Origin of the sequence: Streptomyces sp. ISL-66 (genome assembly GCF_018614135.1) — a bacterium.
GTDB lineage: Bacteria > Actinomycetota > Actinomycetes > Streptomycetales > Streptomycetaceae > Streptomyces.
On the sequence record NZ_JAGGOW010000057.1, the window covers coordinates 1 to 45,410 of the forward strand.

The 45,410-nt window shown below is 72.9% G+C and carries 39 protein-coding genes and 1 pseudogene; 16 read left to right on the top strand and 24 right to left on the bottom strand.

Annotated elements, in window-relative coordinates:
- The first annotated feature begins 108 nt into the window (after positions 1 to 108).
- The 5 genes from J7E97_RS12215 to rfaE2 all read left to right on the top strand — a co-directional run bounded on the left by J7E97_RS12215 (position 109) and on the right by rfaE2 (position 5,633).
- A complete protein-coding gene (locus J7E97_RS12215; RefSeq protein WP_215025762.1) occupies positions 109 to 1,188 on the top strand; it encodes a glycosyltransferase family 9 protein in 1,080 nt (359 codons plus the stop codon).
- Positions 1,185 to 2,147: a glycosyltransferase gene (locus J7E97_RS12220; RefSeq protein ID WP_215025764.1), complete on the top strand. Its 963-nt coding sequence runs from the start codon at positions 1,185 to 1,187 to the stop codon at positions 2,145 to 2,147. Before J7E97_RS12215 ends, J7E97_RS12220 begins: the two co-directional genes overlap by 4 nt.
- Positions 2,144 to 3,412 carry a glycosyltransferase gene (locus J7E97_RS12225; RefSeq protein ID WP_215025766.1) on the top strand — a complete coding sequence of 423 codons (1,269 nt, stop codon included), beginning with the start codon at positions 2,144 to 2,146 and terminating at the stop codon, positions 3,410 to 3,412. Before J7E97_RS12220 ends, J7E97_RS12225 begins: the two co-directional genes overlap by 4 nt.
- 176 nt (positions 3,413 to 3,588) lie before the next feature.
- Positions 3,589 to 4,239, top strand: a complete 651-nt coding sequence (locus tag J7E97_RS12230; RefSeq protein ID WP_215025768.1) for an SIS domain-containing protein — start codon at positions 3,589 to 3,591, stop codon at positions 4,237 to 4,239.
- Entirely contained in the window at positions 4,236 to 5,633 is a 1,398-nt protein-coding gene (gene rfaE2, locus J7E97_RS12235; RefSeq protein WP_215025770.1) for a D-glycero-beta-D-manno-heptose 1-phosphate adenylyltransferase, read from the top strand. Before J7E97_RS12230 ends, rfaE2 begins: the two co-directional genes overlap by 4 nt.
- Positions 5,634 to 5,752: 119 nt before the next feature.
- On the opposite strand, the gene J7E97_RS12240 is transcribed toward rfaE2, so the two are convergent.
- Positions 5,753 to 7,021 (bottom strand): MFS transporter, encoded by a 1,269-nt coding sequence (locus tag J7E97_RS12240; RefSeq protein WP_251054324.1) that lies wholly within the window; start codon positions 7,019 to 7,021, stop codon positions 5,753 to 5,755.
- 546 nt (positions 7,022 to 7,567) lie between these two features.
- On the opposite strand from J7E97_RS12240, the gene J7E97_RS12245 reads away from it, so the two are divergent.
- The 3 genes from J7E97_RS12245 (at position 7,568) to J7E97_RS12255 (ending at position 10,337) form a co-directional block, all read left to right on the top strand.
- Positions 7,568 to 8,314 (top strand): SDR family oxidoreductase, encoded by a 747-nt coding sequence (locus tag J7E97_RS12245; protein WP_215025772.1) that lies wholly within the window; start codon positions 7,568 to 7,570, stop codon positions 8,312 to 8,314.
- 17 nt (positions 8,315 to 8,331) lie between these two features.
- Entirely contained in the window at positions 8,332 to 9,357 is a 1,026-nt protein-coding gene (locus J7E97_RS12250; protein ID WP_215025774.1) for a glycosyltransferase family 9 protein, read from the top strand.
- Between the two features lie 92 nt (positions 9,358 to 9,449).
- The gene (locus tag J7E97_RS12255) at positions 9,450 to 10,337 is read left to right on the top strand and encodes an SDR family oxidoreductase (RefSeq protein ID WP_374224139.1); all 888 of its coding nucleotides are present in this window, start codon (positions 9,450 to 9,452) and stop codon (positions 10,335 to 10,337) included.
- Positions 10,338 to 10,466: 129 nt separating this feature from the next.
- Here J7E97_RS12255 and J7E97_RS12260 read toward each other — a convergent pair whose 3' ends face one another.
- Positions 10,467 to 11,282: an SDR family oxidoreductase gene (locus tag J7E97_RS12260; RefSeq protein ID WP_215025777.1), complete on the bottom strand. Its 816-nt coding sequence runs from the start codon at positions 11,280 to 11,282 to the stop codon at positions 10,467 to 10,469.
- A gap of 281 nt (positions 11,283 to 11,563) precedes the next feature.
- Between J7E97_RS12260 and J7E97_RS12265 the strand changes: the two genes are divergently transcribed.
- The 4 genes from J7E97_RS12265 (at position 11,564) to J7E97_RS12280 (ending at position 15,661) form a co-directional block, all read left to right on the top strand.
- A complete protein-coding gene (locus J7E97_RS12265; protein WP_215025779.1) occupies positions 11,564 to 12,037 on the top strand; it encodes a hemerythrin domain-containing protein in 474 nt (157 codons plus the stop codon).
- A 319-nt stretch (positions 12,038 to 12,356) separates the two neighbouring features.
- Complete coding sequence (locus J7E97_RS12270; protein WP_215025781.1) at positions 12,357 to 14,510, top strand: SpoIIE family protein phosphatase; 2,154 nt, start codon at positions 12,357 to 12,359, stop codon at positions 14,508 to 14,510.
- A 73-nt stretch (positions 14,511 to 14,583) separates the two neighbouring features.
- On the top strand, positions 14,584 to 14,766 hold the full coding sequence (locus J7E97_RS12275; protein WP_215025783.1) for a hypothetical protein: 183 nt from the start codon (positions 14,584 to 14,586) through the stop codon (positions 14,764 to 14,766).
- 286 nt (positions 14,767 to 15,052) lie between these two features.
- Positions 15,053 to 15,661 carry a response regulator transcription factor gene (locus J7E97_RS12280; RefSeq protein ID WP_215025784.1) on the top strand — a complete coding sequence of 203 codons (609 nt, stop codon included), beginning with the start codon at positions 15,053 to 15,055 and terminating at the stop codon, positions 15,659 to 15,661.
- Positions 15,662 to 15,695: 34 nt separating this feature from the next.
- Here the strand turns inward: J7E97_RS12280 and J7E97_RS12285 are convergent, their stop codons facing one another.
- The 4 genes from J7E97_RS12285 to lanKC form a co-directional block, all read right to left on the bottom strand.
- Complete coding sequence (locus J7E97_RS12285) at positions 15,696 to 17,477, bottom strand: ABC transporter ATP-binding protein (RefSeq protein WP_308346474.1); 1,782 nt, start codon at positions 17,475 to 17,477, stop codon at positions 15,696 to 15,698.
- Entirely contained in the window at positions 17,474 to 19,321 is a 1,848-nt protein-coding gene (locus J7E97_RS12290) for an ABC transporter ATP-binding protein (protein ID WP_251054325.1), read from the bottom strand. Before J7E97_RS12290 ends, J7E97_RS12285 begins: the two co-directional genes overlap by 4 nt.
- Positions 19,322 to 19,388: 67 nt before the next feature.
- Positions 19,389 to 19,523, bottom strand: a complete 135-nt coding sequence (locus tag J7E97_RS12295) for a SapB/AmfS family lanthipeptide (RefSeq protein ID WP_215025788.1) — start codon at positions 19,521 to 19,523, stop codon at positions 19,389 to 19,391.
- A gap of 1 nt (position 19,524) precedes the next feature.
- A complete protein-coding gene (gene lanKC, locus J7E97_RS12300) occupies positions 19,525 to 22,152 on the bottom strand; it encodes a class III lanthionine synthetase LanKC (RefSeq protein ID WP_215025790.1) in 2,628 nt (875 codons plus the stop codon).
- Between the two features lie 307 nt (positions 22,153 to 22,459).
- Here lanKC and J7E97_RS35740 point away from each other — a divergent pair.
- A pseudogene (locus J7E97_RS35740) lies at positions 22,460 to 22,878 on the top strand (transposase); the annotation flags it as partial.
- Positions 22,879 to 23,267: 389 nt separating this feature from the next.
- Here J7E97_RS35740 and J7E97_RS12305 read toward each other — a convergent pair.
- On the bottom strand, positions 23,268 to 23,567 hold the full coding sequence (locus J7E97_RS12305) for a hypothetical protein (protein ID WP_215025792.1): 300 nt from the start codon (positions 23,565 to 23,567) through the stop codon (positions 23,268 to 23,270).
- Positions 23,568 to 23,773: 206 nt separating this feature from the next.
- On the opposite strand from J7E97_RS12305, the gene J7E97_RS12310 reads away from it, so the two are divergent.
- Positions 23,774 to 24,166, top strand: a complete 393-nt coding sequence (locus tag J7E97_RS12310; protein WP_215025888.1) for a hypothetical protein — start codon at positions 23,774 to 23,776, stop codon at positions 24,164 to 24,166.
- A 30-nt stretch (positions 24,167 to 24,196) separates the two neighbouring features.
- Here the strand turns inward: J7E97_RS12310 and hypE are convergent, their stop codons facing one another.
- The 15 genes from hypE to J7E97_RS12380 all read right to left on the bottom strand — a co-directional run bounded on the left by hypE (position 24,197) and on the right by J7E97_RS12380 (position 39,465).
- Positions 24,197 to 25,282 (bottom strand): hydrogenase expression/formation protein HypE, encoded by a 1,086-nt coding sequence (gene hypE / locus J7E97_RS12315; protein ID WP_215025795.1) that lies wholly within the window; start codon positions 25,280 to 25,282, stop codon positions 24,197 to 24,199.
- Positions 25,251 to 26,417: a hydrogenase formation protein HypD gene (gene hypD / locus J7E97_RS12320; RefSeq protein WP_215025798.1), complete on the bottom strand. Its 1,167-nt coding sequence runs from the start codon at positions 26,415 to 26,417 to the stop codon at positions 25,251 to 25,253. The genes hypE and hypD overlap by 32 nt, the downstream gene beginning before the upstream one ends.
- The gene (locus J7E97_RS12325) at positions 26,414 to 26,788 is read right to left on the bottom strand and encodes a HypC/HybG/HupF family hydrogenase formation chaperone (RefSeq protein ID WP_251054326.1); all 375 of its coding nucleotides are present in this window, start codon (positions 26,786 to 26,788) and stop codon (positions 26,414 to 26,416) included. Before J7E97_RS12325 ends, hypD begins: the two co-directional genes overlap by 4 nt.
- On the bottom strand, positions 26,757 to 29,168 hold the full coding sequence (gene hypF, locus J7E97_RS12330) for a carbamoyltransferase HypF (protein ID WP_215025801.1): 2,412 nt from the start codon (positions 29,166 to 29,168) through the stop codon (positions 26,757 to 26,759). The genes J7E97_RS12325 and hypF overlap by 32 nt, the downstream gene beginning before the upstream one ends.
- Positions 29,168 to 29,977 carry a hydrogenase nickel incorporation protein HypB gene (hypB, locus tag J7E97_RS12335; RefSeq protein ID WP_215025805.1) on the bottom strand — a complete coding sequence of 270 codons (810 nt, stop codon included), beginning with the start codon at positions 29,975 to 29,977 and terminating at the stop codon, positions 29,168 to 29,170. Before hypB ends, hypF begins: the two co-directional genes overlap by 1 nt.
- Positions 29,956 to 30,405, bottom strand: coding sequence for a hydrogenase maturation nickel metallochaperone HypA (gene hypA / locus J7E97_RS12340; protein ID WP_215025808.1), 450 nt, complete (start codon positions 30,403 to 30,405; stop codon positions 29,956 to 29,958). The genes hypB and hypA overlap by 22 nt, the downstream gene beginning before the upstream one ends.
- 103 nt (positions 30,406 to 30,508) lie before the next feature.
- The gene (locus J7E97_RS36975) at positions 30,509 to 30,613 is read right to left on the bottom strand and encodes a hypothetical protein (protein ID WP_374224140.1); all 105 of its coding nucleotides are present in this window, start codon (positions 30,611 to 30,613) and stop codon (positions 30,509 to 30,511) included.
- Positions 30,610 to 31,194, bottom strand: coding sequence for a hydrogenase maturation protease (locus J7E97_RS12345; RefSeq protein ID WP_215025811.1), 585 nt, complete (start codon positions 31,192 to 31,194; stop codon positions 30,610 to 30,612). The genes J7E97_RS36975 and J7E97_RS12345 overlap by 4 nt, the downstream gene beginning before the upstream one ends.
- A complete protein-coding gene (locus J7E97_RS12350; RefSeq protein ID WP_215025814.1) occupies positions 31,191 to 32,615 on the bottom strand; it encodes a hypothetical protein in 1,425 nt (474 codons plus the stop codon). The genes J7E97_RS12345 and J7E97_RS12350 overlap by 4 nt, the downstream gene beginning before the upstream one ends.
- Positions 32,612 to 33,322: a DUF6084 family protein gene (locus tag J7E97_RS12355; RefSeq protein WP_215025816.1), complete on the bottom strand. Its 711-nt coding sequence runs from the start codon at positions 33,320 to 33,322 to the stop codon at positions 32,612 to 32,614. The genes J7E97_RS12350 and J7E97_RS12355 overlap by 4 nt, the downstream gene beginning before the upstream one ends.
- Complete coding sequence (locus J7E97_RS12360; RefSeq protein WP_251054347.1) at positions 33,319 to 33,951, bottom strand: DUF5947 family protein; 633 nt, start codon at positions 33,949 to 33,951, stop codon at positions 33,319 to 33,321. The genes J7E97_RS12355 and J7E97_RS12360 overlap by 4 nt, the downstream gene beginning before the upstream one ends.
- A gap of 95 nt (positions 33,952 to 34,046) precedes the next feature.
- Entirely contained in the window at positions 34,047 to 34,580 is a 534-nt protein-coding gene (locus J7E97_RS12365; RefSeq protein WP_215025818.1) for a NifU family protein, read from the bottom strand.
- Positions 34,577 to 36,361: a nickel-dependent hydrogenase large subunit gene (locus tag J7E97_RS12370; protein WP_215025820.1), complete on the bottom strand. Its 1,785-nt coding sequence runs from the start codon at positions 36,359 to 36,361 to the stop codon at positions 34,577 to 34,579. Before J7E97_RS12370 ends, J7E97_RS12365 begins: the two co-directional genes overlap by 4 nt.
- A gap of 122 nt (positions 36,362 to 36,483) precedes the next feature.
- A complete protein-coding gene (locus J7E97_RS12375) occupies positions 36,484 to 37,539 on the bottom strand; it encodes a hydrogenase expression protein HypE (RefSeq protein ID WP_215025821.1) in 1,056 nt (351 codons plus the stop codon).
- 87 nt (positions 37,540 to 37,626) lie between these two features.
- Positions 37,627 to 39,465, bottom strand: a complete 1,839-nt coding sequence (locus tag J7E97_RS12380; RefSeq protein WP_215025823.1) for an enoyl-CoA hydratase-related protein — start codon at positions 39,463 to 39,465, stop codon at positions 37,627 to 37,629.
- Positions 39,466 to 40,283: 818 nt separating this feature from the next.
- Here J7E97_RS12380 and J7E97_RS12385 point away from each other — a divergent pair.
- Both J7E97_RS12385 and J7E97_RS12390 read left to right on the top strand, forming a co-directional pair.
- Entirely contained in the window at positions 40,284 to 41,735 is a 1,452-nt protein-coding gene (locus J7E97_RS12385) for an MFS transporter (protein WP_215025825.1), read from the top strand.
- Between the two features lie 96 nt (positions 41,736 to 41,831).
- Positions 41,832 to 43,757, top strand: coding sequence for a GAF domain-containing protein (locus J7E97_RS12390; protein ID WP_215025827.1), 1,926 nt, complete (start codon positions 41,832 to 41,834; stop codon positions 43,755 to 43,757).
- Positions 43,758 to 43,771: 14 nt separating this feature from the next.
- On the opposite strand, the gene J7E97_RS12395 is transcribed toward J7E97_RS12390, so the two are convergent.
- Positions 43,772 to 44,482: a response regulator transcription factor gene (locus J7E97_RS12395; protein ID WP_308346477.1), complete on the bottom strand. Its 711-nt coding sequence runs from the start codon at positions 44,480 to 44,482 to the stop codon at positions 43,772 to 43,774.
- Positions 44,479 to 45,410, bottom strand: a 932-nt coding sequence (locus tag J7E97_RS12400) for a sensor histidine kinase (protein ID WP_374224141.1), incomplete at its 5' end; no start/stop codon positions are given. The genes J7E97_RS12395 and J7E97_RS12400, both read right to left, overlap by 4 nt.

Genomic DNA, 45,410 nt, shown 5'->3' on the forward strand with positions numbered 1-45,410 from the left:
GGCGCCGTCGGACCGGGCGCCGGAACGCCCGCCGTCGGACCGGCTGGTGCCGGACCGGCTGGTGCGCGGGCCGGTTCACCGGCGCCCGCGCGGGGCGGGCGGTGAGCGGTGAACGCCCCGCGCAGTCTCGTCGTACGCCTCGACAGTGCCGGGGACGTCCTGCTGGCCGGACCTGCCGTACGGGCCGTGGCGGCCGGTTCCAGCCACACCACGCTGCTCTGCGGGCCGCTCGGCGTGCCTGCGGCGCAGCTGCTGCCCGGTGTGGACCAGGTCCTGGTCTACGAGGCCCCCTGGGTGGGGCTGGAGCCGGGCCGGACCTCGCGGGAGGAGTGCGAACTGCTGGTGGACGCCCTGGCCGCCGGCCGGTTCGACCGCGCCGTGATCCTCGTCTCCCACCACCAGAGCCCGCTCCCGGCGGCCCTGCTGCTCGCGCTCGCGGGAATCGAGCGGGTCGCGGCGGACTGCGAGGAGTATCCGGGCTCCCTGCTCGAACTGCGCCACCACCGGCTGCCGGACCGGCACGAGGCGGAGGCCGCGCTCGACCTGGTGCGGGATTTCGGATTCCCCCTGCCCGCCGGCGACGACGGCGGGCTGCGGGTGTCCTCACCACCCGACACGACGCGGCTGACGGGTCCGGAGCCGTACGTCGTGCTGCACCCGGGGGCCGCGGTGAAGGCCAGGGCGTGGAGCGCGGCCCGGTCCGCCCGCGCCGCGGCCGCCATGCACGAGGCGGGTCACCGGGTGGTGGTCACCGGCAGTCATGCGGAGAAGGAACTGACCGCCGAGGTGGCGGGCCGCCACGGCCTGGACCTGGGCGGTGTCACCCGGGACATGCGCGAGCTGGCGGGTGTCCTGGCGGGTGCGCGGGTCGTGGTGGCGGGCAATACGGGGCCCATGCACCTGGCCGCCGCCGTGGGCACGCCCGTGGTCTGTCTGTTCGCACCCGTCGTGCCCGCGGGACGGTGGCGGCCGTACCGCGTGCCGCACGTGCTGCTCGGCGATCAACAGGCCGCCTGCGCGGCCACCAGAGCGCGGGTGTGCCCGACGGCGGGACATCCCTGTCTGGACTCCGTGGGGGACGACGAGGTACTGACGGCCGTGGCCGGGCTCCTCGCCGACATGCCGGAGAACGGGGGCCCCACCCGCCCGCCGCAGCCGAGCGGATCCCGTAGAGGAGCAACCGTATGAACATCCTGCTGTGGCACGTCCACGGTTCCTGGACCACCGCCTTCGTCCAGGGTCCGCACACCTACCTCGTACCCGTCACCCCCGACCGGGGGCCCGACGGGCTGGGCCGCGCACGTACCTTCAGCTGGCCCGAGTCGGTGCGCGAGGTGACCCCTGCCGAACTCGCGGACGCCGCCGTGGACCTCGTCATCCTGCAACGGCCCCACGAAGCGGAACTGGCCGAGCGCTGGCTGGGCCGCCGCCCGGGCCGTGACGTCCCCGCCGTGTACCTGGAGCACAACGCGCCGGACGGCGCCGTACCGCTGACACGCCACCCGTGCGCCGACCGCGACGATCTGACGATCGTCCACGTGACCCACTTCAACCGGCTGTTCTGGGACAGCGGCAGGACGCGCGCCGAGGTCATCGAACACGGCATCGTCGATCCCGGCCACCTCTACACGGGCGCCCTCCCCCGCGCGGCCGTGGTCGTCAACGAGCCGATCAGGCGCGGCCGTTACACCGGCACCGATCTGCTGCCCGAGCTGTCCCGGGCCGTTCCGCTGGACGTCTTCGGCATGCGCACCCAGGGCGTGGGCGAGCAGCTGGGGCTGTCAGAGGACCGGTGCCGGGCGTACGAGCTGCCCCAACGCGACCTGCACAGGGCGATGGCCGAACGCCGCCTGTACCTGCACCCGGTGCGCTGGACGTCACTGGGACTTTCCCTGCTGGAAGCCATGCACCTGGGCATGCCCGTCGTGGCCCTGGCCGCCACGGAGGCGGTCGAAGCGGTCCCGCCCGGGACCGGGATCCTGTCCACCCGGCCCGAGGTGCTGGCCCGGGCGGCCCTCCACTACCTCAACGAACCGCAAGCGGCCGCCGAGGACGGCGCGCGTGCCCGCCAGTGCGCCCTCGAAAGGTACGGGCTCAAACGCTTCTTGGACGACTGGGAGCGCCTGATGACGGAGGTACGGTCATGAAATCCCCCGCTGCCCTCCCGTCGCGGTCGCCCGTCCGGCGTCGGCCCCTGTCGTTGGCCCTGGTCTCCGAACACGCGAGCCCCCTCGCAACACTCGGCGGCGTCGACGCCGGCGGCCAGAACGTGCACGTCGCCTGTCTCGCCGGGGCGCTGGCCGACCGTGGCCACCGCGTGACGGTGTACACCCGGCGGGATGCCCGGGACCTGCCGGAAAGCAGTCGGCTGCGCCCGGGCGTGACGGTCCACCACGTGCCGGCCGGTCCGGCGGAACACCTGCCCAAGGACGAACTACTGCCGCACATGCCGGAGTTCGCCCACTACCTGGTGCGTCACTGGCAGCAGACCCGCAGGCCCGACCTGGTGCACTCCCACTTCTGGATGTCGGGGCTCGCCTCGCTGGCGGCGGCTCGGGAGCTGCGGCTGCCGATGCTGCACACCTACCACGCGCTGGGAACCGTCAAGAGGCGCCATCAAGGTGCCGCCGACCCCAGTCCGCCGTCGCGCATCGGCTGCGAGCGGGAGGTCGGCTTCGGCTGCGACCGGGTGGTCGCCACCTGCCGCGACGAGGTCACCGAACTCGCCCGCATGGGCATTCCCGGGGGCAAGGCCGACGTCGTGCCGTGCGGAGTGGACGTCGAGCGGTTCCGGCCGGACGGGCCCGCCGCCGAGCGCGGGACGGCCCATCGCTACCGGCTGCTCCAGCTGGGGCGGCTGGTCCCCCGCAAGGGCGCGGCGCTGTCCGTCGCCGCGCTGGCGCACCTGCCGGAGGCGGAGCTCGTCATCGCGGGCGGGCCGCCCGCCGAACAGCTCGACCGGGACCCCGAGGTACGCAGGCTGCGCGCCATCGCGGAGGGCGCCGGGGTCGCCGACCGCGTCCGCTTCCTCGGCGCCGTGCCCTGCGAGGAGGTGCCGGCCCTGCTGCGCAGTGCCGACGTCGTGCTGTGCCCGGCGGACTACGAGCCGTTCGGCATCGTGCCGCTGGAAGCCATGGCCTGCGGCCGGCCGGTCGTGGCCAGTGCCGTCGGGGGGCAGCTGGACACCGTGGCCGACCGGGAGACGGGGCGGCTGGTCCCGCCCGGCGACTTCCCCGCGCTGGCGGCGGCAGTGGCCGAACTGCTGGCCGACGAGGGTCTGCGCCGGGAGTACGGCGCGGCCGGGCGCCGCCGGGTGCTCAGCCGGTACGGCTGGGCGCAGGTCGCCGCGGCGACGGAGCGGTCCTACCGCTCCGCGCTCGCCGGGCGGCTCGCCTTGGCCGCGGCGCCCTGATCCCGCCTCCGGCCGGGCCCCTGTGCCCGTGTGCCATCCCGTCCGATGGCCGCTGCCGGCCGGTCGCCCCGACCGGCCGGCAGCCCCGTAGCACCGCAGCACCGCAGCCCCCGCAGTACCGATGCCCGAAGGAGGTGGGGAGCGGACCTCCCCCGGGAGCGACCGCCCCGACGCCCATGAGCCAATTCTCCGTACACGCAGGAGCCCACCAGCACTGCCAGTCGCTCGAGGACGCACTGCGCCGGATGCGCGGCCACAGCCTGGACCAGCTCGCCCGCTGGGGCCACCGGCTCGCCGCGGTACTGCCCGCGGGCGGCCGGCTGCTCGCCGCCGGCAACGGCGGCAGCGCGGCCCAGGCACAGCATCTGACCGCGGAGCTCGTCGGCCGCTACCTCCACGAGCGCCCCGCCTACTCGGCGATCGCCCTGCACGCGGAGACGTCCAGCGTCACTGCCATCGGCAACGACTACGGGTTCGACCAGGTCTTCGCCCGGCAGGTGGCGGCGCACGGGCGGGACGGGGACGTCCTGCTCCTCCTGTCGACCTCGGGGCGGAGCACCAACCTGCTGTCCGCCGCGATGACGGCCCGCGCGGCGGGCGTGGAGGTCTGGGCCCTGACCGGCGCCTCCCCCAATCCGCTCGCGGAGGCCGCCGACGAGTCCTTGTGCATCGACGCGGCCACCACCGCGACCGTGCAGGAGGCCCATCTGGTGGCGGTGCACCTGCTGTGCGAGTCCTTCGACGCGGCCCTCGCCGCGGCCGGGCCCGCCGCCGCGCGCAGGACGTCCCGGCCCCCGGTCCCCGCCGTCGTCAGGGGGACCTCGTGAACGGTTCCCAGCCGCTCGTCGTGATCGGCGACGTCCTGCTCGACCGGGACATCCAGGGGGTGGCGCACCGGCTCGCACCCGATGCTCCGGCGCCCGTGGTCGACGTGACCTCCGACCTGTCGCACCCCGGGGGCGCAGGGCTGGCCGCCTTCCTGGCCGCGCGGTCGGGCCGCGACGTCGTCCTGGTCACCGCGCTCGGCGAGGACGAGGCCAGTGACCGCGTGCGCGAGGCGCTGCGGGGCCGGGTCCGACTCGTCGAGCTCCCGCTGGACGGGACACTGCCGGTGAAGACCCGGGTGATGGCCGGTGGCCGCCCCTTGGTCCGGATCGACCGGGGCGGCGGCGAGGTGGGGGCCGCGACCGCCGCCGTACGCGAGGCGCTGGCGGGCGCGCACGCCGTCCTGGTGGCGGACTACGGCAGGGGCACGGCGGAAGCCGTACGGCAGGCGCTGGCCGAGGCGGCGCACCGCGTACCGCTGGTGTGGGACCCGCATCCGCGCGGCGGCCCGCCGGTGGCCGGGGCGCGTCTGGTGACGCCGAACGGGGCCGAGGCCGCCGCCCTGTGCCCGGACGACGGCGACTCCCTGGCGGCGCATGCCCGGCGGGGCGCCGACCTGGCGGAACGCTGGGGTGTCGCTTCGGTCGCCGTCACCCTCGGCGAGCGCGGGGTGCTCCTGACCCGGCCGCGGTCGGCGGCGCCCATGCTCGTACCGGCCCCGTACCGGGCCACGGGCGACCCCTGCGGAGCCGGCGACTGCTTCGCCGCCCTCGCGGCGGCCGCGCTCGCCGACGGGTCCCTTCCGGAGGAGGCGGTGCAGCACGCGGTGGCCGGGGCCGCCGCGTTCGTTGCGGCGGGCGGCGCGTCGGATCCGGGGCTCTGGGCGGCGCGGGCGGGAACGGCTCCGGCGCGGCCGGCGGGTGAGGACGCCTTCGCGGTGGCCGAGAGCGTACGGGCCCGGGGCGGCACCGTCGTCGCCACCGGCGGCTGCTTCGATCTGCTGCACGCGGGGCACGTGGGCCTGCTGGACAGCGCACGGCGGATCGGGGACTGCCTGATCGTCTGTGTGAACTCGGACGCGTCGCTACGGCGCTTGAAGGGACCGGGGCGGCCCCTGAACCCGCTGGAGGACCGGATGCGGGTCCTGGCGGCGCTCGGCAGCGTCGATGCCGTGGCCGCTTTCGAGGAGGACACGCCGGAGTCGCTGCTGCACGCCCTGCGACCGGACGTGTGGGTCAAGGGCGGAGACTATTCGGCCGATGCGCTCCCGGAGGCGCGGGTCCTGCGCGGCTGGGGCGGACAGGCCGTGGTGCTGCCCTACCTCGACGGCCGCTCGACCACCGGTCTCGCCCACCGCGCGGCGCGCGCCGCCCAGGGCACCGACGCGGCTCCCTGACGGCTCCCGCAGGAGGCCCGTTCCCGGCGCGAGCGGCCGGAACGGGCCGGCTTCACGCGCGACGGCCTCAGGCCGCGTACGGGCTTCCCGCCATGCGCCGGCCTGGCCGCGTACGGGCCTCAGGCCGCGGTGCCCAGTCCGGCCCGGACGGGCAGGACCGGCGCGGGTACCGGGGTCGGGATCACCGGACTGGGCTTTCGGCCGCGCAGGAGGTAGGCCACGGCAACGGTGACCGCGATGACCAGTCCGCCCGCCACCAGAGTGGCCCGTACGCCTGCCAGTTCCATCAGCAGTCCCAGCATCGGCGGCGCGGCCAGGCCCCACCCGGTCCGGATCGTGGACCAGGCTCCGAGCACCCGGCCCCGCATGCGGGCCGGCGGGTCCGTCTGCAGCACCGTGGACTGGGCGGTGTCCCCGACGGACTCGGCCACCGCCATCGGCAGGACCAGGACGAGGAGCACCGCGAGCGAGGGGGAAAGGCCGGCCAGCACCTGAAGCAGGGCGCCCGCGAAGGTCAGCAGGCCGACCAGGCGGACGCTGGGCTTGCGCAGCCGGGCGCCCAGGACGGCGCCGATGATCCCGCCGACGGCCAGGACGGTGGAGACCCTGCTGAAGGAACCCGCGTCACCGGCGAGGGGCCCGGTGACCAGGACCACCAGGGTGAGGGAGTAATTGCGGCCGAACAACGCGCTGATCGCGTTCAGCCCGGCGAGTGCGACCAGCCGGGGACGCCGCATGAAGAAGGCCAGTCCCTCCCGCGCGCTCAGGTTCTCCTCCGCGACGGGCTCGGCCACCGGTCCGGGGGCGGCTACCGCGGTCCCCGCGCCGTGCGGCTCGGCAGGGCGCGCCGCTCTGAGGAAGGGGATCACGCAGGCCACGAAGAAGAACGACATCCCGTTCGCCGCGTACGCCGCTGCCGTGCCCAGGAAGCCGACGGCCACTCCGGCGAGCGCCGCGCCGGTGAGCCGCCCGGCACTGTGGACGAGCGAGCCCACCCCGATGGCGGAGGGCACGTCCTGCGCACGGACGAGATCGTTGCCGAGCAGCGAGCAGGCCGGGCCGTCGACGGTGGCGATCAGACCGGTCACCGCGGCCAGTGCGAGCAGCACCGGGAGGTCGAGGCCGTCCAGGGCGACGAGCACGGCGGTCACCACGGCGACCAGGCCGAGCAGGGCCTGGCTCACGGCGGCGGTCACCTTGCGGGGCCAGCGGTCGACGGCCGCACCGCCGGCCAGGCCGAGCAGCAGGCCGGGCGCCGCCTGGATGGACACGGACAGTCCCGTCGCGGCGGCCGACCCGGTGATCTGCAGGACGAGCAGGTTCTGCACCGTCAGCTGCATCCACGTGCCCGCGTTGGACACGAAGTTGGCGACGGCCCACCACCGCATGCTGCGGTAGCGCAAGGACCGCCACGGCGAGCGGTCAGCCGTGGCGGTGGGGTCAGCGGTGGGGGCAGCGGTCGGGGGCAGGGCGGAGGAGGACGCGGAGACAGACACAGATGGGTACCAGGGGACTGAGCGCGAAGCGCACAAGGAGGCAGGGGGAACGGGACGGGCGCTCCGCAGCGCCGACGCGCCAACGGCGCCAGGCCCACGGGGGTGGGGGAGGAACGATCCCGCCGACCATCGTGGCAGACGCCCCGGCGCCCCGCTGTGACCTGACCGGCCGTCGGTGCGCGGGCGGAGCCCGTGCCCTTGGGCCGCCAGGGATCGGCGGCCTCCGGTGTGTTTGCTCACATCCCCGGCGCGCCCGCGCCGCACCGGCCTCGCGTGTGCCGCGGCCCACACGGTCGGCGGCGCATCGACGCGGTACCGCCCTGCGGCCTAACCCGGCGTGCCGAAGGCGCGGCCACCGGTGACAGTGGAGGCACCGTGGCCGCGCGGTGCGTCTGACGCGCTCCGGGCGAGCCGAAGCCGACGACGGAAGGCAGGCGGATGAGCAACCCGGCGTACGTGGACCTGCGGGACAAACAGGCGTTGGTGACCGGTGCGGCCCGCGGGCTGGGGGCCGCGATCGCCCGGCGGCTGGCCGCCGCGGGAGCCTCGGTGCTGGTGGCCGACGTGCGCCAGGACCTCGCGAAGGAGTTGTGCGAGGACATCATGGCGCAGGGCGGAAGCGCGCGGAGCATCACGATGGACGTCTGCGACCCTGGCGCCGTCGCGGACGTGTTCCGCGACGTGGACGAAGCCGGCCAGAGGGTCGACATCCTCGTCAACAATGCCGCCGTGGACGTCTCGAAGTCGGCCGAGCACCTCACCGCGGAAGAGGTCACCCGCGTGGTGAACACCAACCTCCTCGGGCCGATGTACCTGTGCCTGGAGGGCTACCGGCGCATGGTGTCCCAGGGCGGCGGCCACATCGTCAACATCCTCTCGACCGCGGCGAACCGGACCTGGACCGAGGCCGGCCCCTACGCGGCGAGCAAGTCCGGGCTGCGGGCGTTCACCCACACCCTGTTCAAGGAGGCGCAGCGCGACTGCGAGGGCATCGGCGTGACCGGGGTGATCGCCGGCGGCATGGAGACGGCGTTCATCCTGGAGCGGTTCCCCGACGCCGACGTGTCGATGCTCCAGAGCCCCGAGATCGTCGCCGACACGGTCCTGTACGCGCTGTCCGTCCCGGTCGGCAGCGCCCTCGCGGAGCTCGTGGTGGTGCCGCGGCGGGAACCGTCCTGGCCCTGAGACGGGGCGGGCGGGCAATGAGCGCCCAGGAACGAACCGCCCGCGGCCGGCCGGGGCACCACCCCGGTGGACCGTCCGGCCGACCGCGCGTCCTGGTCCTGCGGGCCTTGGGACTCGGGGACCTGCTCACCGTCGTGCCGTGCCTGCGGGCGCTGCGCAGGAGCAGGCCGGACTGCGACATCGTCCTGGCGGCGCCCGGCCGGCTGGCGCCCGTCGCCGCCGCCACCGGACTGGTGGACCGCGTACTGCCCACGACGGCGCCGGGCCGCGCCGTACCCGACGAGCTGGCCTGGGACGGTCCCCCGCCGGAGCTCGCCGTGGACCTGCACGGCAACGGGCCGGCCAGCCACCTGCTCCTCCAGCGCCTGCGGCCGCGCCGGCTCCTCTCCTACCGGCACGCGCAGACCTCCGACCTCCCCGGACCCGAGTGGCTCGCCGACGAGCACGAGCGGGAGCGGTGGTGCCGCTTGCTCGGCTGGTACGGGATCGAGGCCGACCCGGGAGACCTCGCGATCGCCCGACCTTCCCGCCCCTCACCCGCCCCGGGAGCCGTCGTCGTCCATCCCGGCGCCGACTCGGGCTCCCGCCGCTGGCCCGTCGAGCGGTTCGCCGCCGTGGCGCGGGCGCTGCGCCGCAGCGGCCAGCCGGTGGTCGTCACGGCGGGCGCGGGCGAGGGCGCGCTGGCCGGGCGGGTGGCCGAGGAGGCGGGGCTGCCACCGGGAGCAGTGGTCGGGGGCGCTGACGACGTGCCCTTCGCGGAGCTGTGCGCCCTCGTGGCCGACGCGCGCTGCGTCCTGGTCGGTGACACGGGTGTGGCTCACCTGGCGACGGCTCTGGGCACCGCTTCCGTCGTCCTCTTCGGCCCCGTGGCCCCCCGGCTGTGGGGCCCGCCCGCGCACGCGAGGCATCGGGTGTTGTGGCGCCCCGGTACGGGCGAGGACCCGTTGCGGCCCGGGGACGCGCACGCTCCCCTGCCCGACCCACGGCTTCTACGCATCACCGTCCAAGAGGTGGTCGAGGCGGTGCTCGGTCACTGCGCGTGAAGGGCGATCGCCTGCGGCCGGCCACGGGTGATCTCTCCCGAACCGGGCACGCGCCCGGACATGGGCCTACCCGTCTTCACAGGAGGAACATCGTGGAACAGAACAAGCCTGCGCCGGACCCGACGAGCGCGTATCCGCAGCCGGACTTCCCGGAACAGGAACAGGACCACCCGGGGCTCACCGCCCCCATGGACCCGCCGCCCGACCACGGCGAGGAGTCCTACCGTGGACACCGGCGCCTGCAGGACTTCAAGGCCGTCATCACCGGCGGCGACTCCGGCATCGGCCGGGCCGTCGCCCTCGCCTTCGCGCGGGAGGGGGCGGACGTCCTGTTCTCCCATCTCGCGGAAGAAGAGGAGGACGCCCGGGAGACCTCCCGGCTGATCGAGGAGGCCGGCCGCAAAGCAGTGGCCGTCGCCTGCGACATCCGCGAGGAGGCGCAGTGCAGGGCGCTCGTGGACCGGGCGCTCGACGCGTTCGGCCGCGTGGACGTACTGGTCAACAACGCCGCGTACCAGATGGCCCAGCCGGACGGAATCGCAGCGATCACCACGGAGCAGCTGGACCGGGTCGTACGCACGAACCTCTACGGCATGTTCTGGCTGTCCAAGATGTGCCTCCCGCACATGCCGTCCGGCGGAAGCATCATCAACACGACGTCCGTGCAGGCCTACAAACCCAGCCCTCCGCTGCTGGACTACGCCATGACGAAGGGCGCGATCGTCACCTTCACCCAGGGCCTGGCGCAGATGGTGGCCGAGGACGGCATCCGCGTCAACGCGGTGGCACCCGGACCCGTCTGGACGCCGCTGATTCCCGCGACCATGCCCGGCACCGCCGAGTTCGGGAAGCAGTCGCCCCTCGGGCGTCCGGCCCAGCCCGCCGAAATGGCCCCCGCCTACGTCTTCCTCGCCTCGCCGGAGGCGAGCTTCATCACGGCTGAGATCGTGAACGCCACGGGCGGGACGCCGTTGCCCTGATCCGCTTTCCCTGCCCTGATCCGCCTCCGTCGCCCTGATCCGCTTCCCTCGCCCGGTCCCCTACGCCGCAGCGTCGGGGGCCGAAGGCGGGCGGCCCGGCCGCGGGGCCGGGGCCGGGAACCATGCCCGTCAGGGACGCCGCCAGCTGTCGTCTCCCAGATGCGAGCCGGCCATCGGGCCCATGCGGAGCATGCCGCCGTCGACCGCCCAGGAGGCGCCGGTGACGTACGAGGCGTCCTCGCCGGTGAGGAAAGCGATGACGGCGGCGACCTCACGGGCGTCGCCGGGCCGCCCCAGCGGGACGCCCGGGCGCGACACGTGACGTACGTCCGTGTCCTCTTGGCCCGTCATGGGAGTGGCGATCTCCCCCGGAGCGACGGAGTTGACCGTGATGCCGTGCTCGGCCAGTTCCAGGGCCATCACCTGGGTGAGCAGCCCCAGGCCGCCTTTTGCCGCGCAGTAGGGGGCGGCCCCGACACGGGGTTGGTGCTCGTGCACGGAGGTGACGTTGACGATCCGGCCCCCGTCGCCCTGGGCGATCATGCGGCGGGCCGCGTGCTGGGAACAGAGGAACGGTCCGACGAGGTCGACGTCGAGCACGCTGCGGACCGTGTCGAGGTCCAGGTCGAGGAACGGCGTGGCCGTGCCGATCCCCGCGTTGTTCACCAGGACGTCGATGCGGCCGAGCTTCTCGGCGAGTTCGTCGATCACGTCGGCGGCCTCCGGCAGGCCGGTCAGGTCCAGCCGCGCGACGGCCGCCTGGCGTCCGCGGGCCCGGACCTCCATGGCCGTTTCCTCGGCGCCCTGCTCGTCGCTGTGCCAGGTGATCCCGACGTCCATGCCCGCCGCGGCCAGCCGTACGGCGGTGGCCCGGCCGATCCCCGAGTCCGCGGCGGTGACCACCGCGGCAGTGGGCCTGCGTCCCGAAACACTGAAACCGGTCATGGCATCGCCTTTCTCGAACCGCGGAGCGGGCCGCACCCGCCCAGGTCACCGGTGGCCGCTCCCGAGGACCGGCGTCTGCCCGGACCGCGGCCCGCCAACCCCCTCGTCCGCCATCGCGGCGCTTTCGCACCGGGGCGCCGGACCAGTGCGTACGGCGCAGTCCGGGTCCTCAATACGGGCCAACCGGGGCCGTCCGCGAGCAGCCGTGGAGTTTCCGGGGTAGACGGTTTCCCGGGCGGCACCGGCCGTCCGGGAAATCCGACGTGGAGGAGGAACGGGCTGTGGACGGGATCGTGCTGCTCAAGGAAGACCACAAGACGGTGGAGAAGCTGTTCAAGCAGTTCGAGAAGGCCGGTGACGACGCCACCGCCGAGAAGCGCAAGATCGCGGACCAGGTGATCCAGGAACTCACCACCCACACCTGGATCGAGGAGAAGATCTTCTATCCGGCGGCCCGCGAGGCCGCCCCCGACAGCAAGGACCACGTCCTCGAGAGCATCGAGGAGCACCACGTCGTGCTGTGGATGCTCGCCGAGCTCAAGGACCTCGACCCGAGCGACGAGCGGTTCGACGCCAAGATGACCGTCCTCATGGAGAACGTGCGCCACCACGTCGAGGAGGAGGAGAAGGAGTGGTTTCCCGACGTCCGCAAGGCCATGGGCCGCAACCGCCTCGCCGACCTCGGCGAACAGATGGAAGCGGCCAAGAAGCAATCCCCCCGTGATCCCCTCACGGTGCCCAGCGCCAACCAGTAGAACGCCGGGGGAGGGGGCAGGAGCCGGACGAGCCGGGCTGGGGAGGCGACGCACCGCGCGCCTTCGCACAGCCGGCCGCCGGGGCCGCGATCGAGCCGCCGGCGCGGCTGGCCCGTCCCCGTCGGGCGCTCCGTCCCCGGCGGGCAGCCCCCGTACCGGCGGCCTGACACACACCGCCGGGGCGGTGGGCGGGGCGAAGCCGCCGGTCGGAGGCTGCCGCTTTGGCGGGGCGGGGGGAGGATGAGGGGGATGGCAACACCGTGAAGCGAGGAACGGCCGGAACGATCGGACCTCCTCGGCCGAGTGGAGGAGGCCCGGCATGGTCGCGTACGAGGCGTTCCGCTCCGAGCCTGGCCCCGTGGGAGTGGTTCCGTCCGAGCCCGGCGGTCTGCTGGACGTGCTGAGTGTCGCCGCGGTGGTGCTGGACGCCGAGGGGCGGATCGCCTTGTGGAGCCCGCAGGCCCACGATCTGTTCGGCTGGTCCGCCAAGGAGGCGCTGGGCCGGTACGCGGCCAAGCTGCTGGTCGCCGAGGAGTACGTCGAGCTGGTCCTCGATCTGTTCGCCAAGGTCATGATCGGCGGCGGCGCCTGGGCCGGGGTGTTCCCCGTGCGGCACAAGGACGGCTCGACGAAGCTGGTGGAGTTCCGCAACATGCGGCTGCTGGACGAGCACGGGGGCGTGTACGCCCTGGGGATCGCCTGCGACGAGGCGGTTCTGCGCGGCGTGGAGCGCGACCTGGCGCTGTCGGTGCGGCTGGTGGCGCAGTCCCCGCTGGGGCTGGCGGTACTGGACACCGACCTGCGCTACGTCCTGGTCAATCCGGCGCTGGAGCGGATCCACGGCCTGCCCGCCGAGCAGCACCTGGGCCGGACCGTCCGGGAAGCGGTTCCGTTCCTGGACACCGACGTGCTCGAAGCCTCGATGCGCCAGGTCCTGGAAACCGGCGCACCGCTGCTGGACCAGTTCGCCACCGGGCACTCCCCCGCCGACCCCGACCAGGAACATGCCTGGTCGCGGTCGTACTACCGGCTGGAGGATTCACGCGAGCGGGTGATCGGGGTCGCCATGTCCGTGGTCGACGTCACCGACCGCCACCTCGCGGCCGCCGAGGCCGCCCAGGCCCGCCGGCGACTGGACCTGATCGCCCGGGCATCCGTTACCGTCGGCACCACCTTGGACCTGGAGTCCACCGCCCGCGAACTCGCCGATCTGGTCGTGGCCGAGCTCGCCGACGTCGCCACGGTCGACGTCCTCGAATCCGTCCTGGAAGGCAGCGCCGCGACTCCGGAGCGCGGGCCGGCGCCGGAACAGGCCCTCTTCAGGGCCCTGGCCATTGCGGCGGCCTACGAGACGGACGTCGTCCGCGCGGCGGACCCGGTGGGCGAGCGCGCCACGTATCCGGTCGACCGTATGGTCACGCGCTGCGTGGGCACCGGGCGTCCCGTCCTGGTGGCGCACGTCACGCGCCCGGATCTCGCGTACATCGCGCGGGACGAGGCCGCCGCAAAAGTCCTCGCCGAGGAGGGCGTGCACTCCTACCTGGCCGTACCGCTGATCGCCCGCGGCCAGGTCCTCGGGGTCCTCGGCCTCGTGCGCGCCCGCAATCCGCTGCCCTTCGACCACGACGACGTGACGCTGGCCGGCGAGCTGGCCGTCCGCGCCGCCATCGCCATCGACAACGCGCGCTGGTACCAGCACGCCGCCGACACCGCCCTGACCCTCCAGCGCCACCTCCTCCCCCACGCTCCACCCCGGGCCGCCGGTCTGCAGATCGCCTACCGGTACCAGCCCGCGGCGGCGGCGAGCGGCATCGGTGGCGACTGGTTCGACGCGATCCCCCAGACCAAGAACAGGACCGCCCTGGTCGTCGGCGACGTCATGGGTCACGGTGTCCACGCCGCTGCCACGATGGGGCAACTGCGCACGGCCACCCGCACCCTGGCCGGCCTCGGCCTCGACCCGGCCCGAGTGCTGCACCACCTCGACCACATCACTGCCGAACTGGACCAGACCATCGCGACCTGCGTCTACGTCACTTGGGATCCGCACCGCTCCCGCTGCCGCGTCGCCCTCGCCGGCCACCTGCCCCCCGTCGTCATCCACTCCGGGCAGCCCCCCGTACTGCTCGACCTCCCAGCCGGCGTGCCGCTCGGCGCAGGAGGCCTCGGCGGCGCCGAATTCGAGACCACCGTCCTCGACCTGTCCCCCGGCGACCGGCTGGTCCTGTACACCGACGGCCTCGTCGAAACCCGCGACGAGTCCCTGGACGACCGCCTCGACCTCCTCCTCAGCCTCCTGTCCGACCCAGGCCTCCCCCCGGAGGCGACCTGCGACCGCCTCCTGACGGCACTGCGCCACCCCGACGCCGCCGATGACGTAGCCCTCGTCCTCGCCCGCGTGCGACACCACCCGCTGGCGGACGCCGCCGACAGCCCAACCGGACCACCACCCGACCGCGGGCCCGCCGCGTAGCCGGTCCCGGCAGCGGCTCATGATCCGGCCCGTGCGGGGAACACGCCCGTCATCAACCGAAGGGGGCATGGACATGCTCGGCATCACCGCCGCAGTGCTGTTCTTCATCGCGTTCCTGATCAACGCGGCCGACATAGCCACCAACGACGTACTGAGCTCCACCAACTTCATGCTGATCGGTCTCGCCGCGCTCGCGCTGCACGTCGCCGGCATCGGCACCGGGTGGGCGTCCCGCGGACGGGGCCGCAGGCGCTGACATCTTCAAGCGGGGGCACGAGCACCACAGGGCCGCTCCGGCCCGTGCTCGGAGTGAGCGGTGGCCCGGCCCGAGGTCTGATCCCGGCAGGGCCGCCGGACTGGACGGGACAAGTCCGGTCTTCACCGGTCTTCAAGGGGGTTACCCGCCAAAGGTGAGCGCGACGACTCGGGTATCTCGGCCAAGCTGGCCGTACGCTCCCGCGCGCCCCCGCAGTGACGTTCCATCGGCCCGTACCGGGGCACCCGTGTGGTGCCGTTGGTTCGTCTACCGAGGAGAGCGCAAGATGACCAAGGTCCTCGTCCTGCACAGCGTCAGCCTGGTCCGGTCGGCACTTGCCGCCCTTCTGAGATCCGAAGAGTCCTTCGACGTCACATCGGCGGGCTGGCGGACCGCGGTACGCCAGGCCGAGTCCTTACGACCGGACGTGACGGTCGTCGACCTCGACTGTCCGGGGGCGACGGCCGTTCTGGCCGACGGCGGACGCAAGGACCGCCGGATCCTCGCGTCCCCGTCCTCGGTACTGGTGCTCGCCTCGATTGGCGCGCCCGGTTCGCTGCACCGGGCCTTCCGGGCCCAGGCCCTCGGCTACGTCGACAAGGACGGCTCGCCGGAACGGCTCGTACGGGCGGTCCAGAAGGTCGCCGCGGGGGAACGGTTCATCGACGCCTCGCTGGCCTCCGCCTTCATGGAGGCCGACCCCGTACCGCTGAGCCCCCGGGAACTCAGCGTGCTGGCCCGGGCCGCGGAGGGCGATTCCATCGCCGAGATCGCCCGCGCACTGAACCTGGCGAGCGGGACGGTGCGCAACTACACGGCCGCGGCCACCCGCAAGACCGGCGCACGCAATCTCATCGACGCGATCCGGATATCCCGGCGGGAGGGCTGGGTCTGATCCACGGCCGACCGCTGACGGTCACGGCGCCGCGTCACCCGTCCTCGGGCCGGTTCCACTCCCCCACCAGATCGCGGTACAAGGGTGATCCGGCCGGGAGGTCCGCGTGCGTGCCGCACACGGCGCGCGTCCCGTCGAGGACGAGGACCCGGTCGGCGCGGGCCGCGGAGGAGATGCGGTGGGCCACGACGACGAGGGTGCCGGGCCGGTCCGCGAGGGCCCGTTCGGCACGCTCCTCGGTCCGGGGGTCCAGGTGGCAGGTGGCCTCGTCGAGCAGGAGCAGCGGGGCCGGCGAGAGGTAGGCGGCGGCGAGGGCGAGGTGCTGGCCCTCGCCCCGGGACAGCAGCCGGGGGGACACCTGGGCGTCCAGGCCGCCCAGCCGCTCCACGAGGCCTTCCAGTCCCAGGATGCCGACGACGCGCAGCACCTGGGCGTCCCCCGGGACGGGGCCGCCCGGCCGGGCGGCCAGGTGGGTGAGATTGTCCCGTACCGTGCCGGTGAACACGTAGGCCTGCTGCGGCAGAAGGGTCCGCCGCGGGTCGGGTCCCGCGGCACCGGGTTCCCGCCGTGCGGCGGCGCCGGCGACGAGGACCGTGCCCGCGCCGGGTGACAGCATTCCCGCGAGCAGTGCGGTGAGCGTGGACTTTCCGATGCCGCTCGGCCCGACGACGGCGAGGTGCTCCCCCGGCCGCACCACCAGGTCGAGTGCGTCGAGCACGGGCGCCGCGCCGGGGCCGTAGGCGAAGCTGACGCCCCGGAGTTCCACCGCGGCGGCGGTCCGCCGGCCGGTGTGTACGGGCATGTGTACGGGTGCCCCCGACGTCGCCCCGCTGCCGCTGTCCTCGGCTGCCGGCGGCGGATCGCAGAAGCGCTCCAGGACCACCAGCAGGCGGGTGCCGGCGGATCCCACGGCCGTCATCAGGGTGCTCAGTGCGGGAAGCAAGGCCTGCACCAGGTACGTGAGACCCCCGGCCAGCGTCCCGGCGGTGATTCCGCGTCCGAGCAGCCAGGGCGTCGCGGCGAGCAGGGCGATCACCGGCAGCCGGCCCGCCGTGCCCAGCGCCAGGGTGCGCAGGGCCGTCCAGCGCGCGAGCCGGCGGGCCAGCCGCTCCTGGGCTGCTATGAAGGGCTCCACCCGGGCCCGCGCCGCCGCCTGTCCGCCGCAGGCGACGATGTCGCGCAGCCCCTCACCGACCGCCCCCACCCGGTCCGACAGCGCCTCGTCGGTGTCCAGCGACCGGCGTTGTACGGACGCCATGGGGCGGAGCGTCGCCAGGAAGGCGGCCGCGCCGAGCAGCAGCGGGGGCAGCACGATCAGCAGCAGCACGGGAGCCAGGGCCGCCATGCCCGCGAAGGCCCCCACGGCGGTGAACACGAACGAACGGGTCGTCAGGACCAGCCCGGCGAAGGAGTCCCGGGCCATTTCCGTCTGCTGGGTCAGCCGGGCCACCGCGCCCGCGCCGGGCGCGCGCGCCGGGTCGGCGACCGCGCGGTCCAGTGCCTGTCGCACGGCCCGCCGCACCAGGCCGTCCCGCAGCGGCTCGACGAGGTCCGCGAGTCCGGCGAACACACCGCGCAGCGCGAATCCCCCGAGCAGTGCTCCGGCTCCGGCCGCGGCCAGCCAGGTGAGACCGGTGGTGGTACGGCCGGCCAGGAAGCCGTCGTCGAGGGCGCGGGCCACGCCGTAGCCGCCGAGGAAGGTGTGCGCTGATTCCAGGAGCGACCATGCCGCGAGCCGGCCCAGGGCGCCCTTGCGGCCGCGCAGGAACCGCCGGGCCTCGGGGGCCACCCGGCGCCAGGTCTCGCCCTCGGTCACCGCGCCGCCTCCCGGTTCCCCCGGTTGCCCCCGGACGGCCGGTGGTCGTCCGCTTCCGCAACCGCGGGGGCTCGCGCGGCCGCCTCCTCGCCGGCTCCCGTCTTCGCGTCCGCGGCGAACACCGCCCGATAGGCGGGGTCGTTGCGCCACAGCTCGCCGTGGGTGCCGGTCGCCCGTACCCGGCCGTCCTCCAGCCATACGACGAGGTCGGCGCGGACGGCGGACGAGAGGCGGTGCGCGACCACGATCCGGGTGCCGGGCCGCACGTCGCGGGCGAGCGCCCGCTCGACCTCGCGGGCCGTGACGGTGTCGAGGCTGGAGGTGGCGTCGTCCAGCACGAGGAGCCGGCCCGCATGGCAGAACGCCCTGGCCAGCCCGATGCGTTGGACCTCACCGCCGGACATCGGGGCTTCGGCGAGGCGCGTGCCGAAGCCGTGGGGCAGGCGCCGTACGAACGCGTCCGCGCCCGCGGCACGGGCTGCGGCGCGGACCGCTTCGCGGCCGGGGTACGGACCTGCGCCGAAGCCGATCGCGTCGCCGACCGTGTCCCCGAGCAGCACCGGCCGGTCGAAGGCGTACCCGACCTCGCGGCGCAGCGCTTCGGCGGTCACCTCCCGCAGGGGTACGCCGTCCAGCAGCACTCGGCCCGCGTCGGGGTCGGTGAGCCGGCCGGCCACGGCGGCGAACAGGGTCTTGCCGGCGCCCGACCGGCCCACCACCGCCACCGTGGTGCCGCCGGGGATCACCAGGCTGACGTCGCGCAGGACCGTCGATCCGCCGCGAACGACCCGGACGTCGCGCAGTTCCAAGGTGCCGGGGCCGCCTTCCGGCAGCTCCGCCCGGCCGTGGCCGAGTACCGGCAGGACCAGCAGGGCGGCGGTCCGCCGGGCGGCGGCCCGGCCGCGGGCCACCGCCGCCAGCCCTCCGGTCACCGCGCCGACTCCGGCCGCGAGGCCCGCGTACCTCGACGCGGCGAGGAGTTCACCGACTCCGATGGCCCCGGCCGACAGACGGATGCCGCCGACGGCGAGCACCGCGTAGAAGAGCATCGGCATGAGGGCCGCCGACCGGGCCGTCGTACTGCCGTAGACCTGCCACATGCGCCGCCCCTCGGTGCCGAGCTCGGGCAACTGCGCCAGGATCCGGGCACGTTCGCGGACCGCACTGCCGGCGGCGGCGATGGTGCGGGCACCGGCGAGCGCCTCGACGAGGCGGCCGGCGGTCGCGAGCTGCACCTGCTGGTAACGGGCGACGCTGGTGAGGGTGTCGCGGGAGAAGGCCCGCAGCAGGAGCACCAGCAGCGGAACGCCCACGAGGAAGGCGAGCGCCGTCCACAGGTCGATGAGGAGGAGCGCGGCCACCGCACCGAGCGGCGCCAGCAGGGCTGCGACGGCGTGCGCGACGGCGGCCGGTACCTTTCCGGCCTCGGCCGCGTGGGCCGTCAGCCGGGCGGCGGTTTCGCCGGGTGCGTGGCCGGCCGCGTGGTGCGGGGCGGTCCGCAGCAGCCGGGCGAGCCCGAGCCTGCGCAGCCGGGCGGTGGAGCGGCCGTCCACCTCTCCGGTCAGCCGCGCGGCGGCGGCGTCCAGTGCCACTTCGGCCGCGATGACCCCGGCGCACAGCACCGTCCAGGCGGGGCCCGACGGGTCGTGGCGGAGCAGCAGGTCGAGGGTGTGGCCGAGGACCGCGGGTTCGGCGAGCGCCGCCCCGGCGGCCGCCACCGCGCAGCCGAGGACGGCGGCGGTGCGCCCGCCACTGTGCCGGGCCGCTGCCCGGAGCGCCCGGTCGGCGGCGTGGGCGACGTCCTGCGGCTGCGCGGTGTCGGCCGCCGGGGCGGGGGCTCTCATCGGCGGATGCCTCCAGGGGTGTGGTGCGGGCCCGGGCGGCGAACCGCCCGGGCCCGAGGTGACCTGATCAGTTACAGGTCGTGATGCTCAGGCTGCTGTCGCCGCAGAGCAGCAGGCTGGCCCGGCTTCCGCCGCCCGTCATGCCGACCTCCGCGGTCTCTTCCTTCGGGGTCTCCATCGACTGCAGGTCGAGAAGGGTCATGTCAGTTCCTCTTCTGTCGGGTGGTGCCATGGGTCACGGCCCCGGGTGGGGCCGGCTCTGGGGCCGCCGCGCGTTCGCGCAGCGGCGGGAGGAACGGCAGGTGCGCGCGCCCGCCGGGCGCCGCGCTGCCGAGGGCGAGGAGAGCGCCGGCCGTGCCCGTGGAGAGGTCCATGGACAGGCGCATCATCTGCTCGCCGGGGAAGGCCAGATGCCCCTGGTACGGCACGGCGTGCCGGGCCAGTGCGTCGATCTGGCGGGCGACGGCCTCGGGTCCCGTCCCCGGGCCCGGCGTCGTGGTCCGGGCCAGGTGGAGGATCATCCCGGCGGCGCCGCGCATCAGCCCGGGCTGGGCGTAGAAGGTCGCCTGCGCCGCCCGTACGATCTCGCGCCGGGCCTGTTCGAAGCGCTCGTCCGGGCCGTGCTCCAGCCAGTCGTCGATCACCATGCCGATGCCGACGCTGCCCTCGCCGAGGTACGGCATCGTGCGCCAGCCCTCGTTCACCTGGAGGGTGCCGTACGCACTGGTGACGCAGCGGTCGAGGTCGCGGTGGAGCGCCCGGGCGGCCTGGGTCAGGAGTTCCTTGTCGCCGGTGCGTTCGTAGAGCCGCAGGAAGAGCAGAGCGGGGCCGGAGTCGCCGTACAGCAGGCCCCCGCGGGCGGGGCGGTGCTCGGGGCGGGCGAGCAGCTCGGCGCAGCGCAGGGCCGCCGTGTGCAGTTCGCCCTCGCCGCCGGCGGTGCCGAGCGCGTCCAGGGCCAGGCCGATGCCGGCGAGTCCGCCGTGCAGGTCGGGGCCAGCGCTCTCCCAGGGCTGGTGGAGCAGCTGTTCGGCGAGGTCGAGGGCCCGGCCCTGGTGTCCGAGCCGGTGCAGGGTCCAGGCCGTGCCGGCCAGGCCGTCGTAGAAGCCGAGCGGGGTGCCGGACAGCGGTTGCCCGGTCCGGTCGAGCAGCCATTCCTCCGCCTCGGGCCAGGGTCCGCCGCCGGTCTCGGCGAGGGCGTGGAGCACTCCGGCGATCCCGTAGCCGAAGCCGATTCCTCCGCCGGCGGTGGCGAACTGGGCGATGTCGCCCGGGACGAAGCGGTCCTCGCGCTCCGGGGTGGCGCTCGCGCGCAGCGCGGCGGTCATCGACGTACGGGCGGCGGGCCAATCCCGCGGCTCGACGGGCAGGTACGGTACGGCCGACGCGGGCGGGTGACCGCCCGGTGAGCGCTGCGGGACTCCGGCCATGATCTCCTCGACGGCTTCGTCGAGGAACTGCCGTGGGACGGGGAACTGTTCGGCGATGACCGCCGCCAGATGGGCGGCCTTGGCCCGGTCGAGGACGAACAGGCTGGTCAACGGGAGGAAGAGGGCGAGCCGCAGGCAGGCGAGGGCGTAGCGGTCGCCGGAGAAGCCGCGCCGCTCGGCCGGGGCGACGAAGCCGGGGTTGGCGACGGTCTGCCGCAGCCCCTCGTCGACGTGCGCGGCGGCTTCGAAGTCCAGCAGTGAGACGGAGGGGTCGCCGGTCTCGTCGTCGGCCACCATGATGTTGAAGAGGTGGAGGTCGTTGAAGACCACGCCGCGGGCGTGCACGGCGTCGAGGGCCTCGGTGACCTTCCGGTGGATGGTGAGGGCCCACTCGGTGTACGAGGCGAGCTCCGCCGGGTCGGGGTCCGCTTCGATCAGCGGGTGGCGGCGGGCGAAGTAGGTGTTGAGCGGTTTGCCCGCGAGGTGTTCCAGCACCAGGAAGTGGTGGTCACCGACCGTGAACCTGCCGCGGACCGCGGGGACGCAGTCCAGCCCCGCCAGCCTTTCCAGCGCGACCTGCTCGCGGTGCAGCCGGGTCACGGCATCGGCTCCGTCGGCGGCGAGGCCCGCGTACGGCCGGGCCTCCTTGAGGACGACGGACTCGCCGGTACGGGTGTCCTTGCCCACGTAGACGCCCCCGCCGTTGGAGAAGTGCAGCGCCCGCTCCACCGTGAAGGGGAGGCCGGCCAGGGTGAGCGCGGAGCGCGCTTCGAGGTGCGGCTTCAGGAACCCGGGCAGTTCGAGCCACTCGGGCGGCTGGAAGGCCGGTCCCCGGCGGTCCGGTACGAGCCGTCCGTCGGGGGCCTCGATCGCCGGGACCAACTCGCCGCGCTCGTCGTAGCAGTGCCGCAGGGTGAAGCTGCCGTAGCGGAGGTGGACCGGTCCGGCGCCCCAGCGCAGATCGCTGAGCACGTACGGGCCGGCCGCGCCGGCCAGGGCGGCGTCGAGGTCCTCCGCGATCCGCCGGCACTGCTGCTCGTCGGCCGGGTAGACGGTGATGAACTTCCCGCTCGCCGCGCGGTCCGCGTACTTGGCGTTGCGCAGGTGCAGCAGGTACCGGCTCGGGACGAACTTGAAGGCGACGCGTCGGGCGGTGCAGTACTCGTACACCGTCGTCAGCAGCGATTCGGCGTTGTCGAGCGTGGCCGAGACGTGGATCTTCCAGCCCTGGGCGGGCAGTTCGGCATCGTCGGGACGCAGCGCGAGCCAGTCGCCGCTCCGGTGGGAACGCCATCCCGGCGGGACGGGGGCGAGGGCGGTCGGGTAGTCCTCACCGGCCCGCCGGTACGGCGCGTCGTAGAACCACCGGTCGGCGTCGCAGAAGGCGGCGTATCCCTTGTTCACACCTGCTCCCTCGGTCGGTTGCAGTCCCGACCGTGTCACGCCCCGCGGATGCGGCGACAGTCACCGCTGTCACCGACGGGGTGTGCAGTACGCACGAGTCACTTGTCACCACGATCCGCTTTCCGCTCCGATTCCGGCAGGGCTTGCCCATCCCCTCCAGAAGGGGATCTCAGGGAATCGGTTCGGGCCGTGTGGTGGTCGGACGGGTGGGGTTGATTGTGATGACCGGCCGCATATGCCACGGACAGCGGACTTCTACGTTGTGGCCACACCCGACGTCCCCGCAGGCCCCCTGGAAGTGGTTCACATGGCCGGCGAAGCGACCAGGGGCGCAAACCGCCTGCACGGCCTGCTGACTCAGATCCATCCGTCGTTGGAGCGAGTGCTGGGGCCGCGGTTGCAGCACCCGGCCGTTCTCACCCTGTTGGAGAAGTTCGGGTCCCCGGCTCAGATCCGCAAGGCCGGTCGGCGGCGGCTAGTCACTCCTTGACCAGCGCAAGCTGCCGGCCGGGCGGATCGAGGAAGTGCTGGAGGCCCACCCTTTTCGAAGGCCCTGATCTCGACGCCGGGAGTCGGCGTCATGACCGGTGCCCGCATCCTGATCGAGGTCGGCGGCGGCAGCACCTTCCCAGCCACGTCGCCGCCTACGCCGGACTCGCCCCCGCGACTCGCAGGTCGGGGTCCGCGCGGAACCTGGAGGATCGTCCGAGGATCGGGCACCGGCGACCTGGCCAACGCCCAGGGAAGCGGAACAAACACCACCACGACCACCCCGACATTCGAGAACTACGGCAACTTCGGGGGAAGGTTCGACTGCTGAGACGTGCGACCGGCTACGGACCGGGAGCCTCCCTGTTCGCGCGTGACCGGCGGACGGTGCGGCTGTTCAGCCGAAGTAGTGGTCCTTGTCCAGGTCTTCGAAGAGTCCCCGCTGTGTCGGCCGCCATCCCTTCATCTCGCGGGGACGGGCGAAGCCACTGCCCAGCGCATCGGACTCGTCTGGACAGACGTCGTGGATCCGGTGTCTCTTCCCGCGCGCCCCGATATAGACCAGGCGTCTGCTGCCCGGCCAGCCGCTCGCCCGGGCTGCCAGGTCCCGGAGGGTTTCGTGGCGTCTACCAGCGACCGGTGTCATCACACATCAGCGCCCCAGGTTGGCTCATCCAGCCGTGATCAACGGAGTGGACGTCATCGTCTGCAGCCAGGATGCGGAGGGGGATCGCGTCTTCTTCCGGGATGTCCTCGGATATCCGCACATCGACGCTGGTCAGGGCTGCCCCATCTTCGAGCTGCCGCCCAATGAGGTGGCGGTACATCCCGGCGGCGGCTCGCCACACGAGTTGTTCCCGATGTGAGACGGCCTCGAAGCAACTGTGGACCAAGCTGCCACGGTGCTGAATGTCCGTGGTGATCATCTGATCTCCTTCCCCTCGGGGCGCTGGGCCTCGGAGTCACCATCCTGGCGCGGCGCTGCCTGGTACCGGTGCGCGGCGCGCTGGAGCTCGGCCTCGGCCGTGCGGAGCGGGTCGGGGTTGCACCGGAAGACGGCTGAAATGTTGGCTGGTCGCCTGGGAGGGGGCAGTATGAGGGTGCTCGGGGAATGTTGATCGAAGGGCACCTCATGTCCAGGAAACCGAAGCCGTCCCAGCCCTCACACGGCGAGGGACCGAGCCGGCACCCAGGCACCGAGCAGCACGGCTGGTCGCCGGACGTCGATAGCACGCATACGCAGGACAACCCGAGCGCACGCCGTTCTTTCCATCCGGACGAGCATGCCCCGGACGCCGGCCCGGGCCGTACGGTCTCGAAGGAGGAGACGAAGGGAACCGGCGCACGTACCGGCGAGAGCATCAGCCGCAGCGGCGAGGATCTCGCGAAGAAGGGCGAGGCCGAGGGCATGCACGATCTCGGCCCTAGAGGCCGCTCCCAGCGACCCAGCGGCACCCGGGATGCCTCCGCCGTGACGGGAGTGGACCCGCAGGAGCCTCACAGTAAGCACCGCAAGGGCAGGTAGGCTCCCGCCCACCCACCCAAAAAACGCCACTCAGCAGATGCGCGGTAGTTGCTCCCCGATCGGCAGGTCGACCACCCGGGTGCCGCCGAGCCCGGTACGGGCCACGACCAAGCCCGGGTGGGACTCGACCGCCTCGCCGATCACCGTGGCGTGCCGGCCCAGCGGGTGGGCGCGCATCGCGGTGAGTACGGCCTCGGCGTGCTCGCGGGGTACGAACGCGACGAGCTTGCCCTCGTTGGCCACGTAGAGCGGATCGAGGCCGAGGATCGCGCAGGCGTTGGCGACTGGCGCGGGAACCGGGACCCGGCCCTCCTGAATGACGACGCCCGCGCCGGACGCGGCCGCGATCTCGTTGAGCGAGGCCGCCAGTCCGCCCCGGGTGGGGTCGCGCAGGACGTGCAGGTCGGGGGTGACAGCGAGCATGGCCCGTACGAGGCCCCCGAGCGGTGCGCAGTCGCTCTCGATGTCCACGCCGAATTCGAGGCCTTCGCGGACGCTCATGATCGCCACCCCGTGGAGCCCGATCTCCCCGCTGACGATCACCACGTCGCCGGGGACGACCCGCTGGGGCCGCAGGTCCACGCCCTGAGGGATGATCCCGATGCCCGCGGTGTTGATGTAGATCCCGTCGCCGTGGCCCGCCTCGACGACCTTGGTGTCGCCGGTGGCCACCTCGACCCCGGCCGTACGGGCCGCGTCGCCCAGGTCTTGTGCGACCCGGGCCACCACGGACAGTTCCACACCCTCTTCGAGGATGAACCCGCAGGACAGGTAGGCCGCTTGGGCTCCGCTCATGGCGAGGTCGTTGACGGTGCCGTTGACGGCGAGGTCGCCGATGCTGCCGCCGGGGAAGAACAGCGGGCGTACCACGTAGGAGTCGGTGGAGAAGGCGAGCCGGACCCCGCCCAGGGTGACGGCCGCGGAGTCGCCGAGCTGGGAGAGCACTTCACCGCCGAAGGCGGGCGCGAAGAGGTGCTCGACCAGTTCGGCGGAGAGTGCCCCGCCGCCGCCGTGGCCCATCACCACCCGGGGTCGGTCGCGCAGGGGCGCGGGGCAGGTCCAACCGGTGACGTCCAGGGTCGTGTCAGACAACGGGGCTCGCCTCCAGGGGCGCATCGGTGGCGCAGGCCCGCTTCGCGGGCGCGGCCGTACGGGCCGGGGTGATCTCCAGGCGCCGGTAGAGGTAGTAGGCGGCACACGCGCCCTCGCTGGAGACCATGGTGGCGCCGAGCGGGTTGCGGGGGGTGCAGGTGGTCCCAAAGGCCTCGCACTCGTGTGGCTTCAGCAGTCCCTGGAGCACCTCGCCGCTGCGGCACTCGGCCGGTTCGCAGGTGTTGATGCCGGTCACCGAGAAGCGGTGCTCGGCGTCGTACTCCAGGTAGCGGGGCGACAGGCGCCAGCCGCTGTCGGGGATCACTCCGATACCGCGCCAGGCGCGGTCGGTGACCTCGAAGACGTCCCTCAGCATGGCGAGCGCGGCCGGGTTCCCCTCCGGCCGCACCGCGCGCGCGTAGGCGTTGTCCACGGTGTGCTCGCCGCGCTCAAGCTGGCGCACCGCCCTGCGTACGCCCTCCAGGATGTCCAGGGGCTCGAAGCCGGTGACCACGATCGGGACCCGGTGGCGCGCGGCCAGGTCCGGGTACTCCCCCGTCCCCATCACGCTGCACACGTGCCCGGCGGCCAGGAACGCCTGGACCCGGCAGCTCGGCGACTGCATGATCGCCTCGATGGCCGGGGGGACACGGACGTGGGAGACCAGCAGGCTGAAGTTACGGATGCCGAGCTTCTTGGCCTGGTACACCGTCATGGCATTGGGAGGGGCGGTGGTTTCGAAGCCGATGCCGAAGAACACCACCTCGCGCTGCGGATTCTGCTGCGCGACCTTGAGGGCGTCGAGCGGGGAGTAGACCACTCGCACATCGCCGCCCTCGCTGCGCACCTGGAAAAGGTCGCGGCCGGTACCGGGGACGCGCAGCATGTCACCGAAGGAGCAGAAGATGACATCGGGACGGGAGGCGATCTCCAGGGCCTTGTCGATGACCTCCAGCGGGGTGACACAGACCGGACAGCCGGGCCCATGAATCAATTCGACCATGTCCGGAAGGAGTTGATCGATACCGTGCCGGATGATGGTGTGGGTCTGGCCGCCGCAGACCTCCATGAGCGCCCAGGGCCGGGTCACCGTGGAGTGGATGTCGTCGAGGAGCCGACGTGCGAGGTCCGGGTCCTGGAATTCGTCAATGTACTTCACTGCTGAGCCGCCTCCTGCGCCGCGACCTCGAGTGTGGACTCCGTTGAGGGGGCCGGGTCGGGGCTCTCCTCCGGTTCGTCGGTGAACGGCCAGGGCGCCCCGCCGGCCTCCGCGGCCTGCTCCCACGGATCGCCGAACTCCTCCTGGAGCATCCCGAGTTCCGCAAAGAGCGCGAGGGTCTGCTTCGCCGACTCCTCGTCCAGCCGCTGCAGCGCGAAGCCGACGTGGACGATCGCGTACTCGCCGACTTGGAGGTCGGGCAGGTACTCCAGGCACACCTCCTTGACCACCCCGCCGAAGTCGACGGTGGCCATGCGCGTGCCGTCCCGCTCTCCGATGTCAATCACCTTGCCGGGCACTGCCAGGCACATGGGCTTCTCCTCGCTGTGGGTGTTCTACCGTCGTACGGGCCGCGGCCGTGGTGGCGGCCGCGACCATGAGCTGGCCGAGTGCCAGGCCGCCGTCGTTCGGGGGCACCCGGTGGTGCCGCAGCACGGTGAAGCCGTGTGCGCGCAGGCGCCGGGCGCAGGCCGAGGACAGCAGGGTGTTGGCGAAGACCCCGCCGGTCAGCGCCGCGGACTCCAGGCCGTACCGTTCGCGCGCCAGGACGCACAGGTCAGCGACGAGCCCGGCGACGCCGGAGTGGAAGCGGGCCGCGATCAGCGGGGGCGCGGCACCCGCACGCACGTCGGCCACGACAGCGGCCAGCAGGGGCGCGGGATCGGCGACGACGGGGTCCCCGCTGCCGTGGGCGGGGAACCGCAGGGCGAATCGGTATCCCCGCCCGTCAGCGTCCTCGTCCCCGCGATCCTCCCCCACGGCACGGGCGGCGTACTCCAGCTCGATCGCGGCCTGGGCCTCATACCCCGCATGGTGGCGGATTCCGGCCAGCGAGGAGACCGCGTCGAAGAGCCGCCCCATGCTGGACGTGGGAGCACAGTTGAGGTTCCGGTCCAACTGGGTTCTCAGCACACGCAGTTCATCGGGCGGGCACGCCGCCGTGCAGGGCAGCTCCGGCGACCAGTCGAGGTTCGCTGCCCACAGGTGCGAAAGGGCCATCCGGTACGGTCGCCGCACCGCGGCGTCGCCGCCCGGAAGCGGGACGTACGCGAGATGCGCGAAACGGGTGTATCCGCGGTAGTCGGCGAGGAGGAACTCGCCTCCCCACACGGCTCCGTCGTCCCCGTAGCCGGTTCCGTCGAATGCGATGCCGATGACGCGCCGGCTGCCGTCCAGGCCGTGTTCGGCCATCGTGGACGCGATGTGCGCGTGATGGTGCTGTACGTGCACCACCGGCCGGTCGCCCGCGTGGCGCCCGGCCCACAGCACGGAGCGGTAGCCGGGGTGGCGGTCGGCGGCGATCAGCCGGGGCGGGACGCCGGTGACGGATTCCAGCTGCCGCTCGGCGCGTTCGAAGGCGTCCTGCGTGGCCAGATCGTCCATGTCGCCGATGTGGGCGGAGAGCCAGGCCCGGCGCTCCTGGCCGAGGCAGAAGGCGTTCTTCAGGTCCCCTCCGACCGCGAGGGTCGCGGGGACGGGCAGCGGGAGCGCGAGCGGCAGTGGGGCGTAGCCCCGGGAGCGGCGCACGGTCAGCGGGGCTCCGTCGCAGACGCGCACCACCGAGTCGTCGCAGGGGACGTGGATCGGGCGGTCATGCGTCAGCCAGGCGTCGGCTAGCCCGGCCAGCCGCTCCAGGGCCTCCGCGTCGTCGGTAACGATGGGTTCACCGGTGAGGTTTCCGCTGGTCATGACCAGCAGCCGGGGTCCAGGCGTGTCACCGGGCAGGCCGAGCAGTAGATGGTGCACGGGGCTGTACGGGAGCATCAGCCCAAGGTCGGGGCTGCCCGGTGCGACCCCGTCGGCGGGACCGGCGGCGCCCGCGCGGCGCCGCAGGAGGACGACGGGCCGCTCCCGCCCTGTCAGCAGGCTCCGCTCCTCGGACCCGAGGTGGACGAGCTCCTCGACGGCGGCCGGGTCACGCGCCATCAGGGCGAACGGCTTGTCACCGCGGGCCTTGCGGCGGCGCAGTTCCCGGACGGCGCCCGCATCGGAGGCGTCGCAGGCGAGGTGGTATCCGCCGATCCCCTTCACGGCGAGGATCGCCCCGGAACCCAGCAGCCGCCGGGCCCCGGCCACCGGGTCGGCGTCGTCCGTCTCGCGCGGCGGGGTACCAGCGAGCAACCGCAGTCGGGGTCCGCAGTCCGGGCAGGCGACGGGCTGGGCATGGAACCGGCGGTCGGCCGGGTCGGCGTACTCGCGGGCGCACGCGGGGCACATCGGGAAGCCGGCCATCGTGGTGTTCGGCCGGTCGTAGGGCAGCCCGGTGACGATGGTGAAGCGCGGCCCGCAGTGCGTGCAGGTGATGAAGGGGTGGCGGTGGCGCCGGTCGGCCGGGTCCGCGAGCTCGGCGAGGCAGTCGGCGCAGGTCGCCGTGTCCGGGGAGACCAGCGTGCGGACGGCTCCGCCCGCGAGGGAGGCGATGATGCGGAAACCGGCGCCTCCCGCGGCCGGGACCCGATGGTGTTCGACGGCGTCGACGACGGCGAGCGGGGGCGCGTCGGCCGCGAGCCGGTCGCAGAACTCGGCGACCGCCGCCGGTGTGCCCTCCACCTCGGCGACGACTCCCTCGGCGGTGTTGGTGACGTGGCCGGCCAGTCCGAGCCCGGTCGCGCGGGTGTACACGTAGGGCCGGAAGCCGACGCCCTGCACCACGCCGCGGACGGTGACCCGGCGGCGCTGGACCGCCTCCATCAACGCGTCTGCACCGCGCCGGGGCGTGCCTGCGCCTGGGGACCGGAGTCGGGATGGGTGTGCGCGTGCGCGTGGGTGTGGCTGTCTGCGGGCCCGTGTGTGTGCGTGTTCCCGCCCGCCCCCTGCCCGGCCATGACCGGCACGTGCGCGCTCGCGCCGTCCGCGACCGCGTTCGCCCGGTCGAGGAGGATCCCCACGCCCTCGCCGGAGCGTGCGGAGGTCAGGACCACCTCCACACCGGGGTTGACCTGCTGGACGTGCGCACGGAAGGCGTCCTCGTCGAACTCGACGGCTTCGGCGATGTCGGTCTTGGTCACCACCACGAGCTGGGCGAGCCCGAAGGCGGTCGGGTACTTCAGCGGCTTGTCCTCGCCCTCGGTCACCGAGGCCAGGACGACGCGCAGGGACTCCCCCAGGTCGTAGGAGGCCGGGCAAACGAGGTTGCCCACGTTCTCCACGAAGAGCAGCCGGGTGGACTCCGGCAGCCAGCCGTCCAGGTGCCGGCCGAGCATCGAGGCCTCCAGATGGCAGAGGCCGTCGGTGAGCACCTGTTTGACGGGTACGCCCGAACGCGCCAGCCGTACCGCGTCGTTCTCCGTGGCCAGGTCGGCCGTGAGGGCGGCGACGGACAGGCCGCGCTCCCGGGCGAGGAGCAACTCGCGCTCCAGCAAGGCCGTCTTCCCGCTGCCCGGGCTGGATAGCAGGTTGACGGTCACCGTGCCGCGAGCGGTGAGTTCGCGGCGCAGAGTGTGCGCGGCAGCGTCGTTCTTGGCGAGTACCGCCTGCTTCAGGTCGACCACTCGGCACATGGCTCGGTGCTCCTCGGGGTTGGGTTCGCGGGTCGGAACGGGGCCTCGGCCGGGTCCCGGGCGGCGCCGGTGTCGTCGCCGTCCTCCCAGGTCACGCTGAGGATCTGCAACTCCCGGCCTGAGAGCAGTTCAACGTGTGCCGCGCTCCCGCATCCGGGACAGCACAGCGCGGGCGGAATGCCGACCGCCCACTCGCTCGTGCAGGAGGAGCAGTGCGCGCGGGCCGCCACCGGCTCCACGACGAGTTCGGCACCTTCGAGGACCGTGCCGACGCATGCCAGTTCGAAGCAGAAGGCCAGGGCGTCGGGGACGACGCCGGCCAACTCCCCCACTTGGAGGCGCACTACGGTCACGCCACTCGCGCCGGCGCCCTCGGCGGCTTCCTCCACCTGGCCCACGACGGCCATGGCGATCGACATCTCGTGCATCGGACTCCGTCCTGCCGGGGCTCATTACACCGGCAGGACGGGGACGGTGCGGTCGGGCACGCCGACGCGCCGTGCACCGCGTACGCCGTTCGGCCGTCGTGCGTCACATGCGGCGCATGCGCAGGTAGCGCCTGACGTCGGGGAGGATCTGCTTCAGAACGGCGATGAGCGCGGCCGCGGCCGCGCCGCCGATGACGGCCTTCTTCACGGGGTCCTCCTCAACTCGGCGACCGGGGCCGCCACGATGTCGTGATCGGTGTCATCAGCGTGATCGGCGTGTCCTGCGCGATCGGTGTGCCCGTTCCGCAATAGCTCCAGGATCATCCCTACGGCCTCCGGCACCGCGGCGGCCACCGGCTCGCTCAGCCCGATGCCCTCCTCGACGGAGGCCGGCTCGCACCCCACCACGACGGTCCGCCGGGGCGGGGTGGAGCCAGTGCCCTCGCACAGTGAGCCCAGGAGGGCCAGGACCGCGTCGGGGGACATCTGGTGGCCGTCGAGCACGGGCCCTCCCCGCGTGACGCGGCCGGGCTCGTCCGGCCCGTCGGGCTCGATGAGGTAGAGCGTGCCGGGGGCGCCGCCGCGGGCCGTGGCGTCCACCAGGACGAGGGTGTCGTAGCCGTCGAGGAGCTGGTAGGCGAGGTGCACCCCGCGGACTCCGAAGTCCACGACTTCGACGTGCCCGGGGAGTTCGTGCGCGGACAGCTGCCGCACGGTCTCCACCCCGAAGCCGTCGTCGCCGAGGAAGACGTTGCCGATGCCCGCGACGAGGGTGCGGGAGCCGCTCACGCGTCCTCCAGGGGGCTGAGTTCGTCGGGCTGGAAGTAGAGGAAGCGGCCCTGCTCCCGGCGGATGTCCGCGCCGGGGTCGCCCTCCACGGTGACGGCGAGGTGCACGCCGCCGTCCACGTCGTGCAATACCGCCTCGACCAGGGCTGCACGGCCCTGGAGGAACAGGTCCTGGGCATCGGAGCGCCGCAGGCCCGGACGTAGGAGCACCCGGCTGCCGACGCCCACCGCTACGCCGTCGACGAGGACCCGGTCCCGCGCGGGATCGGCGGTATCCCTGTGCGCCGGGTCCCACCATGGGGTTTCGGGTCTGAACACGGATTGCTCGTCGAAGACATCCAGGGGGCTCTCCGGCTCGTCCGTCCCGTCCGGGCCGGTGATCTCGCGCAGTGCGCGTACGGCGCCGTGCAGCCGCTCCAGCACTTCGGGGGGCATCGACTCCGCCAAGTCGATCACCGCGGCGGCCCGCGGGTCCGTGCCTCGCGCTTCGCGCTTCTCCTGATCGGTCAGGGCCGCGGTGCGCAAGGCGAGGATCTCGTCGATCTCGGTGGAGTCGTACATCGCGCCGATGCTCTCGGGGGCGATGGCGGGATGATCCTCCAGGATGATCGGCGAGGACAGCACCACGTCCGCCCGGCCCGGCTCGCCCGCGAGGACGGGCCAGGTGTGCCGGTTGGCGCAGGCGGCGACGGCTCCCTTGGCCCACTCCGGCGGGTCGGTCATCGACAGGAAGGAGCCGCCGCTCAGACCCAGCAGGAGGTGGGCCGCGACGAGTGAGCGGGGTAGTGCCGCCTCCCGGTCATCGTCCTCGGCCGCGGGGATCCACGGGTTTGTGTTCTCCACCACGGCGGTGAGCTTCAACACCCGGTAAGGTCCGTCGAGTTCGACGGCGCGCAGCCGCACACACCCCTCAATGGGTTCGGTACGCAGCACCAAGCGGCCGACGACTTCCCCGTCGGCGCCGGCGACCGTCTCGATGTCCTCCCGGGCAGGACGCTCGAAGGGAAACACGGCCCCCTCCTCGGTCAACTCTCCAAGGGTCAGACTCAGTTCGACCCGCTCCTCCGCCCCCTCATCCCAGGGCACCAGGACCCGGTCGTCGAGGTGTAGTTCGGCGACCCCTTCGAAGGAGCCGTCAGGAAGCGCCCGCTCGACGGCCCGGCGCCGCGCGTGCAGGAAGCGCAGCTCCACGGCGAGGGTGGCGTCGCCCTTGGGCTCCATCAGGATCTCGGTCTGCTGGAAAGCGTGTTCGCCCTGCACCCGGCCCCATGCCGGCGGCACGAGCACCCCGAACTGCCAGCGCAGCCGGTTCTTGGCCGCCGAAGCCCGGTAGGGGTACAGCACGTATCCCTCGAAGAGCACCGCGTCGGCCACCTGCCGGGCGTGGGCGAAGCGGGACTCCAGTGCGGTGGCCGTCGTCACTGCGCCGTCCTCTCCGTGACACGCGGCAGGACGGCGCCCAGCCGGAAGGGCGGCGCGGGCTCCGGCAGGGGTTCGGCCGCCGCGTCCAGGAGGGTCCGTACGGTCGCCTCCCAGGAGGCGAGGGCGTGCCGCGAACGGAAGGCGAGCAGCTCGTCCATGAGGTCGCGGGGCAGCCGCAGCCAGCCGCAGCCCGGGAAGTGCTGCTCGACCATCTCACGCCAGACCGCCACGGGCATCCGGTACGAGGCCTCGCGGTCCCAGGGCACGGGCTCGACGTGAAAGCCGCCGGCCCCGGTGAAGGCGGTGCCGGAGAACAGCATCAGCAGCGGCGCTTCCCCCTCCTCCAGGGTGCTGAAGTAGCGGCTTGCCGCGATGTCCATGTCATACGTGCACGGCACGACCACGTCGACCTCGGTCTCCCCGGTGAAGCTGGGCACCATGAGAGCGACCTGCGCGAACTGCACGGGTTGCAGGGTGGTGCCCCACCGGGAGCGTTCGCCGAACAGGTCGGCCAGGCCGGCCTCCTCGGCCGGTCCGTAGCCGCGCCGCGCCGGTTCGATGCGCAGCTGACAGCGCAGGGCCAGGGCGTGCACCCGGACGGGTGCGGGGGTACCGCCGGCCGTGACGCGCAGCCGGAACACCAGGGTGGGCCCGGCGGCGTACGGGTCGGCGCGGACCCCGGTGCAGGTGAACTCGAAGTCCGTCATGGCGCGGGTGCCTCCGCCGGGATCCTGGCTCGTCGCCCGACCTCGGCGAAGAAGGCTTCGAGTGCGGCTCGCGCCTCGGCCCCGCCGTCGAAGCCCGTCCACAACAGGCGCATCCGCCCGACGAGTTCGTAGCAGATGTCGATCGGTACCAGATAACAGTCGGTCCGGCCCTGCTCACGGCGCAGCAGCAGGGCCTCCACGTCGGGCTCCAGGAGCGCGGCGAGGCGCCCGGCGCCGAGTACGGCCTGCCAGGTCTCGGGGTCGAGTTCGCTCTCGGTGGCGCCGGCCGGGCTCGGGTAGAGCGCGACGAGGCGGTCCAGGGCGGCGTTGCGGAAGAAGAAGGCGACGCCCACCGGGATCTGGAGCAGCTCCCAGGCGCCGGCGTCGAGCGGATGGGAAGGGTCGGCGAGGTACCGGGTCGGGACGGCGCGAAACCGGCCGGTGGCCACGCCGGGCCGGTCGAACAGCAGGGCGCAGGCGGTGCAAGCGCAGACCAGCGCCCGCTTCTCGGTCTCCACGACGTGGCGGTGCGCGCCTTCGGCGACCGCCACCCCGCACAGCTCGCAGGTCTCCTGGCGGGGCGGGCGCGCACCGGCGAACCGGCGCAGACCGCGCGGCCCGCCCGGCAGGTTCGACCGGCCGGGAAGGCCCGCGCGGTCGGGGTGACCCGGCCCCGGCCTGCCGTCCGGACGGACGGCAGGCGGGGACCACCCCGGGGCGCCGCTCACAGTGCCCGCACCGGCGGCTGCGGGCGGGTGCCGATCTGGAGCAGGGCCGGCTGCGGTGCCTCGGCGGGTGCCATCTCCACCGCGGTGACCTCGGGGGCGAAGCAGGCGAGCGCGTCTTCGACGGCCTGTGAAGGGCCCTCGGCCGCTCCGGAACAACCGCAGCCGGTGCTCGGCGCGGACCGCAGCCGCAGTGTCCCGGTCGAGCCGTCGAAGCCGAGGAGTTCCACGTCCTCCCGTACGCTCGCCAGAGCGCGGGCGATCCGGGTGTCCACGTCCTCGGGGTGCAGGTCGTGCAAGGCGAGCAGGCTCGCCACCAGTTCATCGTCGAGGAGGGCGGCGAGCCGGTCCTCCCCCAGACGGTCGATGATGCGGGCGAGCCCAGCGCCGTAGAAGTCCATGAGGACGCGTACGAGTTCCTCGGCGGCCGCGCACACCTCCCGGTCCCCGGTGGCGGCGAGCCGGTCGAGCACCTCCTCGACGCGGACGCCCGCTCGGCGGGCGTCGGCCCTTACCCTCTCGCGCGCGCTCATCCGCCCAGTCCGCTCAGTCCGGTGGGGACGTGCATCTGCTTCACGGTCTGTCCCTTGCCCACGTACATGTGGACCCCGCACGGCAGACAGGGGTCGAAGCTGCGCACGGCCCGCATGATGTCGATGCCCTTGAAGTTCTCCGGGGTGTTCTCCTCGAAGATCGGGGTGTTCTGCACCGCGTCCTCGTAGGGTCCGGGCGTGCCGAAGGTGTCGCGGGTGCTCGCGTTCCACGGGGTCGGCGGATAGGGGTGGTAATTGGCGATCTTGCCGTCGCGGATCACCATGTGGTGCGAGAGCACCCCGCGCACGGCCTCGGTGAAACCGACGCCGAGGCCCTCGTCCGGGACCTCGAACTTCTCCCAGGTCTGCGTGCGGCCCGCGCGGACTTCGGCCAGTCCCTTCTCGGCGCAGTGCAGGGCGATGGCGGCGGCGTACGCCTGGAAGTACGTGCGGGCGCGGTTGCGCTCCAGCGCGTTGCTCCACTTCGGGATCTTCCACTCGAAGCGGGTCTCGGGCTTGGTCATGGTGCGCGGCAGGGTGATCACCACGCTGTGGCCGGTGGCCTGCACGTAGTCGGTGTGCACCAGCCCGGACAGGGCGGTGGACCACAGGCGGGCGAGCGGGCCGCCTCCGGTGTCGAGGGCGAGGTGGTCCTTGCCGTCGAACCAGCGGGGGGACATCACCCAGCTGTACTTGTCGTCGAAGTTTCGCTTCTGGGGGGCCGGGATGGTGTGCTGGTTCCAGGGGTGGCGGGCGTCGACCGGATTGCCGAGCGGGTCGTGGGTGACGAACTTCTCCTGGCCCTGCCAGTCGTCGTAGTACGAACTGCCGAGCAGGATGCGGATGCCGAGGTTGATCTCGGTGAGGTCGTTGGTGACCAGTTTGCCGTCCACCACGATGCCCGGGGTGACGAACATCTTCCGTCCCCAGTCGGTCATGTTGGCGTACGTGAAGTCGCAGTACTCGGGGTCGTTGAGCGCCCCCCAGCAGCCCAACAACACGCGCCGGCGGCCGACTTCCTCGTACCCGGGCAGGGCCTCGTAGAAGAAGTCGAAGAGGTCGTCGTGGAGCGGGACGACGCGCTTCATGAACTCGCAGTACCGCATGAGGCGGCTCATGTAGTCCGTGAAGAGCTGGACGGAGGCAATCGTGCCCACACCGCCCGGGTAGAGGGTGGAGGGGTGCACGTGGCGCCCCTCCATCAGGCAGAACATTTCCCGGGTGTAGCGGCTGACCTGGAGGGCCTCTCGGTAGAACTCCCCCTCGATGGGGTTGAGCGAGCGCATGATGTCGGCGATGGTCTTGAAGCCGTGTTCGCCCGCGTGTGGGGCCGGGGTGCGCTCGGCCAGTTCCAGGACGCCGGGGTTGGTCTCGCGGACCATCTTCTCGCAGTAGTCGACCCCGACCAGGTTCTCCTGGAAGATGTTGTGGTCGAACATGTACTCCGCGGACTCGCCCAGGTTGATGATCCACTCGGCGAGGTGGGGCGGCTTCACCCCGTAGGCCATGTTCTGCGCGTAGACGGAGCACGTCGCGTGGTTGTCACCGCAGATGCCGCAGATGCGGCTGGTGATGAAGTGCGCGTCGCGCGGGTCCTTTCCGCGCATGAAGACGCTGTAGCCGCGGAAGACCGACGAGGTGCTGTAACACTCGGCTACCCGCTTCTGCTTGAAGTCGATCTTCGTGTGGATGCCGAGACTGCCCACGATCCGCGTGATCGGATCCCAGGCCATCTCCACCAGGCCGCTGCCGTCACCGGCTGCGTTCGTCTTCGGTGCCATCGTGTCTCCGTGACCCTTCAGTGCGGGATCGGTGGTTGTCACATGAGTGCGGTTGCGGGGGTGCCGCGCATGTGGAGCGCTACGGGTGTGCGGCTGCTACTGATCGGAGCGCCCCGGCCCTGTCACCAGGGCGGTCGGTAGCCCGTGGTGAGCTTGTCCCCGCGGTGGCGCCACTTCGGCTCCTGGTCCACGGTGTGCGCCGTGATCGCCCGGAGCTTGCGGATCACCGCCCCGTAGGCGCCGCTGGCGACGCTGGACACCTTGCCGCCGGGCGGCTCGTCCATGAAGGGCATGAACTTGTCCGGGAAGCCGGGCATGGTGCAGGCGATGCAGATGCCACCCACATTCGGGCAGCCGCCGATGCCGTTCATCCAGCCGCGCTTGGGCACGTTGCACTTCACGACGGGGCCCCAACAGCCGAGCTTGACCAGGCATTTCGGGGAGTCGTAGGTGTGGGCGAACTGCCCCTGCTCGTAGTAGCCGGCCCGGTCGCAGCCCTCGTGCACGGTCGCGCCGAACAGCCAGGTGGGGCGCAGCTTGTCGTCGAGCGGGATCATCGGGGCCGAACCTGCCGCCTGGTAGAGCAGGTAGGTGAGCGTCTCGGAGAAGTTGTCCGGCTGGATCGGGCAACCGGGCACGCACACGATCGGGATGCCGGCCTTGGACTTCCAGTCCCAGCCGAGGTAGTCGGGCAGCCCCATGGCACCAGTCGGATTGCCTTCCATCGCGTGGATTCCGCCGTACGTGGCGCACGTGCCGATGGCGACGACGGCGAGGGCCTTGGGCGCCAGCCGGTCGATCCACTCGCTGGTGGTAATGGGCTGGCCGGTCTCCGGATCGTCGCCGAAACCGGACCAGTAGCCCTCGGCCTTGATGCTCTCGTTGGGGATGGACCCCTCCACGACGAGCACGAAGGGGTCGATCTCGCCGCGCTCCCCCTTGAAGAACCACTCGATGAACGTGTCCGCGCCGCCCACGGGACCGCATTCGAAGTCGATCAGGGGCCAGTGCACGGCGATCTTCGGCAGACCGGGCAGCACGCCCATCACGATCTCTTCGATGCTGGGCTGCATGGCCGCGGTCAGCGACACGGAGTCGCCGTCGCAGCTCAGTCCCGCGTTGATCCAGAGGATGTGGATCGGGGGGTCCTCGGCCTCGGTCGGCGTTTGCGTGTTCATCTGGATGCCTCCTAGGGGAGGGGTGGGGGGAGAGTGCGGAGGGTGGGGAAGACCGGCAGGGCCGGCATGCCGGCGTCACCTTTCTTGCTAACAGGCGGGAGGTCCCGGTGCGCAGTCATGTACGCCCAGTCCAGTGACGCCCGGCCGGTCCGGTGATCCGACCCGCGGCCGTCGTCCTGGGACCGGTCCGGCGTCGGGGCCGCCACCGTGCCGGGAGCCGCCTCCGTGGACGCGGGCCAGGTGCGGCGGGGTGGCCGCCGGGCTCTCCTTGCGTACGAACGCCCTGCGCAGGGCGTGGTAGGGGGCCTCGGGGTCAAAGAAGGTCTCCCGCATCCGGGCCAGCTCGGTCTCCCGGTACACGGCCAGCGGCCGGGTCGCCTCGTCCAGCTCGCGCCTCGCCTTCTTCGCGGCGATCCTGGCCTGTGCCCCCGGCGAGCCGGCCAGCCGCGTGGCGAGACGGACCGTGACGTCGGCGAAGGCCCCGGGCGCGCAGGCGACCGTACGATCAGCCAGCCCGAGCTGTACCGCGGCGGCGGCGCTGACGGGCAGGGCCTCTCGGGTCAGCCGGGTGGCTGCTGCCGCCCCGACCCGGCGCGGCAGCGTGTACGTCCAGTACTCCGAGCCGTACAGCCCCATCAGTCGGTAGTGGGGGTTGAGCACCACGCCCGAGCGGCACCAGACCTCGTCGGCGGCGAGGGCGAGCATGGCGCCGCCCGCGGCGGCGTTGCCGCCGAGGGCCGCAACGACGAGGCGGTCGGTGGTTGTCAGGACGGCTTCGACGAGGTCGTCCATGGCGTTGATGTTCGCCCAGGACTCCTCGGCCGCGTCGGCCGCGGCCTCGATGACGCCCAGGTGGATGCCGTTGGAGAAGAAGTCACGGCGGCCGCCGAGGACGAGTACGGAGGTGGGGCGGGAGCAGGCGGTCCGGTAGGCGTCGAGCAGCCGACGGCACCGCTCGGTGCTCATGGCGCCGCCGGGGAAGGAGAACGTGAGGAAGCCGGCTCCGCCCTCCTCCCGGTAGTCGATCTCGGACCAGGTCCTGTCGCGTCCGGCGCCCGCGCCGGGTGGCGGGGCCGCGTCCTCGGGTAGCGGGCGCGGCAAATGCGGCGGACGCAGCAGGTCGCCGAGGGCCACGGTGGCCGGCAGCTTCACGGGCGCCGGTACCCCGGGCACGCGCAGGGCCCGCAGTTCGGGAATCCAGACGGCCCCGTCGGCCGTCGCACGGCAGATCGCCCCGGCGCGGGTGGCCAACAGCTCGCCCGGCCGCCCGCGCAGCCGGCCTTCGGGGTAGCCGCCGTGCAGGTACCACTCACCGCCGAGCAGCTCATCCCGTACGCCGGGCTGGGAATCGGCCGCCCGAAGGACGCGCAGCACCCGCTCGGTTGAGTCCGAATGCCAGTCGATGCGGCGGTGTTCCTGCCGCAGGTAGGGGCGTGCGTGACCGGTGAGCTGGGGCTGTGGGGTGTACGCGCCGGAGGCGAAGCGTTCGACCGCCAGCAGGACCGCTTCCAGTGCCGCATCGGCGATCTCCCCGCGGTACAGGTCGCTCTTCGCGACCTGCGGGACGGCGCATTCGACGCTGGCCCAGACGTCCCCGGCGTCCATCTCCTCGACAGCCTGGAGGACGGTGACGCCCCAGCGGGACCGTCCTTCCTGGACGGCCCGGTCGAGCGAGGACGGGCCGCGGTCGCCGACCGGTCCGGGGTGAACGATCAGACACGGCCGGGAGGACCAGATCTCCTTGGGAATCACCGTGCGCAACATGGGGGCGATGATCAGGTCCGGCTGGTGTCGATCCACCGCTAGCGTCAACGAAGTCCCGGGCATGGCAAGTTCGACCGCGACCTGGTGGCCGTGGTCGCGCAGCTCAGCGTGTACGCGCTGCGTGAGGCTATTGAAGGCACTCGCAATGAGCAGGACCTGCACGAGATCTCCTCCGCGGCTGGCGACGGATCATGTCCGTGACACGAACGACCACCGGCGATCGTCGGGGACCACGACGGTGGCCCGCACGGCGCCGAGCGGTCGTGTCACTCAAAAGCGCGGGCCCGGAGGGCCAGTCGGCGGCACGGGCGGCGGCCAGATCCCTCCCAGGCTTCTCGGCCGTGTCCCCTTCCGCGACCAGCCGGTAAGGACGCGCTCAGTGCCTAGTCCAAGGCGTCGACAAGCCTGGGCGAGCCTCTCGCTGGTGCCCCGGCGGCCACCGAGAGGTCGGCGCGCTCGTCGAAGGTGCCGCGGACAGTTTCCGGCTCGCCGAACACCTCGAAAGGCCCAGGTCGCGGCCTCGATCGGCTCGGTCGGCGACGCATACGACAAATCGTTATCGGTCTAGGTCATAGCCCTTGTCGGAACAACCGGATGATCGCCCATCAGTTCCCGGTATTCCATGTGTGCGGTCTGTGCCAACGCGCCCCAGCGGACGTCGGTGATGTGCATCAACGACCAGTCGGCGAGGAAGTGGGCGACTTCAACCAATGTGGTCAGGTCCGCGAAGGCCTCCTGAAGAGCGCGTGGGAGGTCAATGGGGTCGACTCGCCGCAGGTGAGCCTGGTCGTTTCTACGATCGCTCAGTCGCAGGCGGGAATCGGCAGGGGGGCTGAGGGGGGATCGGTTCGGGTCGTGTGGCGCCCGGACACACTCGGCTGGGGTTGATTGTGGTGACCGGCCACATATGCCGCTGACCTGCGGACTTCTACGTTGTGGCCACACCCGACGTCCCCGCAGACACCCTGGAAGTGGTGCACATGGTCTCCCCCGCAACCGCCCCGAAGGCTCCGTCAGGCATCAGACGGATCGTCGCCGCGAGCCTCATCGGGACCACCATCGAGTGGTACGACTTCTTCCTCTACGGGACCGCCGCGGCCCTGGTGTTCAACAAGTTGTTCTTCCCCACCGCGGATCCGCTCACCGGGACCCTGATCGCCTTCCTCACCTACGCGATCGGGTTCCTGGCCCGCCCGCTCGGCGGGGTGGTGTTCGGGCACTTCGGCGACAAGGTCGGCCGCAAGAAGCTGCTGGTGCTCAGCCTGGTGATGATGGGCGGGGCGACCTTCGCGATGGGGCTGCTGCCCACGCACGCCAGCATCGGCGTGGGCGCGCCGATCCTGCTGACCGCGCTGCGCCTGGTGCAGGGGTTCGCGCTGGGCGGCGAGTGGGGCGGGGCCGTGCTGATCGTCTCCGAGCACGGCGGGGCCGAGCACCGCGGGTTCTGGGCTTCCTGGCCGCAGTCGGGGGCGCCCGGGGGGAACCTGCTGGCCACCGGGGTACTGGCGCTGCTGGCCGCCGTGCAGTCGGACGCCACGTTCCTCGCCTGGGGCTGGCGGATCCCCTTCCTGCTCTCCGGACTCCTCGTGGTGGTCGGGCTGTGGATCCGGCTCTCCGTGTCGGAGTCCCCCGTCTTCCTCGCCGCGCAGGCCGAGGCCAAGAACCTCGCGGTGGAGGAGAAGGCGCCCGTCGTGCAGGTGTTCCGCAAGGACTGGCGGCAGGTCCTGACCGCCATCGGCACCCGCTTCGGCGAGAACATCTCGTACTACGTCCTCACGTCCTTCCTCCTCGTCTACGTCACCACCCACCTCGGGCTCCCCAAGACCACCGCGCTGAACGCGCTCCTGATCGGCTCGGCCGTCCACTTCGTCACCATCCCCGCCTGGGGTGCGCTCTCGGACCGGATCGGGCGCCGGCCGGTGACCCTGATCGGCTCGGTGGGCATGGCCCTGTGGGCGTTCGCGTTCTTCGCGCTGGTGGATTCCAAGTCGTTCGCCGTCATCACGGCGGCCGTCACCGCCGGTCTGCTCCTGCACGGAGCCATGTACGGGCCTCAGGCCGCCTTCGTCTCCGAGATGTTCGACACCAAGGTCCGCTACTCGGGTGCCTCGATGGGCTCCCAGCTCGCCTCGATCGTCGCGGGTGCCCTGGCCCCGATCATCGCCGTCGAACTCCTCAAGGACTACGGCTCCTCCGTGCCGGTCTCCGTGTACCTGTCGGCGGCCGCGCTCGTCACCACCCTCACCGTCGCCTTCGCCCGCGAGACCCGGGGCCGGGACCTGTCGGTGCCGAGGGCGGACGCGGGCGCGGGCGCAGGGACGGCGGTGGGTGCGGGGAGCGCGTACGCCGGCCGGCCCGCCACCGCGGCTTCGGGCGCCGCTTCGGGCGCGGCTTCAGGCGCCGCTTCGGGCGCGCCCGCCGACCCTGCCTGAGCCTCCGCCCGCCCGTCCTCGTTCCGCCCGCCGTATCCGGTGCTGCCGGTCGGCGGGCGGACCCCGTCCGCGCCTCCGCGCCGAAGGGCTGCCAGCATGGCCCCCGTGACCGAACCCACCGAGCCCGTGACCGCGCTGCGCCGGCTCCTGGAGCTGCTCGCCGAGGGCGCACCCGTCGAGGACTTCGCCGGGCCCGGCGCGCGGGCCCGGCGCGCCGGGGCGGGCGCCGACGAACAGGCCCTCGTCGAGGAGGCCACCAGGGTCGCCCTGGACATTCGCCGCACCCTGGCCCAGCACCGCCGGCGCGAGGCCGAACTGACCGCCCTCTTCGACACGGCCGGCGACCTCGCGGCGCTGCGCGACCTCGACGCGGTGCTACGGGCCATCGTGCGCCGGGCCAGGACCTTGCTGGGCACGGACGTCGCCTACCTCACGCTCAACGACCCCGTCGTGGGCGATACGTTCATGCGGGTCACCGACGGCTCCGTGTCCGCCGCCTTCCAGCAGCTGCGGCTCGGCATGGGCGAGGGCCTCGGCGGCCTGGTCGCCCAGACGGCGCGCCCCTACGCCAGCGCCGACTACCGGGCCGACGGCCGCTTCCGGCACACCAGCACCATCGACTCCGGCGTGAGCGAGGAGGGCCTGCGGGGCATCCTCGGCGTCCCGCTGCGCGTCGCCTCCAGGGTCATCGGAGTGCTCTACGCGGCCGACCGGTCGGTGCGCGACTTCGCCCCCGACGCGGTCGCGCTGCTGTCCTCGCTCGCCGACCACGCCGCCGTCGCCATCGACGGCGCCCGGCTGCTGGAGGAGACGCGCACGGCCCTCGTCGAGCTCAACTCGGCCACCGAGACGGCGCATGCCCACAGCGAGGCCGTGCGGCTGGCGACCGAGACCCATGACCGGCTCACCGACCTGGTCCTGCGCGGCGGCGACGTCACCGACGTGGCCCGGGAGGTGGCCGCGCTGCTACGGGGCGGGCTGGTGGTGCACGACGCGGACGGCGCCGAGCTGGCCCGGGTCGCCACCGAGCCGATCGGCCCGCCCGCCCAGGGGGTGGCCGCCTCCCGGTCCGGCGGCCGGGCCGCTGCGGTGGACGGCGTATGGGTCTGCGCGGTCCTGGCCGGACCAGAACTCCTCGGCAGCATCGCGCTGACGGGACGGCCGGACCTCTCGGACACCGACCGGCGGCTGTTCGAGCGCACCAGCCTGGTCACCGCGCTCCTCCTGCTGCTGCGCCGGTCGGTGGCGCACGCCGAGGACCGGGTCCGCGGCGAACTGCTCAGCGACCTGCTGACCCCGGAGAGCCCCGGACGGACCCGCGACAGCGGGAGCCAGACGATCCGGGCCCGCAAACTCGGCGTCAACCTCGCGCGACCGCACTCCGTCCTGGTCCTGCACTCCGACGCTGCCCTGCGGCCCCGGCTTTCGACGGAGACGGCCCGCCGCGCCCGCGCCCTCGACGGTCTGGCCGGACTGCACGAAGGGCAGATCGTGCTCCTGGCCCCGGCCGAGCGGCCCGGGGAGCTCGCGCGGTCCCTGGCCACCGAACTGGGCAAGGCCCTGGGCGCACCCGTCACGGTGGGCTCCGCCGGGCCGGCCGGCCATCCGACCGGCCTGCCGGCCGTGTACGCGGAGGCCGTGCGCTGCCTGGAGGCGCTTCACTCCCTGGGCCACACCGGTTGCGGCGCGGCCCTCCCCGACCTGGGCTTCGTGGGCCTCCTGCTCGGCGACCACGGCGACGTCGGGGGTTACGTCCACCGGGTGCTCGGCCCGGTCATCAACTACGACGCCCAGCGCGGCACCGAGCTGGTCCACACCCTGCGGGCCTACTACACGCACGGCGCGAGCCTCTCCAAGGCCAAGGACGCCCTGCACATCCACGTCAACACGGTCGTGCAGCGACTCGACCGGATCCGGCAACTACTGGGCGAGGACTGGAACTCCCCCGCCCGCGCCCTGGAACTCCAACTCGCCCTGCGCCTGCACCTCCTGACGACGTCCGGCCCGCCCTCACCGCGCTAACCGCCCTCACCGCACTAGGCCTGCGATCCCGGCGTCACCAGGCCGGTCTCGTAGGCCAGGACGACCGCCTGGGCTCGGTCGCGCAGGGCCAGCTTGGCGAAGATGCGGGCCACGTGGGTCTTCACCGTGGCCTCGCTGAGGGTGAACTCCCGGGCCAGCTCGGCGTTGGAGAGCCCGTGGCCCATGAGGGTGAGCACCTCCCGCTCGCGCGGGGTGAGGGCGTCCAGGTCGGGGTGGGGCGCCGGGGCCGAGGGTCCGCCGCGCGCGGCGGCCGCCGAGGCGCAGCGCTCCACCAGTCGGCGGGTGATCGACGGGGCGAGCAGCGCGTCTCCGGTGTCGACGAGCCGTACGGCGTTGGCGAGGTACTCCGGGGTGACGTCCTTGAGCAGGAACCCGCTGGCTCCTGCGGCCAGGGCGGCGTAGACGTACTGGTCGAGGTCGAAGGTGGTCAGCATGATCACCCGGCAGTCGGGCGCTTCGGCGAGGATCTGCCGGGCGGCCTCCAGCCCGTCCAGGCGGGGCATGCGTATGTCGAGCAGGACGACGTCAGGGCGCAGGCGGCGCACCTGCGAGACGGCCTCCACCCCGTCGGCGGCCACTCCGACCACATCGATCCCCCGGGCCTTGAGGATCAGCCGGAAGCCGGTGCGGACCAGTTCCTGGTCATCGGCGATGACCACCCGGGGGCCGGGGGCCTGCTCGGCCAGTGTCGCGGGCGTGGTCACGGTCGCTCCAGCGGGAGACGGGCGCGTACCCGGTAGCCGCCGCCGAGGCGGCGCCGGGCGTCGAAGTCCCCTCCGTACACGGCGACTCGCTCGCGCAGGCCGACCAGCCCGCGCCCCGTGCCGTCCGCCCTGACCGTCCTGACCGCCCGCGCGGACGGTTCGCCCGTCGCACCGGAGCTGACGGACCGGCCGGGCGCGGCGGGTGCCGGTGCCCGGTCCCCCGAGAGCACGCTCGGCCCGCTGTTGAGCACCTCGACCCGCAGCGCGTGGTCCGCGTATCTCACCGTCACCTCGGCCTTCACCCCGTCCCCGTGTTTGAGTGCGTTGGTCAGCGCTTCCTGGATGATCCGGTAGGCGGTGACGTCGATCCCGGCCGGCAGCGGCCGTGGTTCGCCGGATATGCGTACCTCGACCGGCAGGCCGGCGAAGGCTATGCGGTCGATGAGCGGACTGAGCCGGCTCAGGCTCGGCTGCGGCGCCAGCTCCGTGATCGCCTCCAGGGCACCACTCCCGCTACCGCCTCCACCACCGCCCCTGCCACCGCGCCCATCGCCGTACGGCTCGTCCTTGCCGTCCTGCGCGGGCGCCAGCAGGCCCAGCAGGTGCCGCAGTTCGGTCATGGTCCTGCGCCCGGCGTTCTCAACGGCGCCCATCGCGGCCGCCGCCTCCTGCGGCAGCGTGTCCAGCACCTCGCGGGCGGCGCCGGCCTGGACCACCATCAGGCTGACGTTGTGGCTGACTATGTCGTGCAGTTCCGAGGCTATCCGGGCCCGCTCCGCGTCCACCGCGCTACGGGCCGCTGTCTCCCGCTCCCGCTCCAGCAGCCACCCGCGCTCCTCGATCGCCGCCCGGTGCGCGCGTCGCGCCCGTACGAGCGCGACGGCCAGCGCGCACGCGACGAGCACCGCCGCAGCCGCCGCGGCCGCCG

What these genes read in the sequence shown, in the direction of transcription:
- hypE (WP_215025795.1), bottom strand. Translation starts at nt 25,282, where the DNA reads ATGCGCCCCTGGAGGCGAGCCCCGTTGTCTGACACGACCCTGGACGTC.
- hypB (WP_215025805.1), bottom strand. Translation starts at nt 29,977, where the DNA reads ATGTGCCGAGTGGTCGACCTGAAGCAGGCGGTACTCGCCAAGAACGAC.
- J7E97_RS12250 (WP_215025774.1), top strand. Translation starts at nt 8,332, where the DNA reads ATGAGCGCCCAGGAACGAACCGCCCGCGGCCGGCCGGGGCACCACCCC.
- J7E97_RS12220 (WP_215025764.1), top strand. Translation starts at nt 1,185, where the DNA reads ATGAACATCCTGCTGTGGCACGTCCACGGTTCCTGGACCACCGCCTTC.
- J7E97_RS12260 (WP_215025777.1), bottom strand. Translation starts at nt 11,282, where the DNA reads ATGACCGGTTTCAGTGTTTCGGGACGCAGGCCCACTGCCGCGGTGGTC.
- hypA (WP_215025808.1), bottom strand. Translation starts at nt 30,405, where the DNA reads ATGCACGAGATGTCGATCGCCATGGCCGTCGTGGGCCAGGTGGAGGAA.
- J7E97_RS12390 (WP_215025827.1), top strand. Translation starts at nt 41,832, where the DNA reads ATGGCCCCCGTGACCGAACCCACCGAGCCCGTGACCGCGCTGCGCCGG.
- J7E97_RS12240 (WP_251054324.1), bottom strand. Translation starts at nt 7,021, where the DNA reads ATGCGGTGGTGGGCCGTCGCCAACTTCGTGTCCAACGCGGGCACGTGG.
- J7E97_RS12310 (WP_215025888.1), top strand. Translation starts at nt 23,774, where the DNA reads ATGTCCAGGAAACCGAAGCCGTCCCAGCCCTCACACGGCGAGGGACCG.
- J7E97_RS12375 (WP_215025821.1), bottom strand. Translation starts at nt 37,539, where the DNA reads ATGAACACGCAAACGCCGACCGAGGCCGAGGACCCCCCGATCCACATC.
- J7E97_RS12290 (WP_251054325.1), bottom strand. Translation starts at nt 19,321, where the DNA reads ATGAGAGCCCCCGCCCCGGCGGCCGACACCGCGCAGCCGCAGGACGTC.
- J7E97_RS12370 (WP_215025820.1), bottom strand. Translation starts at nt 36,361, where the DNA reads ATGGCACCGAAGACGAACGCAGCCGGTGACGGCAGCGGCCTGGTGGAG.
- J7E97_RS12280 (WP_215025784.1), top strand. Translation starts at nt 15,053, where the DNA reads ATGACCAAGGTCCTCGTCCTGCACAGCGTCAGCCTGGTCCGGTCGGCA.
- J7E97_RS12230 (WP_215025768.1), top strand. Translation starts at nt 3,589, where the DNA reads ATGAGCCAATTCTCCGTACACGCAGGAGCCCACCAGCACTGCCAGTCG.
- J7E97_RS12295 (WP_215025788.1), bottom strand. Translation starts at nt 19,523, where the DNA reads ATGACCCTTCTCGACCTGCAGTCGATGGAGACCCCGAAGGAAGAGACC.
- J7E97_RS12245 (WP_215025772.1), top strand. Translation starts at nt 7,568, where the DNA reads ATGAGCAACCCGGCGTACGTGGACCTGCGGGACAAACAGGCGTTGGTG.
- hypF (WP_215025801.1), bottom strand. Translation starts at nt 29,168, where the DNA reads ATGGAGGCGGTCCAGCGCCGCCGGGTCACCGTCCGCGGCGTGGTGCAG.
- J7E97_RS12275 (WP_215025783.1), top strand. Translation starts at nt 14,584, where the DNA reads ATGCTCGGCATCACCGCCGCAGTGCTGTTCTTCATCGCGTTCCTGATC.
- J7E97_RS12270 (WP_215025781.1), top strand. Translation starts at nt 12,357, where the DNA reads ATGGTCGCGTACGAGGCGTTCCGCTCCGAGCCTGGCCCCGTGGGAGTG.
- J7E97_RS12305 (WP_215025792.1), bottom strand. Translation starts at nt 23,567, where the DNA reads ATGATCACCACGGACATTCAGCACCGTGGCAGCTTGGTCCACAGTTGC.
- J7E97_RS12365 (WP_215025818.1), bottom strand. Translation starts at nt 34,580, where the DNA reads ATGAGCGCGCGCGAGAGGGTAAGGGCCGACGCCCGCCGAGCGGGCGTC.
- J7E97_RS12355 (WP_215025816.1), bottom strand. Translation starts at nt 33,322, where the DNA reads ATGACGGACTTCGAGTTCACCTGCACCGGGGTCCGCGCCGACCCGTAC.
- J7E97_RS12385 (WP_215025825.1), top strand. Translation starts at nt 40,284, where the DNA reads ATGGTCTCCCCCGCAACCGCCCCGAAGGCTCCGTCAGGCATCAGACGG.
- J7E97_RS12225 (WP_215025766.1), top strand. Translation starts at nt 2,144, where the DNA reads ATGAAATCCCCCGCTGCCCTCCCGTCGCGGTCGCCCGTCCGGCGTCGG.
- J7E97_RS12325 (WP_251054326.1), bottom strand. Translation starts at nt 26,788, where the DNA reads ATGTGCCTGGCAGTGCCCGGCAAGGTGATTGACATCGGAGAGCGGGAC.